The organism is Ancylomarina subtilis (assembly GCF_004217115.1).
GTDB lineage: Bacteria > Bacteroidota > Bacteroidia > Bacteroidales > Marinifilaceae > Ancylomarina > Ancylomarina subtilis.
Window position 1 is genome coordinate 115343 of sequence record NZ_SHKN01000002.1, and the last position, 57671, is coordinate 173013.

A 57671-nucleotide genomic window follows, 5' to 3' on the forward strand; every position below is an offset into this window, starting at 1 on the left:
ACAAGTTTAATCTTGAATTGCTTTAACTTTTCAAGTTTCCCATTGGAAGGATTTCTTCTTATGGGAAGAAATTTGACTTGTAAGTATTTTTGTTTTCGAATTCCGGCTTCATTTAATTGAAAATCAAAATCTGATTTTATTAGAGTCGGATTAATAAGTCTGATTTCGTCTTGAGTTAAATCTTCATAAATGGTTTCTTCAAGTACTACTGAATAATTCGTTTGATGCTGATCGACTTTGAAGTTCTCAGAGAAAAAAGGAAGAAAGTTGGCGCTTGGCTCTGTAATTGCATTGTCGAAACTGAGTGTTTGGATGGATTCCCCCTCTGAGGTGAATATCTCTGATATCGACCAATGTAGCTCATTTGTTTTTGTATTCTGAGAGAAACAATAAGTTGATGTAAATAATAGTATAAAAATAAGAAGCTTCCGCATTTTTGAATTTCAGATTGGATTTTGAATAAATATGGCATTAAATAGACAGTAAATATATTTATAATTTAGATGAAGAAATAATAATGACATTTTTGAAACGGAATATCTCTTCAAAGCTTGAGTGAGATGTTTTGAATTGAGATAATTATAGATCATAAATTGGTATAAGTATTTAGGTAAAATGGGAGCTGATGGAGAAAATATCTAAAAAAGTAAAAATTGATACAATAAGTTCTATTTACTTTTAGTTATATTTGTTGGGTGAAGAGTGCCTTTTTTTTGATTAAACTATGGTTTTCTTTAACGATTGATAAAATTGAGCCTGTTTTAAACTTTCGTTTTTACAATTGTTATTGATTTAAAAAATCGGTAAATTGGAACCACGCACGGATACATTGTTCAATAGGTCTGTGTGTTGCAAACATTAATTTCATCAGATGAATAAGGTTTAGATGTCATGTTCAGATCACTTTGCATTATTCAAATTGTTTGATGGTAGATATTTTAATTTAGAGTTGATCTTATAAATATCCAAGATTGTACTTAATCCCGTGATTATTAGGGAAGTTTATAAGTAAATAGAAAATTTAATCATATGAAATCGAATTTATTACTTTCTGCGTTTGCAATTACTTTATTGCTGTTTTCATCTTGTTCTAAGGTGAAAAGTATTATAGGTAAGGAAGAGCGTTCGTCTGCTACTGGTTGGGCTTATAATGATCCTGAGAATGGTGGGTTTGAATACAAAAAAGGTTATCTTCAGAAAACGGGGCCTGGTTTGATATTTATCGAAGGAGGAACTTTTGTAATGGGACGCACTGAGGATGATGTGATGTACGAATGGAATAATATGCCACGTCGTGTCACAATACCGTCTTTCTATATCGATAAAACTGAAGTTAGAAATGTTGATTATAGAGAATATTTACATTGGACAAAACGTGTGTTTGTTGATTATCCTGAAGTTTATAAAAAGGCTTTGCCAGATACATTGGTATGGAGATCCGAGTTAGCTTACAACGAACCTTATGTGAATAATTATTTACGTCATAAAGCATATTCTGAATATCCGGTTGTAGGTGTTTCATGGGAACAGGCTTCTGATTTTTGTGAATGGCGTACCGATCGTGTAAACGAACGAATTCTAATTGAGAAGGGAATCCTAAAAGAAAACCCAGATCAACGAAACGAGAATAACTTTAATACCCAAGCTTATTTGATGGGACAATACGAAGGTGTTGTTGGAACGAATCTAAAGGATTTAAATCCTGATAATGAAGAACGCCGCGTACGTTGGTCAGATGGGATTCTTTTACCAAAGTATCGTTTACCATCCGAAGCAGAATGGGAATATGCTGCTTTAGCAACGATTGGAAACTCTACCGATGAGCGTATTGGAGATAAGAGAATGTATCCATGGGACGGACATTGGGTCAGAAATGCGGATAAAAAGCATCGAGGTGAGATGATGGCCAATTTCTCAAGAGGAAGAGGTGATTATATGGGATCTGCTGGTGCGCTTAATGACGCTGGTGATGTAACGGTTCCTGTGGATTCATATTGGCCAAATGATTTTGGCTTGTATTGTATGGCTGGTAATGTGAATGAGTGGGTTGCGGATGTTTATCGTCCACTTTCGTCTTATGATGTTGCTGAGTTCAACCCATATAGAGGAAATGTTTTCAAAACGCCTCTATTGGATGAAGAAGGTAATGTGGCTGAAAAAGATAGTTTAGGACGTATTCGTTATCGCAAGCAAAAAGATGAGGAGCTGGTAAATCGTGTAAACTATAGAACAGCTGATAATAGAAATCATAGAGATGGTGATTTAGCATCCAGTGTTGTTCCGGAAACGGAATGGACTAATGGTGAGCTGAGTAAAAAAGGTTCATCTTTAATGTATGTGAATGCACAGGGCGCTAATAAAAATACTTATAATACATTAATCAACGATGAATCTCGCGTATACAAGGGCGGTTCATGGAAAGATAGAGTGTATTGGTTGTCTCCTGGAGCACGTCGTTTCCTTGATCAGAAGAGTTCAAGAGACGATATTGGTTTCCGTTGTGCAATGACGCATGTGGGATCTCCTGTTGAAGGGAAATAGATCATTTGATGTTATGATATAAGATTTGCCCCATCGTGATTTACGATGGGGTTTTTTCTTGTATTTTTTTTAATTTCGCTAATTCAATTTCAAGCTCATTATATGAATATTTCAGAGATCTATACCCTATTCAAAAAGTTTCCACATGTTGTTACTGATAGTCGAAATGTTGTTGCTGATTCCTTGTTTTTTGCTTTAAAGGGCGAGAGTTTTAATGGGAATAAGTTTGCCTTGGATACACTTGAAAAAGGCTGTCGTTATGCAATAGTTGATGAGAAATCATATGCGATCGATGATCGATTTATTTTGGTTGATGATGTTTTGACTTGTTTGCAAGACCTGGCCAGAGAGCACCGTAGAACTCTAGGGATTCCAATTTTAGCGATTACAGGAACCAATGGGAAAACAACAACCAAAGAATTGCTGAATGAGGTCTTAAAACAAAAATTTAAAACTTCAGCGACACAAGGTAATTTCAATAATCATATTGGCGTGCCCTTGACCTTGTTAGCGATGAATGCCGAAACTGAATTTGGAATTGTAGAGATGGGCGCTAATCATCCCGGAGAAATAAAGATGCTGTGCGAAATTGCTGAGCCTAATTATGGTTTGATTACGAATGTGGGCAAGGCTCATCTCGAGGGATTCGGTTCTTTTGAGGGGGTAAAGAAGACCAAAAAGGAACTGTACGATTATCTGGCACAAAATGGGGGTGAGGTATTTATTAATTGCGAAAATGAACACCTGATGGGCATGCTTAATCAGCAAAAGACAATTTTGTATGGCAATTCCGAGGAGGCGTTCTCTAAGGCCCGTTTTCTCCAGGCCGAACCAAAACTCATTATTGAACTTCGATCACCAATAGGGAAATTGTACATTAAAACTCAGTTGATTGGCGCTTATAATTTCGAAAATGTTCTTGCTGCTGTTACGCTGGGGAGATATTTCAAAATTGATGAGATTGATATTAAAGAAGCATTAGAATCTTATACCCCGAGTAATAATCGTTCGCAGTTACTGAAAACGGATGATAATGTTTTGTTTCTGGATGCTTATAATGCCAACCCAACGAGTATGCGTGCTGCTATCGACAATTTTGCAGCGATGAAAATGAAGAATAAGGTGCTCATTTTGGGGGATATGTTGGAGCTAGGGGAAGAGTCTGAAAAAGAGCATCTTCATGTTTTGGACTTGCTGAAAGAAAAAGAATTATCGAATACGATATTGGTGGGAAATATTTTTTCAAGTCTGGCTTCGGATTATAAATACGATGCTTTTAAAAGTGTTGAAGATTTGTTGGTGTATTTGGAAAAATCGGTTCTAAAGAATAAGTATATTTTAATAAAAGGCTCAAGAGGAATTAAACTTGAGAAAACGATAGAGAAATTGTAGGGTATGAATTTAGCTTGGGTTTATTTGTTGATTGCCGGACTTTTTGAAGCAGCTTGGGCCATTGGATTAAAATATACACAAGGATTTACGCGTTTGTGGCCTAGTGTATTTACAGTTATTGCAATGGGAATCAGCCTTTATTTCTTGGGCATGGCACTTAAGAATTTACCTGTGGGGACTGCTTATGCTGTTTGGACAGGCATCGGAGCTTTTACCACTGCAATACTGGGTATTTTATTGTTTGGTGAGAGTGTACACTTTGCTCGAATATTTTTTTTATTCCTGTTACTGGTTGCAATAATTGGTTTGAAATTTACAGCTAAATAATCAATTCACCTGTTAGAATCTTAAATCTGAAAATTTCTTTTTATTCTGAATAAAATAGTCAGCAATAATACTACCCGTATAGATTTCTTTGTGAAATTCTGTTGTAACCAGAGGGTTTAATATGCGCCTTTTTTCACGCATCTTACTTAGATTTCCATAAAAGGAGTAGTGGGCTTTTAATAAAGCCATTAAATTGTCGAATTCAAGGCTAAGCAAAAATTTAACACCAGCTACACCATCTAAAATCATTCTTAGCAAGAGTGTTGTAATGAGTTTCTCAGAAGGCAAATTCTTATAAAGCATAAACAGGTTGTTTCTGAAATTTAGATGTAATTTGCGGGAACTGTGATTGGGAAGAGTTGCTCCACCAACATGATAAACTACACTTTCAGGATGACAGACAATGCGGAACCCTCGGTTCTTAATTCTCCAGCAAAGGTCAATTTCTTCCATATGTGCAAAGAAATCAGCATCGAGTCCTCCCAGTTTCTTATATACTTCAGAACGGATGAAAAGTGCGGCGCCGCTTGCCCACATCACATCGGTGAGCTGATCGTATTGTCCTGAGTCCGTTTCAATGGTATCCAATACACGTCCTCTGCAAAAAGGATAACCTAAATGATCGATATAACCTCCTGAAGCACCAGCATATTCAAAGTCCGTCTTTTTATTGAAGGCTTTAATTTTGGGTTGGGCTGCTACGATCTCAGTTTCTTTTTCGAATAAATTATAAATCGGATCAAGCCAGTTTTCACTCACCTCAACATCAGAGTTTAGAAGAACAAAATAGTCATGATCAAGTTGATCTAAACCTTTATTGTAGCCATCGGCAAATCCATAGTTTTTATCCAGAACGATGGTTTTAAGGTCTGGATATTCACTTTTAATAAAGTCAATTGAGTCGTCAGTGGAATCATTGTCAATAACGACTACTTCGGCCCATTCCCGATTTGAAAATTTGGTAACAGAAGGCAGAAATTGTTCCAATAATTTCTTTCCGTTCCAGTTTAGGATAACCACTGCAATTTTATTCATGACTTTGTTTTGGGCTTGATGTGAATAGTGTGCTAAAAATAAGTAAAAATTAGGACTGAACTTCTCTTTTGTGTTTCCAACGCTTATGTGACCACAACCAGTAGGATGGATTTTCTTTAATAATATCTTCGAGCAAACGCGTATGTGATTCTGTAATTTCGTTTTCTGCGGTTTCCTTTGGTTTGTCAGTAATTGGAATAAATTCGTATTCGTAGAAACCACGCTTAATTTTAGTCATTTTGACGTAAACAACAGCCTGATCCAGTTTTTTTGCAATACGTTCTGTTCCTTGTAAAATGGGCGTGTCCTGATTCAGGAAGTTAGTCCAATAATGCAGGTTTCTTCTGTTTGGGGTTTGATCGCCAATGAATGCTGTAATGGTAAAATGCCCCTGGTTTTTGTGCTTAATCATTGTGCGTAGCGTGTCATTTTTCGCCAGGGTTTGAGCTCCAAAACGTTCCCTGATGTTGATGAACATTTTATTAAACACTTTGTTGTGCAGGGGTTTGTAAATGGTTAGAAAATCTCCGGTATCGTATACCGCAAATGAAGTTAACCATTCCCAGTTGCCATAATGTCCCAAAACGGCAACCACACTTTGACCTTGTTCTTTGTATGGATTGAAAAAGTTGGGTTGTTTGCAAACGCAACGTTTTAACATCTCGTCCTGACTGATATTCCAAAGTTTAATCGTTTCAACAAAGGAGTCACAAAAATGGTGGTAGAATTCTTTTCTGATTTTTCGGATTTCCTCAGGCGTTTTCTCAGGGAAAGAATTTTTAAGGTTCTGATTGACTACTTTTTTTCGATAAGCTATGACTCTGTAGGTAATGAAAAAAATAAAATCGGAGAGAACATATAATACCCGTAATGGGAGAAAACTCAAGAAACGACAAAAGGCGTAAGCCAAATATGAAAAAAACAGAGTCATAGATAAATATTGAATTTAAAGCCTTATTTAAGCATGAATTTCTGAACACAATTTTTGAATTCGAGAAAGTTATGTGGATTCGTTGCAATTATTTCCTGTCCAAAGATATAATTGTTTTTGCCTTTGAAATCGCAAACTTTACCACCAGCCTGTTGAACTAAAAAGGCGCCAGCTGCCACATCCCAAGCTTGCAGACCATATTCATAAAATGCATCGAAACGGCCACAGGCGACATAGGCAAGATCTGTTGCTGCCGAACCAGGACGACGAATGCCTTGAGAGTTTATGCATAGAAATTTGAGTAAATCCATATACGTGTCCAGTTGCTCGAAATCCCGGTATGGAAAGCCGGTTCCCACAAGGCTTGATTCTATTGAAGTTGCTTTTGAAACTTGGATGATTTCCCCATTGAGATAGGCCGGAGCCCCTTCCCAGGAATAGAAACATTCGTTTAGACTGATTTCGTAGACGACGCCTAGAACGATCATATCGTCTTTTTTTAGGGCAATACTAATTGCAAAGGGTGAAAATCCATGTATGTAATTTGTGGTGCCGTCCAATGGATCAATTATCCAGTTGTATTGCTCTCCGGTTAGCGTTTTAGTGCCTTCTTCAGCAATAAAGCCTGCTTCAGGAATCAAAGGTTTTAATGCTTCAATAATTCTGGTTTCAGAGCTTTTGTCAACAAAAGTAACGAAATCATGCGTGCCTTTATTTTCGATGTCAGCAGTGTTAATTTTTGACTGTTGTTCTTTTATAAAAGCACCAACTTCAATGGCAATTTCCTGAGTTCGTTTGCAAACTGATTCGAGATTTATCATTTGATATAGGACTATGTGTTACGATTTAAGCAAGTTTAAATTTATAACTTTTTTCATCGATAAGTTTAACTTTTACATTGCCATTATCATTTATTTCTAATAAACGGACTTCAGCAATCTTGTTACTCAGATTTGGGTTGTATTCAATTTCAACTTTAATATAATTTTCGGTGAAACCAAACATCATTCCATTGCTGTTATGATCCTCGAATAGAACTTTCGCATTAGTACCTAAAAAACTTTGATAGAAAGCTCTTAATTTTTTTTCAGATAAGATCTGAAGCATTTTAGCTCTTTTCTTTTTGTCTTCAGGACTAACGACTTCTATAATCTCCAGAGCTTTTGTGCCTTGTCGTTCTGAATATGGGAAAACGTGTAACTGAGAAATAGGGAGCTCATTGATGAAGTTGTAAGCATCAACAAAATCGATTTCTCTTTCGCCTCGGCTACCCGCAATAACATCAACCCCAATAAAAGCATCAGGTGTCAATTCCTTTATTTTAGTGATGCGTTGAGCAAAAAGTTCACGATTGTAGCGGCGTTTCATTAGTTTCAGTACATGGTTAGAACCTGCCTGTAAGGGAATATGGAAATGGTTGACAAATTTTTCCGATTGAGCTACAAATTCAATGATTTCATTACTGAGCAGGTTAGGCTCAATTGATGAAATACGATAGCGTTCGATGCCTTTTACTTTTTCAAGAGCCTGGATTAAATCGAAAAAAGTCTCATTCGTGCTTTGTCCAAAATCCCCAATATTCACACCCGTAAGAATGATTTCTTTAGCCCCCTGTGCGGCAACTTTTTCAGCTTCAATTACTGTGTCTGCAATGCTCATATTACGGCTTCCACCACGTGCAAATGGAATGGTACAGTATGTGCAGAAGTAATTGCATCCATCCTGAATTTTTAAGAAACAACGCGTTCGGTCTCCCATAGAGTAGGATGCCTGAAAATCTTTAACCGATTCAACTTCGCAAGGGTGCATTTCACCTGTCCCTTTTTTTTCAAGATGGTCGATGTATTTGTGGATGTTAAATTTTTCGTTCGTCCCTAAAACCAAGTCAACTCCGGGAATTTGTGAAATTTCCTGAGGTTTAAGCTGAGCATAACAGCCAATCACAACAACAAAAGCATTGGGATTTGTCTTGATGATTTTTTTTATGGCTTGTCGACATTTTTTGTCAGCCTGATCGGTAACAGAACAGGTATTGATGACATAAATATCAGCTTTCTCAGTTGTCTTAACAGTTTCGAAACCCATTTCTTTGAATGAGCGACCGATGGTTGAAGTTTCTGAAAAATTTAATTTGCAACCTAATGTGTAAAAAGCGACTTTCTTCCCTTGCAACATGTTTTCTTCTCCTTTGCTGATAAAATTAGATGTGAGTTTTAAAGTGCGAAGTCCAATAAATGAGAATTGGAATTGCATTTTTTGACTCGGATGATTGTCTCAATCCCAGTCGAATCATATTGATAGTCAGGAGATGAGAAGCGATTTTATAAATAAAATGAACTACCTCAAAATATGAAATAGTTCATTGTTTATGAATCGGTTGCAAAATTAGAAAAAAGAATCTACTATGCCATAACTTTTGGACTAGAGTACTCTTGGTAAAGTTGATGTATAATGCCATCGGAAACTCCAATTTTTGGAATTTGGATCACATTTGAGTTGGCCCATTCCATAATACTAAGGAAAATGGTTGCGGCAGGAATAATAACATCGGCCCGATCGGGATTCATATCGTAATTAATCATCAGATCGTCGTAAGACATGCTGCTGAATAAGGAGTGAATTTCCTGCAGCTCATGATAGCTAAGCACACGTTCCTTTCTGGGGCTGGCATATTTGAATATTTTATTGATGTTACCGCCGGAACCAATCAGTTCGATATTATCTTTTGCTGAACAAATATCAAGTAAACATTCTTTTATGCGAATGAATTCGTTAAGAGGAACACAGTTTTTTAGAATTTTAATGGTCCCAACATCAAAAGAACATGAGAAATGAGCAATTCCACCTGAAAAAAGGGTAATTTCAGTACTACCACCCCCCACATCAACATAAAGGTAATTTTTTGCGGGATCGATAATTGAAGAGAGATTGTTGGAAAAAATGATACTGGCTTCTTCTTTTCCGGATATTAAATCAATATCAATATCGGCTTCTTTTTTTATTTTTTGAATGAGTTGCATGCCGTTGTTGGCTTCTCTCATTGCTGAGGTGGCACAGGCACGATAGGCAACGACTTCATGAACATTCATTAGTTTACGGAATGCAATCATGGCTTCAACCATTTTTTTTTCTTTCTCAGGAGAAATGTTTTTGTGCATAAACGTATCGGCACCTAAACGAATAGGCACCCTAATGAGTGAAGATTTTTTCATGTATGACTCACCATTCTTCTCAATAACATTCGTGAATAACAAACGGATGGCATTGGAACCAATATCTATGGCGGCAAATTTTAAAATCTTCATAAGGCTAAAGCTTAAGAAACAGTTTAAAACCATAGTTTTAAACTGTTTCGGTTTGCCTAATCAAATTAAAGTTTTTTTTTAAATTATCCAATATTAATTTGTTAGAGTAATTTACTCGCCAATTCAGCCAGATAACTGCGTTCTCCTTTTATCAGATTGATGTGTGCAAAAATCTCCTGATCTTTCATCTTGTCTGAAAGATAAGCGAGGCCATTTGATTTTTTATCCAGATAAGGGGAATCAATTTGTTCAATATCACCCGTGAATATCATTTTAGTTCCTTCACCAGCACGTGTTATAATTGTTTTAATTTCATGGGGGGTTAAATTCTGAGCTTCATCAACAATGAAGAATGCATTCGATAGGCTTCGACCTCTGATGTAAGCCAGGGGTGTGATTTGCAGTTTTTCCTCTTTCAGTAATTCGTCTATATAGAGGTATTGTTTGCTATGCGCATTAAACTTTTTCTTAATCACAGCTAAATTGTCGAAAAGAGGCTGCATGTATGGGCTGATTTTTTCTTTTGCATCGCCAGGGAGATAACCCAGGTCTTTGTTGGCAAGTGCCACAATCGGTCGTGCTAAATAAATCTGATCAAATTGTTCTGATTGTTGGAGGGCAGATGCTAAAGCCAATAAGGTTTTTCCTGTCCCTGCTGTTCCTGTTAAAGCGACTAAGTTAATGCTAGGATCAAGCAGTGCATCAAATGAAAATGTTTGTTCAGCATTACGAGGATAAATGCCATAAGCACTCGGTTTTTCAACTCGGGTAATTTTTTTATCAACCGGATTGAAATGTGCTAAAGCGCTTGTGCTATTATTTTTTAAAATAAAGTAACGATGCCCTGTAAGTTCAAAATCTAAATTTAAATCCGATTCTGTAAGTCCATCCTCGCCTTGATAGAGTTCCGCAATTTTCTCGGAAGAAAAATCATCCAGGGTTTGTATACCCAAACTCATCATATTGTCGATATCTTTAACCTGATCATTTTTAAAATCTTCGGACATTATGCCTAAAGATTTAGCTTTCATTCTCAGATTGATATCCTTGGAAACAAGTATGGTTATTCGATCCGGATTTTCATTTTTAACGAATTCTGCAATAGCTAATATTCTGTGATCCGGGATGTTTTCGTGGAAAGAAACCTTCATTTTAGCGGAGAATTCTTTACCCGTTTCAATAAATAATCTGCCTCGTCCATTTCCCAGGGCTACACCATCACTAAAAAGAAGATCGCCAGAGAGCTTATCGAGTTCGCGGGTAAACTCGCGAGCATGGAAATTGATTAAATCGTTTCCTCTTTTAAATTTATCCAGTTCTTCGAGAACTGTAATGGGAATCAGAACATCGTGTTCGTCAAATTTAAATATTGAATTAAAATCGTGAAGAATAACATTGGTGTCTAATACAAAAATCTTTTTTTCGGTGGTCATAAGCGCGGGTATTAGAGGGTTAGTATATCGATCAATCGTTTCATATAAAAAGAAGCTTTTCTGAAACAATTACATCGTTTAGCATACTGATATTTCTAGAAAATATCCTGTTAAGTATTACTAATGAAATTAACAAAAAAGGGAGGAAAATCAAGCTGAGATCCTATTTTTTAGTAATTTTTTTTTTGCTTTGCAAAGCGAAAAAATGGTGAATTATGAACTATCAGGAAACTATCAGCTACTTATTCAATCAGTTACCTATGTTTCAACGAACAGGGAAGGCTGCTTATAAGGCAAATTTAGATACAACTTTAGCTTTGGATGCGTATTTTGAACACCCGCATCAGCAATTTAAATGCATTCATGTAGCAGGGACAAATGGGAAAGGGTCTGTATCTCATACTTTAGCTTCTGTTTTGCAATCTGCGGGTTATAAAGTTGGTTTGTACACTTCACCTCATTTGCGTGATTTTCGTGAGCGGGTGAAAATCAATGGCGAGATGATTTCCGAAGAAGCGGTTGTCGATTTTGTGGCTTCACACAAAAAAAAGTTTGAAGAACTGTCACCTTCATTTTTTGAAATGACGGTTGCTTTGGCCTTCGATTATTTTGCCAAAGAGAAAGTTGATATCGCCGTTGTGGAAGTTGGTTTGGGTGGTCGTTTGGATTCGACTAATATTATTGATCCCTTGTTGAGTGTCATTACCAATATCAGCTTTGATCATACCAGTTTATTGGGAAATACGATTCCAGTTATTGCCGGAGAGAAAGCGGGGATTATTAAAACGAATACCCCGGTTATTATTGGTGAGAAACACAATCAGTCTCAACCAGTTTTTATTGAAACGGCTAAACAGCAATCAGCTCCAATTCTATTTGCCGAAGATGAATTTGAATTGCTGAATACCGAATTACAAGAGAATTATCGTCATTTAAAGTTTAAAGACTTAATGTCTGGAGAATTGATTTCGTTGGAGTCGGATTTGTTGGGAATTTATCAGGTTAAGAATATCAGAACTGCTCTTGTTGCTCTTAAGATGATGAATGAGATAGGTTTTAACCTATCAGATCAAATTATTAAAGACGGAATTTCTAAGATCGTTGCGCAGACCTCGCTTATGGGGCGTTGGCAACGTTTGGGATATAATCCTGGAATTATTTGCGACACTGGGCATAATGTTGCAGGAATTTCTGAGATATTGAAGCAGCTTAACTCTCTAAGATTTGAAAAGTTGCATATGGTAATTGGCATGGTAGACGATAAGGATATCAATGAAGTCTTGAATTTATTGCCCAAAAAAGCGACTTATTATTTTACAAAGGCCTCTATACCCAGAGCTTTGAATGAGGAAATATTAAAAGAGAAAGCAGATAAATTTCAATTAATAGGCAAGACTTATACGAATGTCTCAGATGCACTTAATGCAGCCAAGCTTGTGGCTAAAAGTGATGACTTGATCTTTGTTGGGGGGAGTACATTTGTTGTTGCTGAGGTTGTTTAGCTTTGGTCTTGTAGTTCCCTGTTATTGTAAATGGGGTATAAGTTATTGGAAATGAATATAAATAGTGAGCTCTGCGTTTTTTGTATGGGCTGCATTTTTATATGGAATAGATATGTAATAGTCTAGATATCTGATAATTTCACTGTGTTTGAAGTGTTGTTTTTTCGTGTTGAGTGTTAAAATTTAATTTGTACTGAGACTAAATTAATGTAGATTTTTTTCTTTAATAAAAAAACACTTATTTTTGCTTAGTGAGGTAGTTTTAGAAATAGCACATCTTACTCTCATACAATTAGTATTTTTCTACTTTAATACGACCCGTTTTTGTTAACGGATGATTCGTGTTAAATTTTTGCAGATTGTTCGTAATCTGTTGAATGTTATCTCTAACCTAAGATGTATTAAAGAAATAGCTATGGTTCATAATTCTAAAAAAGTAATTTCTGCAGTTCCTGAGCCTTCTTTACGAAGAATGCCTGCCTATTTATCCTTTTCAGAAGGTTTGTTGAAAAAAGGTCAAGAGTTCGTTTCTTCGACTCAGATTGCCAATTATATGAATATTGATCCAACTCAGGTAACCAAAGACCTGTCTTATACTTCGATTGTAGGTAAAACCCGGGTGGGGTATGAAGTCAAAGCGATGGTTGAGATTTTATCTAACTTTTTGGGCTTTACAGTTCTTGATCAGGCATTTCTTGTTGGGGCTGGTTCTTTAGGTTCAGCTCTTTTGCTTGACGATGGATTGGAAAATTTTGGATTGGATATTGTTGCGGCATTTGATATTAATCCTGCTATTATTGGGAAAAAATTTAATGATATTGAAGTCTTCCATATCGATCAGTTTCGCGATTTAGCCCAGGAGATGAAAGCAATTATTGGAATTATTACTGTACCTGCAGAGTTTGCTCAATCTGTTGCTGATTTGATGGCAGCATGGGGGGTGAAGGCCATTTGGAATTTTACACCTGCCAGAATTAAAGTACCGGACGATATTGTTGTGCAGAATACATCGCTTTACGCCAATTTGGCAATCATTTTCAATAAAATTCATCACGACAGAGAAAAAGAAATCTAATAAATAGATATTAAACATATTTAAGAGGCAATTCGCATGTAGCGTCTTGCCTCTTTTGTATTAATTTTGTTTATAAGTTTAGTGTGATATCAAATGTTAATAGAATGACAGATCGATTTATAGAAAGTCAGGTTTTTGAGAAGGAAGATTTTAGTAAAAAAGGATTGGAGGAAGGCGAGTACGACGATTGTCATTTTAAATCTTGCGTTTTTTCAGGTGTTGAATTATCAAACCTTTGTTTTGTTGATTGCCATTTTGAGGACTGTGACTTTAGTCTGGCTAAAATTAACGAAACAGCATTTAAAGATGTTAAGTTTTCTAATTGTAAGTTGTTGGGATTGAATTTTAACGATTGCAATCCGTTTTTACTGTCTCTCAATTTTGAATCTTGTATGCTGAATTTAGCCTCATTTTATAAATTGAAATTAAAGGCCATACAATTTAGAAATTGCAGTATGCACGAAGTTGATTTTGTAGAATCGAATTTGATGAGTGCTGTCTTCTATAATTGTGATTTGAATGGTGCTATGTTTGAAAATACGAATCTTGAAAAGGCAGATCTTAGAACGGCTCGTGCTTATTCAATCGATCCGGAGATCAATCAAATTAAGAAAGCGAAATTCTCCATGCCTGATGTGATTGGTTTGCTAGGCAAGTATGATATAAAGATAACTTAAAGAGTTGCCCCGATTCAATACGAATCGGGGCATTTTCTTTATTTTGAGTCGATATTGATTTCGTACCAATTAATGTTGCGCGTAAAATACATGGTAGCTGCAAGGATTAAGGTAAGGCCAATACTTCCCATCAAGAGGGCATAATCGGCCAACTGCAGTGTTACAAATAGGAACCCATAGATACTTGTTAATGTAGCCAGAAGAAATAGACTCAATTTTTTTGATTTAAGGATAGAGAGTGCGTATAGACTAATCATTCCAATAATTGATATACTTGAAATAATATAGGCCGTATTGAAATTTGAATGCTCCGAAATTGAGATTAATAAAATATAGAAGATACATAAAGCGAAACCAACCAGAATATATTGGAAAGGGTGAATTTTACGCTTGTTTATGATTTCTACTAAGAAAAAGATGAGGAATGTGAGAGCAATACACATGACTGCATATTTGGATGATCTGACTGATTTTTTGTAGTCATCAAGAGGAAGAATTAGATTAACACCAAAATTTGATTGTCCGATTTTTTCAGCATGTTTATTTCCTATCCAGGATTGCGGAAAATTTCGGTTGAGTTGTAAAACCTTCCAGTCAGCTTCAAATCCGGTTTCAGTAACGTTTCGATGATCAGGTAGGAAATTACCATTGAAACTAGGGTATGGCCAGTTTGAGTTAATTCTTACATTCGTAGTGCTTCCCAGTGGAATGAAATCCAGATTCTGGCTTCCCTGTAGATTTAATGAAAAAGAAAAATTAATGCTTTTGTTGATATTTGTTTCAATATTGGGCAGCTTGACTGTTATTCCGGAATAAATAAGTTCGGAAATTCTGGACCCCGGTTCAACGTTTAAATTTTTATTATCCCAGTTTAAAATAACTTGGTCCTCTATACCTCTCAAGTCTGAAATTCCTATGGTTAGAAAAGCTTGATCGTATTTGATTTCCTTTAGATTATTCTGATCGATCTCCTTATTCAAAAGAAATTTACCGCTCAAAGCAAGTTTGGATTTGTATACGACGACTTCGTAAATTCCTCGTTTAAGTTTTTCAGGTGAGATATTGCCATCAATATTAAGTTCTTCGGGTAAAATGTGAATGTATTTGGTTGTTTCGTAGGTTTTATCTTCGTCTTTATATTCATAGATTAAGGGGATACTGACTATGGGGCCATTGATTTGTTGACTGCCGGCCCACTTGTTGCTGACTTCAATAATAGCCTGGTTGCTTAGTGATTCTCTTTCGTGTATTACTGATTTGATCATTGAAGCAGGGATCAGTAATAGTAACATGAGAATTGTAATGACAAAAAGCTTGAGACTAATGGAATTTTTTAGCCAGGAGTTAATTCTGTCAATGGGAGATGTTTCTTTATTCATTTCGAGTGGTTTTAAAAGTACTTTGAATTACAAAGTAAATAGTTAAAAAAAATATTAATGAAGCAATTGTTCGATTGCCTTTATGTGTTTTGAGAAAGCAATTTTGCCCTCTTCACATACTGAATATTTGGTGTTGGGTTTGCGCCCTATAAATTCTTTACTAAACTTAATGTAACCACTTTTCTCAAGAGATTTTAAATGACTGGCAAGATTCCCATCAGTAACATCTAAAAGACTTTTAAGTGTATTAAAATCCAGGTAATCATTCACTATAAGAGCTGACATGATTCCCAAGCGAATTTTGTTCTCAAAGGCTTTATTTAAGTTTTTTAGTATGTCTTTCACGATCCGTATTTAAGATGCATAATAATACCGTAGACAATGTGTACGATTCCAAAACCAATTGTCCAAATAATTAGGCCATAACCAATAAAGTAGATGCCCAATAATCCCAATACAATTTCAACTATACCTAGACTCCTGACTTCGTCGAGCGTGTATTTACTTGCATTAACTAAAGCTAAGCCATAAAAAATAAGTGTTAGTGGGGCAATAATTCCGATAAACCCTTTAAATAATAGAATGAGACATAGAATACCTCCGGTAACCAATGGAATAAATAGATTGATGAGAAGGGATTTGGTTTGTAGATCCCAAAGTTTTTGATTGTTTTTTCTGGCCTTTCGAGTTGTGAAGAAGATCCCCGAAGCTATAGACAATAGAAGTGTGGTTGAGGCAATAATCAAAAGAGTCGATAGATTTCCAGAGCTAAGAATTGCTTGTCTGTACTCCAAATAATTCTGATTAGCATAAATCGTTTGATAGGCTAAGTAAGCACCAAGAATTGCTAAAATACCTGCACTTATACCTGATAGTCCACTTAAAGATATAAACCGTGATGAACGATTCATCATCTGTTTGATATCCCTTAAATCTTCAATATATTTTTGCTTGTCCATAAAAGTACTTTGAATTACAAAGTAAAACTAATAAGAAAATGTTTAAAATCCTAACTCGGGCTGAAAAAATGATGAAATGGTATAGATGTGTTTTAATTTTTGTATTTACTATTGAGAAATTTACCAATAATAAATGCCATGATGATGGCTACATAAAACTGTCCAGTAATTGCAGAAAAAATACTGATGGATTTGGCAAATTGGCTTTGTGGGATGATGTCTCCAAAACCGATTGTGGTCATACAGACAAATGAATAATAAACGATATCACCGATATTGTTAAGGACAGTTCCATTGGCATTTGCGATTGCTTGATGATTGTGCCATAGTATGGTTGAATTGATGAAACTAATTATAACACCAATAAGTAGGTAACCATTAATCGTTTCAATAATAAGGTTAATATCAATATCTGTCTTTCTGATTATTTTGCCAATCATGGTGATGACAGCTGTTGAAAAGATTAAGATGGAGAATGAAAATGCAAAATACCTAATCGATGGTTCATCAATAAAATACATCAGCCATATGGAGATAACTGCAAAAAGTATTGCGAGTTGGGCCCACCTTTTCTTTTCACCTATGATTGAAGATATAGAGAGAAGAATTAAGGAGTAAAAACCGGCATAAATCAGTTCTTTATATGCGCCCGCAACGATCACAGGTAGTACAAAAATATAGAGGAATATACTTATTAATAAGTATATTCCTTTGGGGATTTTGCTTAATATTTTCTTCATGCCGTGTTCTTATAGATAACTATGAAATGCATAGATAAATTAAATGTTTCTCAACTGATTAGTGCTGTTTTTTTCTACTATAAACTGAATACCTCAAATAGCTGATGTTAAATATACAATTCTATATTCTGAACCAACTAGGATAGAATCGAAAAGACGTGAATTTTATAAATCTATTTTCGATTGGTTGGGTCTGTAATTGGCTTTAAAACCTCTGGTGAATATTCGATTATAAACAAAAACTCCTCACCATTTATTGGTGAGGAGCAGGAATATTTTTGAAAAAAAATAGGGTGCTTTGAATTTTAGCATTCTCCAAGTATTCGGTATGCGCAATCTAAAATTGTTGTGTCGTCTAATTCAACAACGCCTCCATTAGGACCTTGCTCAACATGAACGCCAATACTTTTACCTTCTCTGTAATTTGTCCCTCCAAAATAATTTCGGACAGTTTCTACATTAAGATTTAATTCTTCCGAGATTTTTCTCATGCTGCCTTCCGGCAAACGATCCTTGATTTTTCTAAGGTCATTAAAAGTGATTGTCTTAGTCATATGCATAAAGTTTTATTTAATTAAGGATTAAAATTCTCTTAGCTCTTTAAATTTAGCGAAAGTATTTTTTAATTGAAAGTTATCAAGGCATAATTCTAGCTACCAATTGCTTCCATATGTTTGGCTTTTAACATAGCATTTTTAGCCTTGCTTTTATTTTTGGAGGGTTTCGGCTTATAAGCCAGAGTTAAATTAATATTAAAAAAAAAAGTGATTAAGTCAGATCATGTATTTAAACTGAAGCTAGATTACTTTTTTTAATTCAGAACTGTTAATTTTCTGTAAAGCTGTTTGTATCTTAGTTGCGTTATGCCTTAATCTACTACCTGTTTTTGGTGTTGAAAATTATTGTTTAAGGCTTTATATTAAGGACTAATTTTATAGATAGCCTAGTTATTGTGAAGAAAAAATCTTTGTTAGCCCGTTTCCTTATTTGGCGATTGAAGCATGTGAGCGATCGTCAGTTTATATCTTTTCTTGGTGTACTTATTGGGTTCACCTCAGGATTAGCAGCTGTAGTTATTAAAAATTCGGTTCATTTTATTAGTTCCCTCTTGCATGGAACGTCTAAATTGGAATATGCGAATGTTCTCTATATGGTTTATCCTACTATAGGTATCAGTATCGCTGTTCTTTTTATAAAGTTCGTCATTAAACGACCGGTTAGGCATGGAATCCCCAATGTGCTTTATAGTATATCAAAAACCAACGGACAGATTAATCGGCACAATATGTTTTCATCAGTTGTTGCATCGGCTTTTACTGTAGGTTTTGGAGGTTCCGTCGGATTGGAGGGGCCAACGGTTGCAACAGGAGCAGCCTTGGGATCCAATATAGGGAGATTGTTTCATCTGAATTATAAACAAACCACCCTTTTGCTGGCTTGTGCCTGTACAGGTGCTTTGGCTGCTATTTTTAAGGCACCTATTGCGGCTATTGTATTTGCTATGGAAGTTATCATGTTGGATCTAACCATGTGGTCAATTGTTCCACTCTTACTTGCATCTTCAACTGCGGTTATCACGTCATACTTTTTTTTGGGAATGCATGTTCTTTATCCATTTGAGGTGAAAATCGGCTTTGAGATGAAGGATCTGCCTTATTACATTGTATTGGGAATTTTCACTGGTTTGGTTGCAACCTATTTTACTAAGATGTACATGTACATAAATGGGCTGTTTGATAAGATTGAAAAAACATATCTAAAACTTCTCATTGGAGGACTTTCTTTGGGGATCATCATCTTCTTTTTTCCGTCCCTTTTTGGAGAAGGGTATCTTGGTATCAATGCGAGTCTTTCGGGTGATTACTCTTATCTTTTTAATAATTCTCTGTTTTATACATTAAATGATAGTTTTGGAGCACTATTAATTTTGTTGGCTTTGGTAACTTTTTTTAAGGTTATAGCCACTTCAATCACATTTGGTTCAGGTGGGGTTGGGGGGATATTTGCTCCAACCCTATTTATGGGTGCAAATGCTGGAGTTTTATTTGCGAAAGTGGTTCATTACTTCGGCTTTAGGAATATCGAAGTAAATAACTTTGCTCTGATTGGTATGGCAGGAATGATTGCGGGTGTCCTTCATGCACCTCTTACCGGACTTTTCCTTATTGCGGATATATCCGGAGGATACCAGTTGTTTGTTCCATTGATGATTACTGCAACAATATCTTATGCAACAGTAAAGAGTTTTGAATCACATTCTGTTTATACCGTTCAGTTGGCAAGGAGGAAAGAGCTTATGACGCATGATAAGGATAAAAATGTTTTATCACTAATGCGTGTAACACGTTTGATTGAAAAGAATTTTAGTACGATCAATTCTGATGCTAACTTGGGTGATTTGGTTAAAGTGATAGCTAAATCGCAACGCAATTTATTTATAGTTGTAGATAAAGATAATAACTTTGAAGGGATTGTGAAGCTCGACGACATCCGTGAAATCATGTTTCAACCTGAAAAATATGATATCATGTTTGTCAGGGATTTGATGATCATGCCTAGTGTTGTGATTCAGCACGACGAATCAATGGCTGATGTTGCTCGTAAGTATCAATATTCGGATAAATTCAATTTGGTTGTTTTACAAGATGGTAAATATTTGGGGTGTGTCTCAAGAGCACAAATTTTTTCGACTTATCGTCGTATGCTCAAACATTTTTCTGAGGATTAATAAGAGAGAAATGCTTGAATTTAACCTAAAAAATAATTTCTGGGGTAAATAACTTTTTGTAGAAATTTGATTTCGAAAATATTTTTGAAAAAAAAACATTTTTAGGATACCCTCTCAATATTATTCCACTACATTTGCACTCGATTTTGTAAAAATAATTATAGGAATCTTTAGTTAATTATAAAGATTTTCAGTGCAATACATTGTCAAGTTAAGGCTGCTAAGTCTTTTTTATGTATTGAATGGATTAAGGTTAGCCTGACTCATGAAGCCATCCGACCAAGAAAGAGATTAATAAAGTTTTCAGAATATTAAAAAGGTTTAATTTACCTTTGGAAAATAATAGTTAGAGTCATGAAGAACAAGAGTTTGTTGTCCCGATTTTTAATTTGGAGAATGAAGAATATTAAAGAAAGGCAATTTGTTCTAATTCTTAGTTTTATTGTTGGTATTATAAGTGGGTTAGCAGCTTTGTTACTAAAAACAACCATTCATCAGACTCATCATTTTCTGACACACAACCTACATGTCGATTCTGTTAATCTTCTGTATTTAGCCTACCCAACAATTGGTATCCTATTAACCGTATTGTTTGTGAAATTCTTTGTGAAAGATAATATTGGGCATGGTGTTACCCGAATCCTTTATGCAATTTCTCAAAAAAATAGTCAGATTAAGTCACACAACAACTATTCTTCGATTATTGCGAGTACGCTGACCATTGGTTTTGGTGGATCTGTAGGGGCAGAGGCGCCGATTGTTCTGACAGGTGCGTCTATTGGTTCAAACCTGGGGCGGATGTTTCATCTTAATTATAAAACCATCACTCTGATGGTGGGTTGTGGCGTTGCCGGAGCTATTGGTGGGATTTTTAAAGCGCCTATGGCTGGTATGGTTTTTACCCTGGAGGTACTGATGCTTGATCTGACAATGGCATCCTTAATACCTTTATTGATTTCATCCATCACAGGAGCTAGTATCGCTTACTTTTTTATGGGAAAAGGGGTTTTACTTTCTTATCCATTAAACGAATCATTCGTTCTCTCTACCTTCCCTTATTATATTTTATTAGGAGTGTTTACGGGAATGGTCTCATTGTATTTTACACGAGTGGGAATGTATTTGGAATCTCAGCTTGAACGCATAAAAAACCGTTATCAGAAATTGGTTTTGGGTGGTTTAGCTTTAGGTATAATGATTTTTCTTTTTCCTCCTCTTTATGGTGAAGGTTACACTACAATTCAGGCTTTGATTAATGGGAATGTCGATGGTTTGGTAAACAACTCTATTTTCTATTTTTTGAGGGATCATTATTGGTTGCTTTTGGGTTATGTTGTTCTGATCTTAGCTTTTAAAGTAATTGCATCTACTGTAACCACAGGTAGTGGTGGTGTTGGTGGTATTTTTGCACCGTCCCTATTCTTAGGTGGTGTTTCGGGCTTTTTTGTAGCTCGATTTTTAAATGGTTTCAATTTTGTGAAGCTATCCGAAACTAACTTTACCCTAATTGGTATGGCTGGTGTGATGGCTGGGGTTATGCATGCGCCTTTGACTGCAATTTTCCTTATCGTTGAGATTACAGGCGGATATAGTTTATTCGTTCCTATTATGGTGACTGCCACTATAGCTTATTTGACAATCATGTATTTTGAGCCCCATTCAATTTATACAAAACGATTAGCCAAACGCGGCGAGCTGATTACTCACAATAAGGATAAAGCCGTTTTAACTCTAATGAAATTGGGGAAGGTGATTGAAACCGATCTTCAAAAAATTGATCCTGATGCGAGTCTTGGCGAATTGGTGAAATTGATTTCACATTCACACCGTAATATTTTCCCAGTTGTTGATGAGGAGGAAAAACTTTTGGGTATTGTATTGCTTGATGATATTCGTCACATCATGTTCAATCCTGATATGTATGATGAAACTTTTGTACGTAATTTGATGACCATGCCACCGGCAGTTCTTGAGGCTGATGCACCCATGGATAAAGTGATGAGACGTTTCGAAGAAACCGGAGCCTGGAATTTACCAGTAATAATGGATGGTAAATACTTAGGTTTTGTATCCAAATCGAAGATTTTCAATGTTTACAGACGCGTTTTAGTTCATTTCTCAGATGAATAAATAGCATTCGTAGATTGCTGTTCATTTTTTGCTTGGAATCAGATGTTTTAAGTTGATAATTTGTACCATTGTGAAGGAAAAACAAGTTCCTATCAAGAACTTGTTTGGTATAGATTTTACAAGACAATATTTAATATCATCAGTATGAATCCCAATCAGTATAAGAGTATTTCAAGGGAATTTTGGAAGGGGAGAATTGATCATCTCGAAGATTACGATGCTTTTCGTTGGCATCAGATCATAACACCGATTAATTTGTTAGAGGAATTTGAAGTCGAAGCAAATGGTTTTGGTTTATTAGGTTTCTGCTGCGATAAGGGGGTTGAACAAAATTTGGGACGTATTGGAACCTCAAAGGGACCTCGAAGTATACGGAAAGAACTTGCGAATCTGCCTTGCAGTTTTCCATCCACAACTAAGATTTACGATTGTGGAAATATTGTTCGTACCGATCAAAAACTGGAAGAATTACAGGAGACCTTAGCTGAAGCTGTTTATTTGATCCTAAAGAAAGGCTTATTTCCTATTGTCTTAGGTGGTGGACACGAGATTGCCTATGGCCATTACAAGGGAATCGAACGATTTCTGGATGAGACGAATCAGCAAAGTTTAGGGATTTTTAATTTGGATGCGCATTTCGATATGCGTCCTTATGAAAATGGTAGCAGTTCGGGAACGATGTTTGCCCAAATTGCAGATGATTGCAAGCGTAAGAGTAAAGCTTTTAATTATATGGTTGCGGGAATTCAGCAATATGGCAATACGGTCAGCTTGTTTAAAAAAGCGGATTCTTTAAATGTTAAGTACATTATGGCCAAAAATATTACGTCAGCCAACATGTTTAATATTGGTCAGGATTTAATGCGTTATGCCAAAAAGCAAGAGAATATCTACTTTACGCTTTGTTCCGACGTGATTTCATCAGCTTATGCACCCGGAGTGAGTGCTCCTCAGCCTTTTGGTTTACATCCCGAAAAAATTTTAACTTTGATAAAGATGATGATTCGTTCAGGGAAGGTGATTAGTTTTGATATAGCTGAAATTGCCCCTCGTTTTGATGAAGATAACCGGAGTTCAAAATTAGCCGCAATCATCATATTTGCTGTTATAAATTCTATAATTGAGGAAAAGGAGTTAAATTAAGAGTTTTAGATTATCTTTTTGTTTTTGAATTGATGTTATTCAAAACCTCAATCTATTTATTGAAACTATCTGAATTATTTTATCTTTGTGATATTGCAAATTACAATTTGTAATTGTAATTTCTTTATTTAAAAATTAATATGACTATTAATTTTCTTTTATATTCACTCTGTTGATCTTCTTATTTCTAAATTAGAATGGGGTTTAATTCAAGACTCTTTAGTAGAATCTAACGGAAAATAGTTTAAAAATCAATGTCTATGGCAAACCGACCCGTAACCATTAAAGATATTGCTGAGAAACTCAGCATATCTGTTTCTACTGTCTCAAGAGCTTTAAAGAACAATCCGGAAATTAGCTTACAAACACGTGAAGCGGTACAGAAGCTTGCTAAAGAATTGAACTATAGACCCAATCCGTTGGCTGTTGCTCTCAAAACTCAAAAGTCGAATACAATTGGTGTTGTTGTTCCTCAGATTGTGAGTTCGTTTTATGCTTCTGTAGTTAAAGGAATCGAACAAGTTGCTGATGAACATGGTTATCAGGTTTTTGTAAGTTCATCAAACGAGAAGCTTGAGAAAGAAAAGAAAAATGTTGATGGATTTTTGAATATGAGGATGGATGGAATTATTCTGTCCTTATCACGTGCGACCAATACCTACGATCATATTCATAAAATTAAGGATATGGGGGTGCCTATTGTGCTTTTTGACCGAACTTCAAAAGAGTTAGATGTGTCGAAAGTTGTGGCTGATGATGCGGCTGCTGCTCATGCAGCTGTGACTCACTTGTTGGAAGGTGGAGCTAAGCGCGTTGCTTTTCTGACTGGCCCAGAGTACATGTTGTTTGGTCGTAATAGAATGAGAGGATATAAGCTTGCACTTTCTGATAAAAATATTGATTTGGACGAGACTTTGATTTCACGTTGTGATTTTACTGTTGATTCGGCCAAACAAGCAACAATGGATTTACTTTCAAGAAGTAATCGTCCTGATGCTTTCTTTGCAATAAATGATGAGCTGGCTATTGGAGCAATAATGGCTGCTAAGGAGCTTGGCTTTAAGATTCCTGAAGAGGTTGCTGTTGTTGGTTTTTCAAATAGTCGTCGTTCCCGTTACATGGAACCTTCAATCTCAACTATGGACCAGAATCCGAAAGAAGTTGGGCGAGAAGCGGCTAACCTTCTTTTCGAACAAATGGAAGATAAGCCTGATAGTGATAAGGTGAAAGAAGCCGTTGTACATGCTGACTTAATTGTGAGAGCATCATCTGAAAAGTAAAAGCTCAAAATATAGTATAAAAAAAATCCTGCTGTTATAGCAGGATTTTTTTGTTTGATATTTTGCGATCGTTTAGAAATCTTTATTCTGTTGTTTAACCAATTCCTTAGTTGATAAGAGGCCGCAGGCAGCAAAGATATCCAGCCCTCTTGAACGACGGATGGTTGTGGTGATACCTTTCTTATTAAGCAAGTCTTTGAATTCTTCAACTGTTGATTCATCAGAGCCAAGAAGTGGAGAATTTGGAATTGGATGGAATCGAATGAGGTTTATTCGACATTTAATTCCATCGAGAATTTTACACAATTCTTTTACATGAGCAGGAGTGTCATTAATTCCCTTAAACATGATATACTCAAAAGAAACTCTTCGTTGACGGCCGAAATCAAACTCACGAATCATCTTTAAAACATCCTTTACCGGGTATACATTTTGAACGGGCATTAGTTTTTTTCTCTCATCGTCGAAAGGCGTATGCAGACTGACAGCCAAATGGCATTCACTTTCGTTCAAAAAGGTTTTCATCCCAGGAATAATACCAATGGTTGAAACGGTAATTCGACGTGGACTCATAGCCATACCATAGTCCGCAGTAAGAATTTCGAGTGATTTCATAACCTCGGGTACATTGTCCAGAGGTTCGCCCATTCCCATATAAACAATATTAGTCAGCTGATGTCTTTCGGGTAAACTACGAACCTGATTGATGATATCACCCGCTTTGAGTTGTCCCTGAAAGCCTTGTTTGCCTGTCATGCAGAATAGACAACCCATTTTACATCCTACTTGTGATGAGACACAAAGTGTGGCTCTGTCATCGTCAGGAATATAAGCTGTTTCGATAAACTGACCTTCGTGATTGGTAGGGTAGAGGTATTTTTTAGTCCCATCCACCGAACATTGTTCTTTGATAGTGGCTGTTAAACCGATATCGAAATTTTCTTTTAGGAGTGTTCTGGCTTTCAGTGATAAGTTCAGCATTTCGTCAATGCTTGTAATATCCTTTTTATAAAGCCAATCGGCAATTTGTTTTGCTGTAAACTTTGGAAGTTTTAAATCTAAAACAACTTGAGTGAGTTCTTCCAATGTTTTTCCCAATAGTATTTCTTTAGCCATCTGCTTATAATGATTTTTTGTTGATTTCTGATAGACATCAACGCATGTGTTCTGTTTTTGGATAATTAAAACCGGGGCTAAAAATATATTTCAGCAACAATTTTATTATAAGCGACTCCTTTGTCGATAAGTAAATCTCTTACTTCAACAACCATTTCAGGACTACCGCATAAAAAATACCTGCAATCCTCAGGAAAAGTCTCTATATCCTGCAAATATCGGGTTAATCTTCCATTATACAAACCCTCAGCACTTTCTTGAGAGCAACAACGAATATAGTTGCCTTTCAGAACCGGGCGGAATTCTTTCTCAAAAAAGAATGAATGGGTAAAACGGCCTCCATGAATTAATGTTTTATTGGTTTTTAGTCCCGAACGAAACATAGATGCAAATGGGGCGATTCCAGTACCCGATGCAATCCACCATGCAGGGCTTTCATCATCAATAAAATCACCTTCAGGTTTTGTCATATAGATAGTTGAACCAAATTTATGTTCGCTGAGTCTAGGCGTTAGCCATCCATCGTCTTTTACATTGTATAGGATTTGTATAACGTCGTCCTTCGTACTACTGGCGATGGTATAGAGTCGAGGAGCAACATTCTTGTCGGTGGTGATACCAATATATTGTCCTGATTTAAAATTAATATTTCGTTTGATCTTAAGCACAAAAACTCCAGGTGCAATCTCGGTATTTGAAACGACCGAACTTTCCGTTAAACTTTGTGTTGATTTAATATCAGTTTGCATTTGTTTATTTGATTTCAGAATTGGAAATGTCTTATTTATTTCTGACAAAGATAATACAATTTAGAAAATGTCTAAATAACTTTTGCGATTTATTCAAGAATAGGCTGGCTATGAGACATTAGATGAAAGGAGAAGCGCTTTTAATAAATTTAATTGGATAGGCCTGTAACTATATGTTTAGTATTCGCGTCATATATAGGTGATAGGTATTTTTTAATACTTCATTGAATTATCCAGTCTAATATTAATTTAAAATAGGAGTTATGCAGATTAGAAAATTGAATTTTAAATACATCATTGTTCTTGCAGGGCTTTTTGTTCTGCCATTTTGTAGTGTTGCTCAAACAATATATGCTAAAGCTGATGCTAAATATGATGGGATTAAACGAATTGAAATTGAAGGCCGTTTTACTGATGTTAATATCATTGGTGGCGATAGAGATGATGTTCAGTTTAAAGGTTTAATTCAAGGTAAGATATGGGGAAGTAAGGATTTTGAAATTAAGCATCGGCAGGATGGTTCAACCTTAAAAGTTTGGGTTGAGATGCCTCGATCAATTAGCGGTCGTTTCGAAGCCTACCTGAATTTTAAGGTACCTTATTCAATGGATATAGAGATTATTAATTCTTCGGGGGATATGTATATTGAAGATATTATATCGGATAATATGAAACTAAAGGCGAGCTCGGGAGATATCGAACTTAAAAACATTGAAACCAATCTGACGACAACGACAAGTTCCGGTGATTTGAAAATTGAATACTTAAAGGGGAGTATCTCTGCTGTATCAACTTCCGGAGATCAGAGTTTTTCTCATATTCAGGCTGATATTTCTACTCGTGCCACATCAGGCGATATGTTTTTTATCGATGTAAAAGGAAATTTAATTACCAAAACGACTTCAGGGGATTTGAAGTTTGAGGACATTAATGGGGCTTTAAGTAATGTTTCAAGTTCGGGGAATTTGACTATTCGAAATGCAAAGACAGTACTTGATTTAATGGCAACTTCCGGTGATATAAGAGGTGAGGGGATAGAATTACTTGGAGACTCGAAGTTTACTTCTACCTCGGGTAATGTCACAATGGACTTTGAAAACGACATGGATGCTCTAAGTTTTGATTTAAGAGCTTCTTCCGGAGACTTACATGCAGGACAACGATCAGCCGAAAGAAAACTCTATGCAAAACATGGTGAAATTTGGGTATATGGTCATTCGACATCAGGCGATCAGAGCTACCATTAAATCTTTATTTGTGTTCGATTATGAACAGCTTTGTGACGTAGTCGAACACTTTCAGCTATCTGGGCTTAAAGTAAGTTTTCGCTTATGTGTTGTAATTAAGTGTTTTGTGTGTTTTGGTCTGGTTGTTGGTTGAAAAAAGCAAAACCATAGCTCATAAAGAGACTGATTTCTCTGTGACTTTGGGAGTGGTGTCCCAAATGATGGTTTTAATAGTATAATTAATTGGTTTTCTTTGAAAGTGGCTGTCAGCATTAGTTTGATAGCCACTTCTATTTATCAGCTTTTAAATATTAGTGTTTTTTGACTTCAACCTGGCTGTTTGAGGCGTTAGACCCGTGTAGTTTTTAAATTGTTTGTTAAAATATGAGGGGCTATTAAACCCACATTCGTAAGCAATTTGAGCTATTGTTAATTTTCCTTCTACCAACAGTTTTTTTGCATAATTGATTCTCATTTCATTTAAAAATTCAGAGAAGGTTTTGTTCGTTTTAGTCTTAATAAAGCGGCAAAAGGCCGTTTTACTTAGATTTGCAACCTTTGCTGCAGATTCCAAATCGATCGTTTCCTGAAAATGTTTGCTTACATACTCATAAACATTGTAGAGTTTCTGATTGGATGAATGTTTGAAACTTTCAACAAACGCCTCACTTGCTAAATAAATTTCTTCTTCATTCTCAGCAAGAAGATTTAATATTTGTAATAAGAGTATAATTCTATAGGCTCCTTTAGATTCGTGTAGATTATTCAGAATTGAAACTATTTGGGTTTTGGTAGTCCCCTGAATGCGAAAGCCTCTGGAACTCTTCTTAAGGAAGAGATTGATTTTATCCAATTCAGGCAGGCTCAGTAAGCTATTCCCGAATATTTCTTTTTTAAAGTGAATGACTCTGGCTTTAGCTTTGAGATTGGGATCTTTTTGGTAATATGATTCTTCATTCTTCATAACGTGAGGCACATTAGGCCCCAAAAAGATCATATCTCCATCGGTGAATTTATCAATGCAATCGCCTACTATTAGAGTGCCTTTACTCTTTTCAATATAGATGAGTTCAAATTCAGGATGGTAATGCCATGGCACAACAATATGAGGTAAAATATCAATCTTACTTCGGAATGAATAGGTTGTTTTTAAAGGAATTTCTTCTAAAAATAGCGCCATGATATAAAATTGAATTTTAATAACAGATAATTATTGCTTTGTGTCAGTAATAATTGTTAGAATGCAAATATAGTGTTATTTAATGGTAAAATAGTACCATACTTCTAGTTGTAAATATTGAAGCTTTGTTGCAAGTAAAATCTAAAACGAGACAGTATGGTATCTATAAGTGCAGCGATCAAAGGATCGGGAAGCGAAAGGGGTGAAAAGACAATGAATATGAGGGGTGCATTGGCTTTGTTGACGAGCCTGTTTTTTATGTGGGGATTTTTAACCTGTATGAATGACATCTTAATTCCACATCTGAAGGGCTTGTTCGATTTGAATTTTACTCAGGCCATGTTGGTTCAATTCACTTTTTTTGGGGCTTATTTTTTAATGTCATTACCGGCTGGTCGAATTATTGGTAAAATCGGTTACAAGTACGGAATCGTTTTAGGGCTTTCTGTTGCGGCTTTGGGAGCTGTGTTATTTTATCCTGCTGCCTCATTCTTATCTTATGGCTTTTTTCTGTTTGCTTTTTTTGTTTTGGCTTCCGGAATTGTGATTCTGCAAGTGGCAGCTAATCCTTTCGTTGCTGAACTGGGCAGCCCGGAAACTGCATCAAGTCGCCTGAATTTGACTCAGGGTTTTAATAGTTTGGGAACAACTGTTGCTCCTATGTTTGGAGCTTATTTGATATTAAATAATAATAGTGATGATTTGGTCAACCGTGCTTCTGCTGTTCAAATGCCCTATATAGGTTTGGCTGTGGCATTGGGACTGATTGCATTGGTTTTTGCTTTTGTGAAATTGCCAAAAATTATTGCTGCTGAAGAGCAGAGAGCAGAAGGATCTGCTTGGAGTCATAAGCATTTGGTTTTAGGAGCACTGGCCATATTTATGTATGTGGGAGCTGAGGTTTCTATTGGAAGTGCTTTGGTGAGCTATTTGGGGCATGATGCTTTAAATTTGTTTGGTGAAGCTCAAGCTGCGAGTTATGTCTCCATTTTTTGGGGTGGCGCTATGATCGGACGGTTTATTGGATCCGCTATTATGCATAAAATATCATCCAACAGGTTATTGGCTTTTAATGCAATTGTGGTCGTTTGCTTAGTCGTTATCAGTATGCTAACAAAAGGTCAAGTTGCTTTATGGAGTATTGTTTTAGTTGGATTGTTTAATTCTATCATGTTTCCTACTATCTTTACGCTTGCAATTGATGGATTGGGGCAGCATACAAGTCAGGGGTCCGGAATTCTTTGTTTAGCCATTGTTGGTGGTGCTATTGTCCCATTGTTAATGGGTGTTTTGGCTGATAACATTGGCCTGCAAAATTCATTTATTATTACAGTTCTTTGTTACGCATATATCTTCTATTATGCTGTAAAGGGATTTAAACATGATTAAGAATATTCGAATGAAAGAAGTCGCATTAGGAATTGATATCGGAGGGACCAATACGGTTTTTGGTTTTATTGACAAGGAAGGAATTTGTATTGCTGAAGGTACACTTCCTACACAAAAACATGCCGATGTAAATGATTATATAGATGAATTATTCGGTTTGATTCATTCAGTGAAGCATGATTTGCCTTATGAAATTGAGATAAAAGGAATCGGAATAGGAGCGCCAAATGCGAGTTATTATACCGGAACAATTGAAGATGCTGCCAATTTACGTTGGAAAGGGAGTATTCCATTAGTTGATCTTATAAAACAACGTTTGGATGTTCCAGTTTATATTACCAATGATGCCAATGCTGCCGCAATGGGTGAAAAAGTATTTGGTTCTGCTCGGGATATGAATCATTTTATGGTGATTACCTTAGGAACCGGATTGGGGAGTGGAATTTTCGCTAATGGGGATGTCCTTCATGGTCATGATGGTTTTGCAGGTGAAGTTGGACACATGATTGTGCGTAAAAGTGGTCGAGAGTGTGGCTGCGGTAGAAAAGGTTGTCTAGAGACTTACGTTTCAGCCACCGGGGTGAAAAGATCAGTTTATAAACTGTTGGCTAGACATAATGGTGACAGTGAGTTGAGGGATGTTCCTTTCAACCAGCTTACAGCGAAAATGGTGGCAGAAGCAGCAAATAGAGGCGATTCTGTAGCGAAGGAAACGTTCACTTATACAGCGACTATTTTGGGTGAGGTATTGGCAAATGTGGTTGCCGTTACGAGCCCGGAAGCTATTTTTCTATTTGGTGGATTGACAAAAGCAGGTGATATTCTATTTGAACCCGTTCGAGAAACTTTAGAGAAAAATTTGTTGTCAATTTATAAAAATAAGATACGAGTTCTTCCTTCCGGATTGAGTGATAATGCAGCTGTTTTAGGCTGTGCGGCTTTGGTTTGGAATAAGATGTAGAGTGAGTATCAGCAAAGTTGATATTATTTTTACCTGATATATGAAATGCTTCAAGTTAATGGTTTCAAAAGGACCAATTAGTTTGGAGCATTTCCATTTAAAAATTTTTCTTAATCCACTTAGGTAACAAGTACATACCAATAAACAGATAGGGGTAATAGGATATCAATCGCCAGATTAAAGCTAGAGTAATGGTCAGGCCTGCTTCAGGAATAAAATCGCCTAAATATTGAGTAAATACCCATTCTGAAAAGCCACTGCCACCAGGGGTTGGGCTGATTAACATCATAATCCACATTAAAAGCTGACGGGCAAAGATCATGAGGTGATCAAGCGTACTGTAATCGCAGCACCAAAAGGCAAGCAATATCGAATTCACCACCCAATACCGGGCAGTCCACGAACAAAAGGTTGCAAAAAATGCCTTAAGCCAGAAGATGTAATTTTTGTTTTTTAGATCTTTTGAACTTTCAATAATATCGGTTCCTGCCTGATTGGCTCCCTGTTTCCATTTTCTGAGGATGGGTAATTTAAATATCCAAAGCAATAACCATTTTAAGCCTCTTGGATTTTTGAACAGGCCATAACTTAACACAACTAAATAGGCAAGTTTTAAAAGGTAAGCTCCTAAAATTAAAAGTAAAAGAGATGAAGCTAAAGGTGATGTATCTGTTATATCAAGCAGGAAGAGTTGTTGCCAATCGAGCATGAGCAGTATCAAAGGCAGCATGATAATGAAATAAAGTTCGTCCAGAAAGGATGTGGCCATTACGACCGCAGAACTTTTACCTAAGTTTAAGCCTTCTTTATTTAAATATAAAATAGCAAATGAAGTGCCTCCAATTGCTGATGGTGTTAGTGCTGACGTAAATTCCCAAAGCATAATAATTCGGAAGGTTTTTAGCCATGAAAATTCATTTTCAGTCAATATTCTTAATCTGGCCATATAGCCAAAATCCCGAAGGGCCATCATCAAAAAAGCAATGAATAAACCGAGAAGGGTAAGCCATGAAAATTCAACCAAATCAAACGTTCCTGGTTTGAAATCCTTTGCAAGCAAATAAATGATTACAGCAAAACCTATCAGAATAGGCCAAATCACACGTTGTGGGCGTATGGCTTTGAGAAGTTTCGTTGGATTTGTCGAATTATTTTGCTCCATTAGACTCGTTCATTCAGCAATTGAAAAATTAGATATTCAAACTTAATCAATATAAATAAAATGTCTAAGTGACTTTGCCTTAAATATTATGTTTTTGTGATGAAAAGATTCCGGATGACAGAATCAGTCATTATTAAATTGTTATAAAAAAAATCCTCTACAACTTCAATTCAAAGTTGTAGAGGACTTACTATAATTTGAGACAAAATTTAATTCGTGATTCTAATCAGAAATCAATCGAATAAACAAGTCTTATTTTCTTTCGATTGTTTGTGAACGGTTAGGTCCAACAGAAACAACTGTGATAGGTACACCGGTTGCTTTTTCAATAAAATCGACGTAGGCTTTAAAGCTTTCAGGAAATTCACTTTCGCTTGACATAGATGTCATATCGGTTTTCCAACCTTTAAATTCTGTGTAAACAGGCTCAATTGCGTCAGTCATTTCATAGGGTACATAGTCGATTTCTTTTCCATCAAGTTTGTAACCAGTACAAATTTTAATCGTATCAAAACCATCCAGTACATCAGATTTCATCATGGTTAATTGCGTCACGCCATTAATCATGATCGAATAATTAAGCGAAACAAGATCCAACCATCCACAGCGTCTTTCGCGACCTGTAGTAGAACCGAATTCATTTCCCTTGTCTCTCAATTCTGATCCGTCAGCATCGAAAAGCTCTGTTGGGAAAGGTCCCATACCAACACGGGTACAGTAAGCTTTAAAGATTCCGATAACTTCACCAATTCTGTTTGGAGCAATACCTAAACCTGTACAAGCACCCGCACAAACAGTATTGGATGAGGTAACAAATGGGTATGATCCAAAATCAATATCAAGAAGAGTTCCCTGAGCACCTTCTGCTAGAATCGATTTGCCATTTTTAAGGCTATCGTTTAAGAATTGTTCGCTATCGATTAGTTGGAATTCCTGAAGGAGTTTGATACCTTCAAACCATTCTGCTTCGTATTCTGACAAATCGTATTCAAAAGAGTAGAATTTGTCTAACATGTCGCCATGCTTTTGAACCAAAGCCTTATATTTTTCGTCGAAATTTGAAAGAATATCACCTACTCTTAAACCATTACGACCTGTTTTATCCATATAAGTTGGACCAATCCCTTTTAAGGTCGATCCAATTTTTGATTTTCCTTTTGCAGCTTCCGATGCAGCATCCAAAATACGATGTGAAGGTAAAATTAAGTGAGCCTTTTTCGAGATGAAAAGGTTTTTACTTAAATCAATTCCAATGGCTTTAATACCTTCAATTTCTTTTTTGAAAATAACAGGATCAATTACAACACCATTACCAATCACATTTAGTTTATCGTCACGGAAAATTCCAGATGGAATCGTATGTAAAACGTGTTTGATTTGATTAAACTCAAGAGTGTGACCAGCGTTGGGTCCTCCTTGGAATCGAGTTATAATATCGTACTTTGGAGTCAGTACATCTACAATTTTTCCTTTTCCTTCATCTCCCCATTGGAGGCCTAAAAGTACGTCAACTTTCATAGGGTAATAATTTGATCTGATTTGTTGGATGGAACTCAAAAATTAGACTTTTAAAGTCATAATTCATATCATTCATCGACAAATAGTTTGAATAAAACGGTTGATTACAACCCAGCTGATACATGCCGATTTTTGGAAAGTATTAGCTGAGAATTTTTGTTTGATGCTAACAGCTAATTGTTAACGGTCAAAGGTAATAAATATTTTAGATTAGACCGTGTGTTGTTGAAAAATCACCTTGGAGAATAAAAAAAGCCCTTATAAATAAGGGCTTTAAAATATATCGTTTGTTGATATCTTATTTGTCTTTCTTTCTACAATCCTGACATGTGCCATATATGTAAAGCGAATGATGGGAAACTAAAAAGTCCATATCATCTGAAACATTGTTTCTGACATCTTCCAGTCGGGTGTCACAAAACTCCAGTACTTTACCACATTTTGTACAGATCAAATGATCGTGCTTGTTGCTATCGTAAGCTTTCTCGAATTGAGCAATGTTTTTTCCAAACTGATGCTTAATTACAAGCTTACAATCTAAAAGAAGATCGATAGTATTATAAAGAGTAGCTCTACTTACACGATAATTTTTATTCTTCATAAAAATATAAAGCGACTCAATATCAAAGTGACCTTCACGGGAATATATTTCGTCAAGTATGGCATATCTTTCAGGTGTTTTTCTGTGGCCCTTCTTTTGAAGGTAATCAGTAAACATCTTTTTTACAATTTCTTTTGTGTCTTCGCTAATCATACTTTTAAAGCTATATTACTATCTAATCTAATTTTAAATAACGGGACTAAAATAGTGTTTTTTTTTGATTACTTGCAAAACTAGAAGCAAAAAAAATGGATTAACTGTATTCTTCTATATTTTCAATTCGTCTTACGTTATCGAGACCTTTAATTTTGATTAGTTTTTTCATTAGGTTGTTTAAGTCCTCTGTATTATGCACATAGAGGTGTATTAAGCCTTCAAAAACGCCATCGTGGCTTTCGAAATGTATCGATCGCATGTTGACATGATGATCTTTTGAAATAATAGACGTGATATCGTTAACGATTCCGATCTTATCGATACCATTGAGTTCTATAATGGCAAGAAAAGACATCAAACGGTGACTGGTCCAGTTTGCTTCAAGAATTCGATCCCCTTGACTTGACATGAGTTTTAGTGCATTGGGACATTTTCTTTTGTGAATGGTAACATTGTTAGCCATATCCACATAGCCCACGACGTCATCACCCGGAATCGGTTTACAACATGTTGCAATTTTGTATTTTTCTTCAGACATGGTTTCTTCAAGAAGAAAAGGTTTCTTCTTATCAATCTCGGGTTTGCTTTCAGTTACCTGAGAATCGATCTTTTTGTCATCACTACCAAAGAGCTGAAGTTTCCAGTATTTAATAAATTTGTTTCTTGATTTCTTTTTGACAATCCGTTCTATTTCATCGAGCTTCAGTTGTGAAGAGCCGATATTTAAGAAAAGCGTATCTTTATTTGTAAACTGATAGTGTTCCATCAGTTTTTTAGTGGCTTTTGAATTTAAAACGAGTCCAATGCTTTGGAGATATTCTTCAAGTTTCTTATTCCCTGCTCGAATTAGACGTTTTCTATTATCCTTAAATTCGGCTTTAATTTTTGATTTAGCTTTAGCCGTCACAACATATTCCAACCATTCTTCTTTCGGTTTTTGTTTTTCAGATGTTAAAATCTCGACCTGATCGCCGCTATGTAGAATGTAGTTAAGAGGAACCAATTTGTGATTAACTTTTGCTCCAATGCATTGGTTTCCAATGTCGGTGTGGATTTCGTAAGCAAAATCTAAGGCACTGGCATGTTTGGGTAAGGTTTTAATTAAACCTTTGGGTGTAAAGACTTGAATTTCCTGAGAAAATAAATTCAAACGAAATTCATCGAGAAAAGCTAAAGCGTCTGATTCAGGATTTTCTAAAATTTCACGGACATCTTTAAGCCACTTATCTAGTTCTGATTCACTGTCTGTGTTATATCTTGAATGCGCAATAAAACCGCGCTCAGCGATTTCGTTCATTCTATTTGAGCAAATTTGAATTTCTACCCATTTCCCCAATGGACCCATGGCGGTCATGTGAAGCGCTTCATAACCATTGGCTTTCGGCGTGCTCATCCAATCACGAATACGTTCAGGTTTTGGTTTGTAAATATCTGTAATTAAAGAATAAATATTCCAACATTGATTTTTTTCGGGTACACCTTCCTGAGGTTTAAATATGACCCTGATAGCTGGAAGATCATAAATGTCTTGTAGTTTAATTTTATGGTTTTCAATCTTATTCCAGATTGAGAATATTGAACGGGGCCTATTAATAATAGTACAGACGATATTATTGTCGGTTAGTCGTTCTTTTATAGGCTGAATAATTTGTTCCAGAACCAGTTCTTGTTCAGCCTCTTTATTTTTAATTTTCTCGGCGATATTCTTATAATCTTCCGGATGCTCGTACATCAAACTTAAATCTTCAAGCTCTGATTTAATCTTGTATAGTCCCAGTCGGTGGGCCAGAGGAGCAAAAAGGAATAGGGTTTCTCCTGCGATCTTCATTTGCTTACGCAGAGGCATGGAGCTTAGTGTACGCATGTTGTGCAAACGGTCCGCAATTTTGAGAATAATAACACGAATATCATCAGAAAGGGTCAATAGCATCTTTCTGAAATTCTCAGCTTGCATTGAGGTTTGTTGATTGAAAGCGCCGGATATTTTTGTGAGACCATCGACAATGGCAGCGACTTTGTCTCCAAAATGATGTGCAATATCTTCAACGGTGTAATCGGTATCCTCTACAACATCGTGTAATAGGGCAGATACGATAGATTTTGTTCCCAGCCCGATTTCTTTAGCTGCTATCTCGGCAACTTCGATAGGGTGTATAATATAGGGTTCTCCTGATTTTCGACGCACGCCTCTATGGGCATCCCAGGCAAAATGGAATGCCTTGTCTATCATTGCTTTTGTTTCGGGCGTATTGCTTCTTTTACAACTTGCCAAAAGCTTTTGATAGCTTGCCAGGATTAATTCTTTATCTTGTTGGGTTTCAACAGTCATATGGTGCTAATTTATATTATATCGTAATACAAACCGGAAAAATATATAAATACAATTTAAGATAGAAATTGACCTCTGAAAAGAATTTATTTTCGATTTGTTGTTGTAAGTGACTTATAAAATTAATTAAAACTCCCGATTTTCCTGCCTGTTTAGCCAATTTATTTAGACCAGATTTTATTAGTTCGGGTAAAAGGGATTGGATTAACGTTTCTAAAATGAGAGTTTTGGATTTGCTGGAAATAGAAAAGAGCAATTAGTTTGTACTAATTGCTCTTAATTATATTTCTTGTGAATCAGGCTTTGTTTTCGCCAACTACGATCTCGTAAAGATCTTCTTTTTTGAAATAAGTATTGGCTAGTTCCCTTAGTTTTTGCGATGTTGTCGCTTTTATTTCTTGAAGGAATTTTTCGTAATACGAGTTGTCGAATCCGAAAAGAAGGTTGCTTCTTAGGCTTTCTGATAATGCGAACGGGCTATCAAAGCTGCGAAGCATTTCTCCTGCAAAAAAGTTTTTCACCAAATTTAGTTCATCTTCAGGAACGATCTCTTCTCTCAGTCTATCAATTTCTTTGTAAATCTCAGAGATAGCGGCTTCGCACACATCCGTCCCTACTTCGGTTATAATTGCAAAATGCCCCGATTCCAGATGTGAAAGGAGTACCGAATTAATCCCATATGTGTAGCCTTTTTCTTCTCGGATATTTTGCATCAAACGAGAACCAAAATAGCCACCAAGAACCAGATTGAGTAGCATAATACCTGCAAAATCAGGATGCGTTTTATTAAAGAGAGGACGTCCAATTCGAATGGATGATTGTACTGCATCTTTTTTAAGAACAAAGGTTTTCTTTTCTTCTGAACTGATAAGTTTGTGTTCAGGTTTAATGTTCGTAGCCTTTGTATCCCAGGCAGAGGCCCCAAATCGGCTTTCGATTTTGGCTAATACCGTCTCATTCATTTTCCCGGAAACGATAATACGGCAATTGTCTGATGTATAAAAGTTTTTGTAATAAGCCTTGATATCATCCAATTCGACTTCATCAAAAACCTTTGCCTCAAATACATTAGCATAAGGGTGCTTTTCCCCATAGATGAGCGCATTGAATTTTTCCTTAGCCAGAGCGTTTGTTTTTTCTCTGTTAACTAAAAAGTTTTGCTTTTTGTTGCTGAGAATGGTTTTGAATTCTTTCTCAGGAAAAGTAGGGAATTTTATAATCTGCTCAAGTAATTCCAGAGTTTCATCCAGATATTTGTTTAAGGTGTATAAACAAACACTGGCATCGTGCTGGCTGTTGTTATAAGCGATATACGCCCCATAAAAATCAAACTTTTCAGCAAGCTCACCTGCTGAATATTTTTCAGTCCCTTCATTGAGCATCGAATTACAGGTGCCGGAAATGAGGGGTGATTTCTGATACCAAAGCCCGGCATTAAAGATCATCTCAATTTTCAAAACATCTTGACTTCCTCCAGCAATAATATGGACAGGAATCTGGTTACTCAAAATCTCTTGTTTCGATTTAGGAATATCTACATGCTCAATTGTTTTAAAAAGAGGAGGTAGTATGCGATTCAATTTCTCCATTATTGTTTTTTTGCGTGGTAATAAAGTGTGGAACAATTTTCTTTAATCAGAATCTTTTGAGCCATTTCCTGTAAATCAGAAGTGCTGACTTTATTGTACTTTTCAACTTCAAGATTGATATCCTCAGCTTGTCCTGTGATTTCGTGCTGAGCAATATTCATGGCTTTATTCAGGAAACTGATCTCAGAGAATACCAGGGAAGATTCAATCTTATTTTTCACTTTTTGAAGTTCATATTCATTCGCTTTGGTAGCTGAAACTTCATTGAGTACGTCCCATATTGCATTTTCGGCATCTTGCATATTAACCCCTTCGGTAAGTTTTCCGCTGATAACGAATAAGCCGGGTTCAAAATCACCAGTTAAATAAGCATCTATGCTTGAGAAAAGGTTCTTTTCTTTTATAAGGGTTTGAAATATTCGTGATGATTGACCATTGGACAAAATATCGGAAAGCAGATCCACTTTATAAAAATCCTCATGATTTCGACTACACATATGAAAAGCCATATAGATGGCATCATAAGGCACTTCTCTTTCAAGATGAAGGGAACGGAATTCGGTTTGTTTGGGTTCTACCGGTAAATTTCGGGGCGTAAGTTCTCTCCGTTCAATAGGACCAAACCATTTTTCAGCAAGTCGTTTTACCTCTTCGGTTTCAACATGGCCTGAAACAACCAATACGGCATTGTTGGGTGCATAATGATGAAAGAAAAAGTCCTTCACATCTTGTAATTTTGCATCAGCGATATGCTCGATACACTTCCCAATTGTTGACCACTGGTAGGGGTGCTTTTTATAGGCCAAAGGGCGAAGATGCAACCAAATATCCCCATAGGGTTGATTGAAATAATGCTGTTTAAACTCTTCAATGACAACGGCTTTCTGAACATCTAAACTCTTTTCAGTAAAGGCTAAACTCAACATTCTGTCAGATTCTAACCAAAAACCGGTTTCCAGATTTTCTTTAGGGACAGTTAGATAATAGTTTGTAACATCATTACTTGTCCATGCATTATTATCCCCCCCAACCTGCTGAAGCGGTTCATCATAATTGGGAATATTTAGTGAACCTCCAAACATGAGGTGCTCAAACAGATGAGCAAAACCCGTCTGGTCAGGATTTTCATCCTTAGCCCCAATATTATATAGAATATTAATAGCAGCTAAAGGTGTCGAAGTATCGCGATGTACGATTACTTTAAGTCCATTATCGAGTGTAAACTTATCGAATTCAATCATTTTTTTATTTTAATTCGGAAGCTTCGTTTTGTTTTCGTGATGAAAACATCTGCAATAGCCAGCCTTTTTTGTTCTTTTAGAATTGGTATTTTGATTGTACTGATTGAAGAATTGCAAGTTCTTGTTTGTATTCGGTCATCATTTCTTCCATGATTTGTGCAACCGGCTGAATTGATTTTACCATTGCACCAACTTGACCTATTTCCAGTTCACCCTCTTCAAGATCACCTTCGAATATTCCTTTTTTTGAACGCCCTTTACCCAGTAATTCTTTCATTTCTTCAGGTGATGCACCTCGACATTCAGCCTCGTTAACCTGATCGAAAAACTTATTTTTAATCAATCGGGTAGGGGCTAGTTTTTTTAGTGCAAGTTTGGTTCCGCCTTCGTCTAATTTTACAATAGCTTCTTTAAAATTGATGTGTGATGACGATTCTGTTGATGCTGCAAAACGAGTTCCAATCTGAACACCATCAGCGCCCAAACTAAGAGCGGCTAAAATGCTCTTCCCACAGCCAATACCACCTGCTGCAATTAAAGGCAAGCTCGTTACTTTTCTAACATTTGGAATTAAGGCTAGTGTTGTCGTTTCTTCACGACCATTATGACCGCCAGCTTCAAAACCTTCGGCAACAATGGCGTCAACACCGGCATCTTCGCATTTTTTTGCAAAAAAAGCACTTGAAACCACATGCACAACGGTAATGCCATGCTTCTTTAAAAATGGTGTCCATTTTTTTGGGCTACCAGCTGAAGTAAACACGATTTTGATTCCTTCTTTTACGATAATATCCATAATCTTATCCATCTCAGGATAAAGTAAAGGCACATTAACTCCAAAGGGTTTTTTACATGCTGCTTTTGCTTTTTGAATATGTTCCTGAAAAGTATCCGGGTGCATCGAGCCAGCACCGATTAGTCCCAAGCCTCCTGCGTTACTAACTGCAGTTGCAAGTTTCCATCCTGAACACCATACCATTCCACCTTGAATGATCGGTTTTTCGATGCCAAAAAGTTGAGTGATTCTATTTATCATGATTATTTGTTACTGAGTGTGTGCAAAAAAAAGACACTAAGAAAAACAAACTTCTTGTGTCTTATTGTATGTCGGCAAAATTAGGAAAAATCTTGGGATATGACTGATATTAAGGATTAAGATTAGAACTTAGCATCTCCGGACTGATTTTTTGTTTTGATGTAAAATCGATAGAATAGAGGATTTTAATCTCATCAGCGGTAGAAATTGCTCCGAAAAAAGCCGTGGGTGGTTTAATTTTAAAATCAGACATTTTTAGATCGATATGACCTGTGATATTCATCTTTCTACTTCCCAATATTTTCCCATTTATAGGAAGTTTAACATCTTTTGATTGCCCTGAGATAATGAGTGTCCCAAAAGCGACAGCATTAAAACTGGCTGGTTTATTATTTCTAATTGTAATTTTTTTCAATAAAAAAGTGATGTATGGGAAGTGCGATAAATCCATAGCCTTATGGGCTTTTTTCTCCATGGCACTTTCCTTACTTTTAAACTGGTTCCCTTCAATTTTAAACTCAATATTCTTCAGTTTTTTTAGTGAGTTGTTGGGTATTTCATAGTCTAATGTTTCGGTTTGGAATTCGACATACATTTCCCAATCATGAACATTCGAGGTTCCCAATACACGAATGGAACTGGTTTCAGGAATAAGGTGAATACTGTTTTGAGCAATAGCCGTGTTGTTGAAAACGAAAAGCAATAGGCTAAATATGTGTATCAACCTGAAGGGCATATAATGAGGAATTTGTGAATATTAATGAAGGAGGGATCAATTTAAGCAATATTTCTCATTTGAGTCTGTTTTTAATATAGAATAACAAAGACTCTGCTCTCTGATTTTAAAATTGAATAGAGGAGGTCTGAACAGAAGGTTGTTTTATTTTTTCTTGAATTCGATCATTCGCCTTACACTCAGGCCTTTGTTTTTTCCAATAACTTTTATGAAATCTAATATTTCTCGATTGAAACGGAAAGCTAAATGTCTTAATTTAAATGGCATCTGACTATCATCGTGTTTTGTGAAAAGGAAATAATTGGGTTTGTATTCAATCTGTTTGATTTCATCCCAAAATATGATTTGTTCTTTATTGAATACACTTCTTTTTACACTGATTCGTTCCTCATCAATTAAAATAAATGCCTTTCCAAAAATCTTAGCAAAAGGAATTCCTCTACCTTCTAAAATGAACAAGGATCCTAACAAAAACAGACCAATGAGATAAAATAGGTCAAAATCATTGAAGCCCTCTTCGATATAGAATTTAGACCCAATCCATAAAATAATAAGGACAAAATGTAAGATGCCAATAATTGTTTTAGTTGTCGATTTTTGAACGAGTAAGTCTTTTTCGAATTTCATATATTATTATTTTATAGCTGAAGATAATAATTATTGTTTATTTGTAGAGTTTTGACTGATAAGTTTTTGTTTGAAGATGGAAATAAGTTCATCTGATTTCGATTTACGAATTGATGTTTTAGTCATCCTCTAGAATTCTCCACAAATCAAGATAAATAGGGAGATGATCGCTGAATCCTCCATGATATTTGTATCCAATATAAGTTCTAAAAGGTCGTATTCCTTTATATGATTTATCAGTTTCCAGTAAGAATGATGGAGCAAAAAGATGCATGTCTTTAGGTTGTGCATTTAAAATCCCCAATCCATTCATCAATGCTCCTGAGACGATGAATTGATCGAGCATACCCCAAGTTCCCTGATATTTGTGTGAAGCGATCGTGTTTTTACTACTCAGATATGAAGCTAGATTATACAATTCATCATTTTTAAATTCAAGATTGGGTTTATTAGCTTTTAAGGTTTTAGTAATCGATTTATTGTTGGGGTAGTCATTGAAATCTCCCATAATAATGATTTTAGCTTTTGAGTTCTCTACGAAAATCGAATCCATTTTATCTCGCAGAAGCCGAGCGGCGGCTATTCTTTTATGTTCCGATTCCAGTTGTCCTCCCCATCGGGATGGCCAATGATTAACAAATAAATGTAAGGTGTCGTCGGTATGTGTAGTGCCTTTTACGTATAAAATTTCTCGTGTTGTAGAATGAGTGGCACCTTTATAAATTAGTCTTAAAAATGCGGTGTCGATAGGGAAGAAGCTTTCGGGTTGGAATAAAAGGGCCACATCAATCCCTCGATGATCCGGAGATTCTTTGTGAATGATTTGATATTTGGACTTTTTTAATGGTGTTGAATAGATAATTCCATTTAAGACCTTTTTATTCTCAATTTCACATAGTCCTACGATGTCAGGAAGTTGCCAACCACCAGCAGCTATAATGACCTTCGCTATTTTTGAGCATTTGTCCTGGTATTTTTTCCATGTCCAATATTTTTTCCCTTGAGGTAAAAATTCAGCATCGTTTTTTAAACTGTCATCTTTTGTGTCGAAGAGATTCTCAACATTGTAAAATAAAATCCGATAGTCAGAACGTAAGTCATTAATCTCTTCTCTAAAGGGCGATTGAGAAAAGGAACTCTGATGGAAAAATAAGACCAGTATTAAAAAGGTAATATTCTTCATGCTTACTCCTATGAGATAATATTAATCTGTTGTTTCTATATATTCAAAAGTTCCAATATCCGGATCTGTGTCAGAGGTTCGCGAATTACCATTAAAATCTAAGGGGTAAATGTTGGCAATATCGAGTTTAGCCTTGTCGATAAGAACAGACTCTGCATTTAGGTTGTAATTGTGATTATTCTTGTCGACAAATTGAGGATCAGTGTTGAAAATACAGTTTTCAAATTGATTTGAAAATGTATTTTGCATCTCGGAACTGAGCTTAACAAGAGAATTTTCAATTTGAAATGTGTTTGTTTGGCCGATTTCAAATTCATTAGTCTTACTTCCCCAGATAATACTATTGTAAATTTTTAATGCGTTATTGCTCTCTTCGTTTGCTAAAAAGCTTAGGCATGGAGTCGTTCTTTGTGAAATGAACCAATTATTAATGAGGTTACAGTGGATGAATTCAAAATTACCATCTCCTTCAAGAAGGACGGCCTGTTCCCCGCAATTTGATACGATTACATCGTGCATTTTCAAATTGAAGTTGTTCGTTTCAATGCCTGTGGTAGAGAAATTGAGAAATTGTGAGTATTCAATTTCAAGATTATTGTTGTTTGTCTCTGATTGAGCACTGATTCCGTTTATGGCATTTTCTAATTGTAGATGTGAGATGACATTGTTTTTGCTTTCCGTATAAAAGAAAAGGCCTTTCCACTGTCCGGGAACATTTTTATACAATTCTTCGCGGCGGTGAGACCCAAAAAACACCGGGGTTTCAAAACTCCCGTCAATATTTAGTGTCCCATGAATATGTATGCCTGCTCCTTTTTGAAAATAGACTTTTGTGCCTGCTTGTATTGTCAGGGTTTGGTCTTGCTTTAAGTATAAGTCATTATCGATAAAGTAGGGCCTTTTTTGAGTCCATTCCTGAGTTTGTAGTTCATTATTCTTAAAACGAATAACATCCTGTACCCAACTTTTAAGCAGGAATTTTTGAACTTTCGAGTTGTAAGTTAGTAGGATATAGTCTTCTATTAAGCGTGGAGCATCCTGGTTATCATCCTGTACGTTTAATTCAATAAAAATGTACAGACTATCTTTGGCTGGAATATAAACTTGCCTTGCCGTATTGCCCTCTGCACCATTGATATTTAGCGTATAACCTTCTGTGTTGTTTTCAAGAGCAATTTTATCAAGATAGATGGCTTTTGAAGAGGGATTGTATATTTTTAATTGTTTGGTAGTTGATGGCAGACCTGAAAAAATTGTGTCAAACGTTATGCTGTCATTTGAGAAATTTAATAGAAAATTAGGGTCGTGGTTAAACTCTTCCTGATTGTCACAAGTAGCAAAAAGGAAAATAAATGAAAAAAAGATTAATGAGGATAAAAGTCGTCTCATTTTGTCGAAATTTAAACGAATAAATGACTTTCGTTAGAAGAACATAAAATTATTGGTTTTCTTTTGTCTGATTTTCCGACGTGTTTTAGCCGCTTCATTTCTGTTACGTCTCATTATATCACGAATCATTGTTTTGGGCACGTCCAAATTAATTCCAAAAGTAATTTCATGGGTTCCATTACTGTTTTGAGCAAGTAGATTATTAGAATAATAGTCATATGAATAGCCCAAATAATATTTAGCAAAATTGACCCCCAACATCCCAACAAATTGCTCATTGCTTCTATATGATAAAGCCAACCAAAAGCTTCGTACATATAATTTTGCCGTCAGGTCAATATAATTTTCTGAGTCAATTGTTCTACGCACAATAGCAGAGGGTTCCAGTGCAACCTGATTGTTAATATTGAAGGTATAACCTGCAGTAAAATAATAATGTCGTAACATGATATCGTTCTTGAAACCAGCATCTCCCATTTTAACTGATGATTCAAACAAATGAGCAATTGACGTTCCTATAAAATATTTGTCGTTGTACAAATAAATACCAAAGTTGGCATCGGGTATATAGGAAACAAGATCGGCACCTGTATTTAATGGATCTCCGGGTGGATAATAATTGTGATCAAATTTGTACTGATAAAAAACACCACCTAAACCAAATGATAAGCGAGTTCCTCTTTTCCCATAATACTGTCTGTTAAGCTCCAAATGATAAGCATATGAGAGTTGAATCCCAGTTCGGGAAAAAGCGGCATTTTTATCATTAAAGATATAAGCTCCCATACCTACGCCCTTTTGATTAGTTCTTCTTGCTAAAGGATTACCTACAGCATCACAAGTTGAACACCTGTCACCAAAATTTCGGTGGATACTCAAAGCTTGCGTTTCGGGAGCACCATCAATTCCTGCCCATTGTTGACGTATGGTCAGTCGTACAGGTGTATAAATACGTGATCCAGCCATGGCTGGATTTAATAAAAATCCATTCTCGACATATTGGCTATACAAAGGGAGTTGTTGTGCCTTTGCTGAAATATGTAGTGTAAATATGAATATTAGACTTATAAAAATGTTTCTCATTATAATATGTAAGAGGCTTAAGGGTCGATTAATTGTTTTTAACGAATAATGGTTACTGTACCTATTAGTGGTTTGGAATCATCAGCTTCAATGGCATAATAATACGAACCAATTGGTAGGTGCGAATTTTTATTTGTTCCCGTCCACGGATTGCCTTTATATTCATTTCCTGTGCCAGAGAATACATAAACTGTTGTTCCCAAACGGTCATATATGACAATTTTAAGACGTTGGATATATTCAATTCTTAAAATATCCCAATAATCATTATATCCATCTTGGTTGGGAGTAAACGATTTTGGTATTTCTATGATTCTGTCATACAAATACTCTAAGTTAATGATTGTGTCTATCGAACACGAATTTTGATCAGAGAGAGTTAATTTATATTTTCCCCGGTCTAAATTGTCAATTTTCAGATCAGTTTCTGATAACATAGACCACATGTCTGCACCTTTTTCTATCTCCCAAGTCGTGGTATAGTTAGGTATTCCACCAAAAACTTTTGAGAAGATTGCGCCATCATTAGCACCTTCAACTGTTGGTCGGTTTGCCTCAGCCCTTAATAATAATTCTTCAGGTTCCTGAATTAAGACACTTGCAGTATCCTGACAATTATTTTTATCTGTAACGATTAGTTCATACTTTTTAGGACGTAAATTACTGATGACTTGTGTTGTTTCGCCATTTGACCAGTTAAAATTATAAGGAATAGATCCTCCACTTACAGTTGCTGTAGCTTCTCCATTATTTAGGCCGTAACATCTCACATCATTAAAGGTGTTTATTTCTGCAATAAGTGAGTCGGGTTGAGTTAATTCAACAGTACCGTCGAATATGCAGTTTTCGTTGTCGACTACAGTATAAGAATAAGTTCCTATCCTTAAATTGTAGATGTTCTTCGTTATAGCTCCTGTGTTCCAGTTTATCGTATATGGAATGGCTCCGGAAGTAATATCCAGTTCAACTTCACCATTTTTATCGCCGTAACATAGAGGTTCTACTATGCTGGAAACACCTAAAAATTCTTCAGGACTTTCGATCTCAAAAGTATATACGTCAGATGAGCAGTTTTGAGAATCGCTTATTTTTACAGTATATGAACCTGTACTTAAATCAGCTTGGTCTTCCAAATTAATTCTGCCTGGATCAACACCAGTCCACTCGTATGTATAATTTGGGGTACCACCCTTAGGATAAATATTGATAGAGCCATCTGTCCTCCCAAAGCAGGAGATGTTATCAACCCCATACTCAATTTCAACAAGATCTGGTTCTGAAACTTCTTGTTCAAAGATGATGACTTCATTTGTTACATTATCAGTAACGGCTAGTGTGTAGTAGCCTGCTTTTAGATTCTCAATTTTAGATGTATTGGAAGCTGTTAAATTAATTGTATTCTTATAATGATTATCTGCTTCCCATGATAAAGTGTAATCGCCACTACCATCTTCAATAATAACCTCTATTGAACCTTTGTCACCACCATGACAGATAGGTGTTGTTTTAGAAACTAAAGAAACAACCATTTTTTCAGGTTCATAGATTCGGGTTTCGGTAATATCCCGACATTCATTGGCATCAAGAACTTCAATGATATAAACTCCTTGTTCTAGAAAGTCAATGGTATAAATACCTGCCTGATTATTAATTGATTTTTTAGAATATTCATGGGGACCAGATATAAAGATAGTATAAGGTGGTGTACCACCTGTCGCAGTCGCAGTAATAGTTCCATCTCGTAAACCGACCTCAGTAATATCAGTATGTTCTTGCTCAATAGAGACTGCATCAGGTTGGTTGATAGTTACTGTATTTGAAAGGATACAACCTCTAGCATCAGTTATAGTATAATCGTAATCGCCTTTCGCCAAATCGTAAATTTTATCTGAATGAGAAAATAAACCTCTGTCACCTGTCCAGAATATAGAATAAGGTTTAGTTCCACCAGAGATATCCAGTTCAATGCTTCCATTGGGTTCATTGAAACAAGCTACATCATTAGGATTTGAAGTTGCTGTTAAAGGTACAGGTTCTAAAATTATTGTTTGATCTGTTGCACTCTGTCCAGCAGATTGAACGGTTAAGGTATAGGTCCCCGGAACAAGTGCAGAAACTGATTTTGTGTTTGCTGTAAAACCTGATGGACCTGACCATGTGTATGTATAGTTCCCGTCACCACCGATCGCAGTAGCATTCAGAGCACCATCATTATAGCCTGTACAGGAAACATCCTCCTGATCGATAATTTGAGCAATTAAAAGATTGCCTTCGGGTAGCATTATGTCTTTGGTGATGCTACCACAAGAGCTTTCATCGGTTATCGTTACTGTGTAAAGTCCACCTTCAAGGTTTTCAAAAAGTGCCTTGTCTTCATCGAAGAAACTTGGGCTGAACTGGGAAAATCCATTGGGGCCTGTTACTGTGTAAGTATATGGAATCGTACCACCTAAAATTTCTAATCTGAAGCTACCGTCATTGGCTCCAAGGGCTGTGACTTCTTCTTCAATAACCAGCCCCAGCTGTAGAGGAGGGTTTTTTATAAGGCTAACAGTTTCCTCTAGGGTACATTCTTTTTTGTCTTTAAGTAGAAGTACATAGTCTCCAAAATCAAGGCCAGTATTGTTTTTAGTATAGGATCTAAAATCGTTTGGCCCGGACCAAGAAAAGGTGTAATCGTAGTTCCCTCCGTAAGGAACAATATTTATAATTCCATCTTTCAAGTCATTACACGTTGGTGATATATTATCCGAAACAACAAATCCCATCTCGATAGGTTCTTTAATTGTAATGTCTTGTAATTTGACACAAGAATTATCGTCTGTCACTTTTAGCGAGTATGTATTGGCTGCTAAATCGTTGAATTGTCCGGTTGAATTTGTCGTGGCGTCTAAAGTGTATGTGTAGGGAGCAGTTCCTTTATCGGCTTCAACAAATATCTCACCTGAAGACTCTCCAAAGCAATTGGCATCTTTGACGTTAATATCGCTTAAAACAATTTCTTCGGGTTCAATTAATTCGAAAGGACTCGTGTAAACACAGTTATTGGCATCTGTCACTTCGATTGTATAGGTTGCTCCTTCTAAATCGGAAATGGTAGTGCTAGTTGAACTATAACCATTGCTACCTGTCCAGTTGATATTGTATGGGGCAACACCACCCTTGATCTGTGGATCAATAGTCCCATTTTTATCACCAGCACATAATAATCCGGATGAGGCAAAATCGAATGTAATTTCTTCAGGAGAAAGAATTTCAACGCTTTCTTCTGTCGACTTACAATTATTACCATCTTGTACGTGAACGAGATATTCATCGGCGGATAAACCTGTATTGTTGGCTGATGCCAGATTGTCATCTAAATAATAGCTTAATGTTCCGGTTCCGCCCGTAGCATCAATATTAATCTCACCATCTGAAACATTAAAGCATTTTAAATCTTTTTTAGTGATGTTATTAATAAACATCTCATAGGCATTAAAGATGTCAACAGAGCTTGTCTGGTCACAACCTTTTTCATCTTTTACCTGAACAAAATATTTACCAGGAGCTAATTTTGATGCTAAACTTTCATTTGTTCCTATCGGTGATGAAGCATCTACAGTGTTTCCCGTTTCATCTTTCCAAAAGAATGTATAAGGAGCATTACCATTTTGTGCAACAGCCTTAATAAATCCATCTGAATTACCATAACACTGTACGTTAGTTGTGGTGAATTCGATGACAATGTTTGAAGTTGTGTTCATAACCACTTCGATGGTAGAGTAAAGTAAACACGGATCTCCATTGGGGTTGTTATAATTGATTTCGACTCGATAGAACCCACTTTCATTTACAACAATTGTGGCTGAAGTTTCCCCATCTAAATTATTGAAATCTGGATCAGCTGGACCTTTAAATGCCCACTTGAATGTTGTTCTATCGTTAATTGGGAAGTAGGTGACGTGATCGAGACTTGCCGAGCTGCTACACCATTCCTCACGAACAGGTAGTGTTTCTTTAAATTTATCTTGTTCATCGTCATCATCCGCAGGAGTATCTAGCCATCCTTGCGTACTGTTATCTACATTAATGAATTTTCCGATAACTCTATGAGGGACATTCGCATCAGTCATTTTAATATCCTCTAATGAAGCATGATAAATGAATTGTTGTTTGGTTGAATTAATGAATGCGAGCTGTCCGTCTACACTAGATTTTAAGTAGATTAATGAACAGTTAACACCTTCCATTATTAAATCATTGGTTAGGTTGATTGTTCTGCCAGCCTGAATTGTGTTTTCGCCATAGCCTAAGGTAAACTCCAGATTGTAAATTGTATGATCTCCAAAGATTTGCCCCTGTTCACCGAATATAACCGTTTTAAATTCACCTTTACCTGTTTCAAAACCATTTCCATTAATGTCAATTTCGCCATAACCATCGAATATGGCATCACCGAATTTGACATCGTTTGAGCTCTCGCAGTAGATTCCTCCTTTTTTTGGAAAGTATAATTCTGAGTTTACTGCAGTGAATTCTAAAGGTGAGCCGATAAAAATCATACTCCATGATTTAAATTTTTCTGCATTCACTGTCACAATTGATCCTGAAATATCTAATTTTCTACTGGCAAGAGGAGAAGGGTTTATTGAAGAAAAACTGTTGATTGAAAGATTGTAAGATCTCATCTCGCTTGGATTCTTATCATTACAGCATAAAGATCCATTGTCAAGAAATAAATCGCCTGTAGTTGATAAGTCGTTTTGAAGAATCCAAGACTGATCTTGTCCATCAAAGTAGATATCACCATCCAGCGTTTTTCCCGCAAAATCAATTGGTTTATCAGCTGTTAGACCATCTCCCTTAAATTTTAAATCGCCAGACATCTCAAGCGTCATATTTTGACTAAAATCGAGGAATCCGTGAACATCCAATTGACTTTGAACTTTAAAAATTGAAGAGGGATCGACAGCATCAGTCCAGGTTATATTGTGACATCGGGCATCGGAGTTGATGAGAACGGTCTTACTACCTAAAAATGATTTGTCATCGAAAAAAACATTGTCAAGTTCAGTAGGGACACAACCCTCAGATACTCCACCAGAGGTTTTACTCCAGTTTAGATGGTTAGACCATTCATCATTTAAACCATTACCCACCCAGTATAAATCAATTGCTGTAACAGGGTTTACAGTCCAGTTGGTAACGTTGGTGTTTTCGAGTGAATTATTTGCAATATAGGCCACACTTGAACCGACACCATTAATATCTGTGAGTTCAGTAAAGTTGACATTAACACTGGTTTTTACTTCAAGATTTGCTTGTTTGCCACTCTTACTTCCTCGAATATTGATAGGAAAATTACATGATCCCAAAGCTGTAAATTCTTCAATAGGAAATGTGACATTAGATTCAAATTCAAACGTGTTGGGTTTTGTTCCTTTGTTAAGGGTTAGTTTCCCAATGTCTAAAGTCCCATTTAATTCACCTCCTTGTTCGTAGGTTAAATCATTGATTCGGGTTAAGAGAAGTTGAGAGCTGAAACTACCTTCATTATTGAAACGAATTTTATTAAAAGTGGCATTACTAGTCATTTGCCCTCCTATAACAAAAGCCTTTTCACTCTCAATAATGATTTCACTTTCGTCTGATAAGAGTGTTAGTGTTTGTGGATTGAAAAGACCTGCCACATCTATATTTACTGAGAAGCTATTCTCATACCCAAGAACGGTAAATTGTGAGTTTCGAATATCCAGTGTTCTTATTTTACCAGCAGAAGTCAAGTCAGATGACTCGAAATAATTACATGAAACATTAAAACCAGCAGTTATAAAACCCCCATTGTCCAGAATTAAATTTCCATCGACTTCCAAATTATTAGCTAATGTCCATTCTCCATTTATACCATCGAATGTAACATCTTTAGGAAAAATAAAATCGTGAAGAATGAGTGTATTCCCTTTTTCAGTAGATCGAAAGTAGAAATCAACATCAGGTAAATCAACTGTAAGGTTTTCGTTGAGGATAAATGAGCCATATACATACACACTTGAGATATCTATAGCTCCCATCTGGAAGATAGGTGACGTGCTTTCTGATCCTCTCCAATCCATTGTTCGACATCGGATATCACCACTACCAGTGGAAACGACCTGATTTTTGCCAGAGAAAGAATTGATGTCAAAATAAACATTATCAAGAGCGGTAGGGACACAAGCCCCTGGTGAACCTCCAGATGTTTCTGACCAATGATTAGGATCATCCCAGGTACCCGAACCTCCAACCCAGTATAAGTTTCTTGTTGCAGGTGCTGTTGCAAATGTCCAACCCTCATTATGGCCTAGGTCTATTGAATTATTAGCCGTAAATGTCGCTGCCGGTGTTGCAAATACATCAATTAAATTGACTTGAGTTACACTAATTGGATTCCCATTTTTACTGTTGAAAGTTGTTTCTGATCCTGCTGATAAACTCGAAATGTCAATGGTTCCTTCACAGGCACCAATGGCAGCTAAATCGCCAATATTATAGATTTCCCCCTCTGTAAACTTATAGGTTTTACCTTGATTTAAGATTAGGCTTTCAACATCGAAGCCTCTATACAGAAAGTTGGCATTTGATTTTAAATCAATTTGATTGAAGGATACGGCCTCGTCACGTATTGAGAAAAGAGCAGTCCCGGTTTCTTGATCAAAAGTAATGTTATTAAACGCTACCACTTCTGTTCCATTTGTAACTTCTACTTTTCCATTTTCACCAACAATAATTTCTGAAGTTCCGGCATCAAAGTTTAGATCTCCAGGACTTAGAAAGATCCCTTTCAGATTAAGTGTTGATGCGTCAAGTTGTAATGTTCTAACATCACTGAAATTTGAATAAAGTTCATCACAGGTAATGCTATAACTATTTGAAATAAGTTTGCCTCGTTCCAATTTAATATCTCCTGACGTTTTAAAATCACTGGCAATGGTCCAGGAGCCTGCAGACCAGGTATTGTCTTCCTGTATCGTTCCTTCAAAAACAACATCGTTTGATAAGATAACCTGGTCAAGGTTAATGGTGACGTCGTTTTCAGATTTAAAGTAAATGATACCATTATAAGTGAATGATGCTGATGGCAGGCTTGAGAAATCGAGGTTCCCGTAAATATGAAAATCACTACTACCGTCAAATTTTAGTGTAGCGGCATTGGTCCATATTACGTTATTACATTCAGGCACACGGATTCCGTTTAAAGTAATTGTAGTGCTTCCACCAGGAGTAATATCACTTGCATTAAAGAAAACGTTATCCAGACGCGTTGGGACACATTCCGGATTCCAGTTTTTGGGATTAAACCAGTCAGAGTCTTCGGTACCTTTCCAGGTGAAGTCTTCACTTGATCCTTTGGGGATAATATTCCAACCCGAGTAGTTCGAAATACCAAAAGAGCTGTAAGCATTCAAACCACCCGAAAGGGTTACTCCTCCTGTGACTTCTAGGTCGGTAATCTGAACATTGCTGATTCGATCAGAATTGACATCTGATATAATGGTCGAGACACCGCCATTACCTGTTAGATAAATAAATTCGGAGCAGGACCCTTCCGCAATAAAGTCATCTTTATTTAAAATCTTTTGTTTGCTACCTGCTTCAAAAAGATAGGTTTTTCCAGCGGATAAAATGAATGAGTCATAATTATGGTCTCCAGAAATATTTGCTCCTGCAAAAAAATGCAATTCTTTAAAATTAACCGGTGCACTACTTGCATTGCTTAGGTTGGCCTTCTCTCTTGGATCGATAAAATAAACCTTATTATAGCTTATTGTTGAAATGTGATTGTTATAAAATCCGGCGGTTTGCTGAATGAGTTCAATTAAATAATCACTGTTGGGAATGGAAAAGTGACTCCCTTCAATATCCCATGTTTTATAAAAAATTCCGTTTAATCTTACAGTTGAGGTTCCTAAATCCAAACTGCGATTTGAATCGCCTATTGATATGAATTGATTTAGTTCGAGATTATTGTTGTTAGAAGTGATTGTACCTGATTCTAAATATAAAGCATGATCAGGAATCTTAAGTTCGGTTAAAAGTTGCCAGTTTCCGTTTCCTGAAAAGTAAACATCGCCTTTAAAGTTATTGAGTATCGAAATGGTGTGATTGGCATCTCCCTCAAAGCGGCAGTTTCCAAGTAGATTCCATACAGCACTACCAGCATCCAGCGAACCAAATATATTAAGTGTTGCCGATCCCGATAGGTTGACATCATTTGAAAGACTTAAGTCGTTGCATTCAGCTTCGGCATCAATTTCAACATTAAAACTACCATTAATAGTAGCATTGTCAATTCGAGAGGGAACACAATTTCCATCCCAGTTGGCGGCTGTATTCCATTTATTATCTGTTCCTCCTATCCAACTATAGTTTTGGGGAAGAGGAGAGGTAATATTCCACCCCGTGTTTCCCCCCAGATTGAATGAGCTTGGGGCGTTGAAAGGAGCGGCTGTTCCTGAGGCAATAATATTTTTAATCTTCAGGAAATCAAACGAAGTCGTATTTGCAATAAGAGTTCCACTTCCATCCACACCGGAAATGCTGATATGTTGGCTACAGCTTCCTTCTGCCGTAAATAAATTTTGAATGGTTTGATCTCCGCCACTATAAATCTGGTAACTATTTCCTTTAGTGAAGATTAGGTTCTGAAATTGATTTGATCCTTTTAAGCTTCCTCCTGCCAGAAATTCAACTTGGTTAAAATTGACTTTTAAAGCTTCGTTGTATACCCCGGCTCCGTTCTTTTGAAATTCAACATCGTATAAGTTGATTGTTGAACTGCCTGAGATATCTATGCTTGCACCTGTTCCTGTTGCCGTAATTTTTGAATTTCCCGGATTAAGATTTAGGTTGTCGGTATTGATTTTAAGAATTGAAGCTCCTGATTCAGTTAGTATGATATTGGAGTTGTTAAAGTTCCATGTTTTAGATATGGGCTTATCTGCAATGATTTGAGCACAGGTGATATCCGCTTCAAAACTTAAATTTCCTTGTTCAAAATAGATAATATGGTTTTGTACAAAAAGTGGTGTTTTGATGATCCATCCTCCATTCTTAGTGAAGTAAATATCCTCGTTATAAGTATGTCCTGCAAAGTCGATTTCGTTATTAGGTGTGGACGCACTAAAATATAAGGGCTTTAATAAATCCAAAAGCATATTGGTGCCAAGCTTTAGTCCTCCATATATCGTTAAGAAATGAGCGGGATCATTATCGGCTTTAAGGGTTGGTAAATTTGTCACTTTTGACCAATCCATATTCGCACACTTGGCCACATCATTGATGATTACTTCAGCACCCGGAACCGGGAACGAGTTTTCATCAAAGAAAACATTATCGCTGAAATTTGGGACAGCTGCGTCCGGATTGATTTGACCACCAGGTTGATCACTCCAGTGTTGAATTTCATTCCAGTTTCCGGAACCTCCAATCCAATAAAAATCTTTTGCGTTAACAACATTCGAAAAGGACAGTAGGACAATAATATAAATTAAGCTGATTGCTTTTGTGTTCATGGTGAAAATCAAAAAAGTTGCATATTATTTAATCATATAAAATCAAGAGTTGATTCCTGTTCTTAAATAATAAAAAGAGGAATAGCTGTATGTGATGTAAAAATAAGCTAATTAATTGTAAAAAGCATCAAAATCATGACTAATGGAATGTTTTGACATGTAAAAATATTTTGAGGGATTAACATATAGGTTGATTTTTTGGTTCGTGGATGAAAAAATGAGAATTCAGGTTTAAAATACTAAAAGCTGTCTAATATTTCGGCTTAATCAGGATCTTAAAATTATTATGTGTTCATTTTGTGTGGATTATGATGCGTATATCGTTCTTTAAAACAAGAAAACCACACAAAAGTTGAATGAATTCAAGCTTTGTGTGGTCGTTTGTTCGTGTCTTTTAATGAGACTTGTCTTCTATTCTGTGAAGACAATTTTTTCAAGCTCATCCCATTTTATTATATGGTATGAATCTGAGGATGTAAAAATAATAATGCCCGCGTTTTTATTGGATACATCAGCTTGATCGCCCAAAAATAATTTTTCTCCACTTTTGAGTTCAATGGAAGAATAGTCTTCAGCCATTGGTTTGATACTCTCAATATTTCTGAATGGTATAGAGAATTTAATATCATCATTATAACCATTTAATAATTCTGAGTCCATGGCTTCGTCTAAATCATAAACAATAACGCCTTCAAATTCGTTTCCGGATTTTGTGTAAACCTTACCATAAAGTCTTTCGCTGTCAGGGAATAATGTGTCACATAAGTTTTCTGTTGCAACCCCGTTCATAATTTCAAACGAAATAAAATGCTTCCAGTGAAAATCAGCCCTTCCAATATTGGGTAGGCTCATGATAATTCCCTTGTTACTGTTATTGACATCATTACTGCCATATAGTTTTATTTCTCTTCCCGAGTTGAGTTTTACCAGACAGGCGTTTTCTTGTTTTGTAATGCATTTTATTTTTCGGAAAGGTATCTTAAGATTGCCATCAGAGGAGTTGCCATCCAATTTATCATCCAATAATCGTTCATCGTGATCCCACTGAACAAATCCTGTAAATTCCCCTTGAGTGGTTGTGAGCTTGCCATAAATGCCTTGTCCAAAAGAGTCGTTTGGTTTTTGAGTAGGGCGGAAAAACTTGATGATATCGATTTTATTCCAATTTACGTTGAGTAGTCCCAATTCGATATCTAGAATTGATACTCGTGTGTTTACATCATTGGAGCCGCCGTTTAGGTTAATGAATTTTTCTGATTTAAGTTCTAAATTAACGCTTTCTCTTCCTGTTACCGTAATGGATTTTATATCACCAAACCGGCATTGAAATTGTCTGGAAAATGAACCTGTGTTTTGTCTGTTTGTGTGAATCGATATGTTGACCCAATTGTCTGAATGTGATGAAGACTTGTAGCTAGTCTTGAAATTTGACTTGTTCAGGTATTTTATATAGGGGTTTGAAGTCTTTTCAGAATTGAAGATATCAGACAAGAAGACTTCCTCGTCACCCCATCGAATTGGACCTTCGTAAGTTTTTCCCTCAACAGTAGTAATACTTCCGTATAGCATGCACTTGCTTTGTGCAAATAATGGATTGGATTCGATTATGAGTCCGGTAAGCAGAGTAAATAAAGTCACTAGCTTCAACCAGGCTTGAGTGTGTTGAGATGTTTTCATTGTAAGTAAGCATTAAAAAATTCAAGTTGCTTATTAAACGAACAGGCGTCTCAAAAGTTACAGCTGATCTAAAAAATAAAATATTGTTCTCTTTTTAATAATATTCTGCACTTTCTGTAAGGGGACGATTTGGTGCAAATGTTTGAAACGAATCGTTTTTTTTTTATTGTTTTTTTCTAAACAGAATTTGAATGATTTTGGCTGCTTCGATAGGGGGATAAATTTGCATTAATTCCCAGGTTTTATCGTAGTCAGCAATTGTTTTTTTTAACTGATAGATCTTTAATAAATCTTCTGTAATACCATCTTTAATGTCATGCTCACCAACTTCCCATGGAAATGATTCTAAGCGGTATAGGCATTTAAGATTTTTCGACTCAATCTTAACCTCAACTTCGGTTAATTCTGCTCCTACATTGATAGGTAGCGGGATGCATAATTCTCTCATCGTGTTGCTTTATATGATGTTTATTAGATAACTATTCGTATTTAATTACCATAATCGGATCTGATTTTGCGGCATTGAACGATTGCCATGACACAGTAAAAAGACCGATGATGAGTGTGATAACCAGGGTTGCTATGAATACCCATGCGTGTATAATGGTTCTGT

44 protein-coding genes (2 of these 44 running past the window's edge) are annotated in these 57671 nt (G+C 36.1%); 13 read left to right on the forward strand and 31 right to left on the reverse strand.

Annotated features, from left to right (window positions below; genetic code table 11):
* On the reverse strand, positions 1-434 hold the 5' end (the start) of the coding sequence (gene porU / locus EV201_RS11440; protein ID WP_130307788.1) for a type IX secretion system sortase PorU. Its footprint begins 3355 nt before the window's first position; the window shows 434 of its 3789 coding nt (coding positions 1-434); it begins with the start codon at positions 432-434; the stop codon falls past the left edge of the window.
* Between the two features lie 595 nt (positions 435-1029).
* Here porU and gldJ point away from each other — a divergent pair.
* From gldJ to sugE, 3 genes are all read left to right on the forward strand, one after another.
* On the forward strand, positions 1030-2541 hold the full coding sequence (gene gldJ, locus EV201_RS11445) for a gliding motility lipoprotein GldJ (protein ID WP_130307789.1): 1512 nt from the start codon (positions 1030-1032) through the stop codon (positions 2539-2541).
* Positions 2542-2643: 102 nt separating this feature from the next.
* On the forward strand, positions 2644-3933 hold the full coding sequence (locus EV201_RS11450) for a UDP-N-acetylmuramoyl-tripeptide--D-alanyl-D-alanine ligase (RefSeq protein ID WP_130307790.1): 1290 nt from the start codon (positions 2644-2646) through the stop codon (positions 3931-3933).
* Positions 3934-3936: 3 nt separating this feature from the next.
* Positions 3937-4260 carry a quaternary ammonium compound efflux SMR transporter SugE gene (sugE, locus tag EV201_RS11455; RefSeq protein ID WP_130307791.1) on the forward strand — a complete coding sequence of 108 codons (324 nt, stop codon included), beginning with the start codon at positions 3937-3939 and terminating at the stop codon, positions 4258-4260.
* 12 nt (positions 4261-4272) lie between these two features.
* Here the strand turns inward: sugE and EV201_RS11460 are convergent, their stop codons facing one another.
* The 6 genes from EV201_RS11460 to EV201_RS11485 all read right to left on the reverse strand — a co-directional run bounded on the left by EV201_RS11460 (position 4273) and on the right by EV201_RS11485 (position 10964).
* Positions 4273-5295, reverse strand: coding sequence for a glycosyltransferase family 2 protein (locus EV201_RS11460; protein WP_130307792.1), 1023 nt, complete (start codon positions 5293-5295; stop codon positions 4273-4275).
* Between the two features lie 49 nt (positions 5296-5344).
* On the reverse strand, positions 5345-6226 hold the full coding sequence (locus EV201_RS11465; protein WP_130307793.1) for a lysophospholipid acyltransferase family protein: 882 nt from the start codon (positions 6224-6226) through the stop codon (positions 5345-5347).
* 23 nt (positions 6227-6249) lie between these two features.
* On the reverse strand, positions 6250-7047 hold the full coding sequence (locus tag EV201_RS11470) for an inositol monophosphatase family protein (protein WP_130307794.1): 798 nt from the start codon (positions 7045-7047) through the stop codon (positions 6250-6252).
* 25 nt (positions 7048-7072) lie between these two features.
* On the reverse strand, positions 7073-8479 hold the full coding sequence (gene mtaB / locus EV201_RS11475; RefSeq protein WP_242610484.1) for a tRNA (N(6)-L-threonylcarbamoyladenosine(37)-C(2))-methylthiotransferase MtaB: 1407 nt from the start codon (positions 8477-8479) through the stop codon (positions 7073-7075).
* 149 nt (positions 8480-8628) lie between these two features.
* The gene (locus tag EV201_RS11480) at positions 8629-9531 is read right to left on the reverse strand and encodes a Ppx/GppA phosphatase family protein (RefSeq protein WP_207224473.1); all 903 of its coding nucleotides are present in this window, start codon (positions 9529-9531) and stop codon (positions 8629-8631) included.
* A gap of 101 nt (positions 9532-9632) precedes the next feature.
* Positions 9633-10964, reverse strand: coding sequence for a PhoH family protein (locus EV201_RS11485; RefSeq protein ID WP_130307796.1), 1332 nt, complete (start codon positions 10962-10964; stop codon positions 9633-9635).
* 215 nt (positions 10965-11179) lie between these two features.
* On the opposite strand from EV201_RS11485, the gene EV201_RS11490 reads away from it, so the two are divergent.
* From EV201_RS11490 to EV201_RS11500, 3 genes are all read left to right on the forward strand, one after another.
* The gene (locus tag EV201_RS11490) at positions 11180-12466 is read left to right on the forward strand and encodes a bifunctional folylpolyglutamate synthase/dihydrofolate synthase (RefSeq protein ID WP_130307797.1); all 1287 of its coding nucleotides are present in this window, start codon (positions 11180-11182) and stop codon (positions 12464-12466) included.
* Between the two features lie 415 nt (positions 12467-12881).
* The gene (locus EV201_RS11495) at positions 12882-13541 is read left to right on the forward strand and encodes a redox-sensing transcriptional repressor Rex (protein ID WP_130307798.1); all 660 of its coding nucleotides are present in this window, start codon (positions 12882-12884) and stop codon (positions 13539-13541) included.
* 104 nt (positions 13542-13645) lie between these two features.
* Positions 13646-14218, forward strand: a complete 573-nt coding sequence (locus tag EV201_RS11500) for a pentapeptide repeat-containing protein (RefSeq protein WP_130307799.1) — start codon at positions 13646-13648, stop codon at positions 14216-14218.
* 38 nt (positions 14219-14256) lie between these two features.
* Here the strand turns inward: EV201_RS11500 and creD are convergent, their stop codons facing one another.
* From creD to EV201_RS11525, 5 genes are all read right to left on the reverse strand, one after another.
* Entirely contained in the window at positions 14257-15597 is a 1341-nt protein-coding gene (gene creD, locus EV201_RS11505) for a cell envelope integrity protein CreD (RefSeq protein ID WP_130307800.1), read from the reverse strand.
* Between the two features lie 54 nt (positions 15598-15651).
* Entirely contained in the window at positions 15652-15942 is a 291-nt protein-coding gene (locus tag EV201_RS11510; RefSeq protein ID WP_130307801.1) for a winged helix-turn-helix domain-containing protein, read from the reverse strand.
* Positions 15939-16556 (reverse strand): hypothetical protein, encoded by a 618-nt coding sequence (locus tag EV201_RS11515; protein WP_130307802.1) that lies wholly within the window; start codon positions 16554-16556, stop codon positions 15939-15941. Before EV201_RS11515 ends, EV201_RS11510 begins: the two co-directional genes overlap by 4 nt.
* 92 nt (positions 16557-16648) lie before the next feature.
* Positions 16649-17296, reverse strand: a complete 648-nt coding sequence (locus EV201_RS11520; RefSeq protein WP_130307803.1) for a potassium channel family protein — start codon at positions 17294-17296, stop codon at positions 16649-16651.
* Between the two features lie 305 nt (positions 17297-17601).
* On the reverse strand, positions 17602-17850 hold the full coding sequence (locus tag EV201_RS11525) for a DNA-binding protein (RefSeq protein WP_130307804.1): 249 nt from the start codon (positions 17848-17850) through the stop codon (positions 17602-17604).
* 398 nt (positions 17851-18248) lie between these two features.
* Between EV201_RS11525 and EV201_RS11530 the strand changes: the two genes are divergently transcribed.
* The 4 genes from EV201_RS11530 to EV201_RS11545 all read left to right on the forward strand — a co-directional run bounded on the left by EV201_RS11530 (position 18249) and on the right by EV201_RS11545 (position 24577).
* Positions 18249-20024 carry a chloride channel protein gene (locus EV201_RS11530; protein WP_242610485.1) on the forward strand — a complete coding sequence of 592 codons (1776 nt, stop codon included), beginning with the start codon at positions 18249-18251 and terminating at the stop codon, positions 20022-20024.
* A gap of 396 nt (positions 20025-20420) precedes the next feature.
* Complete coding sequence (locus EV201_RS11535; RefSeq protein WP_242610486.1) at positions 20421-22154, forward strand: chloride channel protein; 1734 nt, start codon at positions 20421-20423, stop codon at positions 22152-22154.
* Positions 22155-22298: 144 nt separating this feature from the next.
* A complete protein-coding gene (gene hutG / locus EV201_RS11540) occupies positions 22299-23297 on the forward strand; it encodes a formimidoylglutamase (RefSeq protein ID WP_130307807.1) in 999 nt (332 codons plus the stop codon).
* 260 nt (positions 23298-23557) lie between these two features.
* A complete protein-coding gene (locus tag EV201_RS11545; protein ID WP_130307808.1) occupies positions 23558-24577 on the forward strand; it encodes a LacI family DNA-binding transcriptional regulator in 1020 nt (339 codons plus the stop codon).
* Between the two features lie 72 nt (positions 24578-24649).
* On the opposite strand, the gene rlmN is transcribed toward EV201_RS11545, so the two are convergent.
* On the reverse strand, positions 24650-25693 hold the full coding sequence (rlmN, locus tag EV201_RS11550) for a dual-specificity RNA methyltransferase RlmN (RefSeq protein WP_130307809.1): 1044 nt from the start codon (positions 25691-25693) through the stop codon (positions 24650-24652).
* Positions 25694-25770: 77 nt separating this feature from the next.
* Complete coding sequence (locus EV201_RS11555) at positions 25771-26442, reverse strand: ferredoxin--NADP reductase (protein ID WP_130307810.1); 672 nt, start codon at positions 26440-26442, stop codon at positions 25771-25773.
* Between the two features lie 263 nt (positions 26443-26705).
* On the opposite strand from EV201_RS11555, the gene EV201_RS11560 reads away from it, so the two are divergent.
* On the forward strand, positions 26706-27689 hold the full coding sequence (locus tag EV201_RS11560) for a DUF4097 family beta strand repeat-containing protein (RefSeq protein ID WP_130307811.1): 984 nt from the start codon (positions 26706-26708) through the stop codon (positions 27687-27689).
* 283 nt (positions 27690-27972) lie between these two features.
* Here the strand turns inward: EV201_RS11560 and EV201_RS11565 are convergent, their stop codons facing one another.
* Positions 27973-28848, reverse strand: coding sequence for an AraC family transcriptional regulator (locus EV201_RS11565; protein ID WP_130307812.1), 876 nt, complete (start codon positions 28846-28848; stop codon positions 27973-27975).
* A gap of 156 nt (positions 28849-29004) precedes the next feature.
* On the opposite strand from EV201_RS11565, the gene EV201_RS11570 reads away from it, so the two are divergent.
* Together EV201_RS11570 and EV201_RS11575 are read left to right on the forward strand one after the other, a co-directional pair.
* Positions 29005-30237 (forward strand): sugar MFS transporter, encoded by a 1233-nt coding sequence (locus EV201_RS11570; RefSeq protein WP_130307813.1) that lies wholly within the window; start codon positions 29005-29007, stop codon positions 30235-30237.
* Positions 30230-31198 carry an ROK family protein gene (locus tag EV201_RS11575; RefSeq protein WP_242610487.1) on the forward strand — a complete coding sequence of 323 codons (969 nt, stop codon included), beginning with the start codon at positions 30230-30232 and terminating at the stop codon, positions 31196-31198. Before EV201_RS11570 ends, EV201_RS11575 begins: the two co-directional genes overlap by 8 nt.
* Before the next feature lie 97 nt (positions 31199-31295).
* On the opposite strand, the gene EV201_RS11580 is transcribed toward EV201_RS11575, so the two are convergent.
* From EV201_RS11580 to EV201_RS11655, 16 genes are all read right to left on the reverse strand, one after another.
* Entirely contained in the window at positions 31296-32360 is a 1065-nt protein-coding gene (locus tag EV201_RS11580; RefSeq protein ID WP_130307814.1) for a lysylphosphatidylglycerol synthase transmembrane domain-containing protein, read from the reverse strand.
* Between the two features lie 252 nt (positions 32361-32612).
* Positions 32613-33878 (reverse strand): adenylosuccinate synthase, encoded by a 1266-nt coding sequence (locus EV201_RS11585; protein WP_130307815.1) that lies wholly within the window; start codon positions 33876-33878, stop codon positions 32613-32615.
* Positions 33879-34176: 298 nt separating this feature from the next.
* Positions 34177-34632, reverse strand: coding sequence for a Fur family transcriptional regulator (locus EV201_RS11590; RefSeq protein WP_130307816.1), 456 nt, complete (start codon positions 34630-34632; stop codon positions 34177-34179).
* Between the two features lie 100 nt (positions 34633-34732).
* On the reverse strand, positions 34733-36964 hold the full coding sequence (locus EV201_RS11595; protein WP_130307817.1) for a RelA/SpoT family protein: 2232 nt from the start codon (positions 36962-36964) through the stop codon (positions 34733-34735).
* Between the two features lie 296 nt (positions 36965-37260).
* Positions 37261-38553: a M16 family metallopeptidase gene (locus EV201_RS11600; protein ID WP_130307818.1), complete on the reverse strand. Its 1293-nt coding sequence runs from the start codon at positions 38551-38553 to the stop codon at positions 37261-37263.
* Complete coding sequence (locus tag EV201_RS11605; RefSeq protein WP_130307819.1) at positions 38553-39794, reverse strand: M16 family metallopeptidase; 1242 nt, start codon at positions 39792-39794, stop codon at positions 38553-38555. The genes EV201_RS11600 and EV201_RS11605 overlap by 1 nt, the downstream gene beginning before the upstream one ends.
* Positions 39795-39870: 76 nt before the next feature.
* Positions 39871-40830 carry an NAD(P)H-dependent flavin oxidoreductase gene (locus EV201_RS11610; protein ID WP_207224474.1) on the reverse strand — a complete coding sequence of 320 codons (960 nt, stop codon included), beginning with the start codon at positions 40828-40830 and terminating at the stop codon, positions 39871-39873.
* Between the two features lie 109 nt (positions 40831-40939).
* Positions 40940-41554 (reverse strand): YceI family protein, encoded by a 615-nt coding sequence (locus EV201_RS11615; RefSeq protein WP_165389642.1) that lies wholly within the window; start codon positions 41552-41554, stop codon positions 40940-40942.
* A 156-nt stretch (positions 41555-41710) separates the two neighbouring features.
* Positions 41711-42193: a hypothetical protein gene (locus EV201_RS11620; protein WP_130307821.1), complete on the reverse strand. Its 483-nt coding sequence runs from the start codon at positions 42191-42193 to the stop codon at positions 41711-41713.
* Positions 42194-42311: 118 nt separating this feature from the next.
* Positions 42312-43376, reverse strand: a complete 1065-nt coding sequence (locus EV201_RS11625) for an endonuclease/exonuclease/phosphatase family protein (RefSeq protein WP_130307822.1) — start codon at positions 43374-43376, stop codon at positions 42312-42314.
* Between the two features lie 21 nt (positions 43377-43397).
* On the reverse strand, positions 43398-44765 hold the full coding sequence (locus tag EV201_RS11630; RefSeq protein ID WP_130307823.1) for a hypothetical protein: 1368 nt from the start codon (positions 44763-44765) through the stop codon (positions 43398-43400).
* Positions 44766-44798: 33 nt separating this feature from the next.
* Entirely contained in the window at positions 44799-45848 is a 1050-nt protein-coding gene (locus EV201_RS11635; protein WP_130307824.1) for a PorP/SprF family type IX secretion system membrane protein, read from the reverse strand.
* Between the two features lie 38 nt (positions 45849-45886).
* Positions 45887-55381: a T9SS type B sorting domain-containing protein gene (locus EV201_RS11640; RefSeq protein ID WP_130307825.1), complete on the reverse strand. Its 9495-nt coding sequence runs from the start codon at positions 55379-55381 to the stop codon at positions 45887-45889.
* Between the two features lie 411 nt (positions 55382-55792).
* On the reverse strand, positions 55793-57058 hold the full coding sequence (locus EV201_RS11645; protein WP_130307826.1) for a hypothetical protein: 1266 nt from the start codon (positions 57056-57058) through the stop codon (positions 55793-55795).
* 163 nt (positions 57059-57221) lie between these two features.
* Entirely contained in the window at positions 57222-57506 is a 285-nt protein-coding gene (locus EV201_RS11650) for a hypothetical protein (RefSeq protein ID WP_130307827.1), read from the reverse strand.
* A gap of 31 nt (positions 57507-57537) precedes the next feature.
* A protein-coding gene (locus tag EV201_RS11655) for an ABC transporter permease (protein ID WP_130307828.1) crosses the window boundary here: on the reverse strand, positions 57538-57671 show its 3' portion. 2296 nt of this gene lie beyond the right edge of the window; only the last 134 of its 2430 coding nucleotides appear in the window; its start codon lies off the right edge, out of view; the stop codon is at positions 57538-57540.

Excerpts from the sequence above, each read along its gene's own strand:
- gldJ (WP_130307789.1), top strand. The coding sequence starts at position 1,030 with ATGAAATCGAATTTATTACTTTCTGCGTTTGCAATTACTTTATTGCTG.
- EV201_RS11450 (WP_130307790.1), top strand. The coding sequence starts at position 2,644 with ATGAATATTTCAGAGATCTATACCCTATTCAAAAAGTTTCCACATGTT.
- sugE (WP_130307791.1), top strand. The coding sequence starts at position 3,937 with ATGAATTTAGCTTGGGTTTATTTGTTGATTGCCGGACTTTTTGAAGCA.
- EV201_RS11460 (WP_130307792.1), bottom strand. The coding sequence starts at position 5,295 with ATGAATAAAATTGCAGTGGTTATCCTAAACTGGAACGGAAAGAAATTA.
- EV201_RS11465 (WP_130307793.1), bottom strand. The coding sequence starts at position 6,226 with ATGACTCTGTTTTTTTCATATTTGGCTTACGCCTTTTGTCGTTTCTTG.
- EV201_RS11470 (WP_130307794.1), bottom strand. The coding sequence starts at position 7,047 with ATGATAAATCTCGAATCAGTTTGCAAACGAACTCAGGAAATTGCCATT.
- mtaB (WP_242610484.1), bottom strand. The coding sequence starts at position 8,479 with ATGCAATTCCAATTCTCATTTATTGGACTTCGCACTTTAAAACTCACA.
- EV201_RS11480 (WP_207224473.1), bottom strand. The coding sequence starts at position 9,531 with ATGAAGATTTTAAAATTTGCCGCCATAGATATTGGTTCCAATGCCATC.
- EV201_RS11485 (WP_130307796.1), bottom strand. The coding sequence starts at position 10,964 with ATGACCACCGAAAAAAAGATTTTTGTATTAGACACCAATGTTATTCTT.
- EV201_RS11490 (WP_130307797.1), top strand. The coding sequence starts at position 11,180 with ATGAACTATCAGGAAACTATCAGCTACTTATTCAATCAGTTACCTATG.
- EV201_RS11495 (WP_130307798.1), top strand. The coding sequence starts at position 12,882 with ATGGTTCATAATTCTAAAAAAGTAATTTCTGCAGTTCCTGAGCCTTCT.
- EV201_RS11500 (WP_130307799.1), top strand. The coding sequence starts at position 13,646 with ATGACAGATCGATTTATAGAAAGTCAGGTTTTTGAGAAGGAAGATTTT.
- creD (WP_130307800.1), bottom strand. The coding sequence starts at position 15,597 with ATGAATAAAGAAACATCTCCCATTGACAGAATTAACTCCTGGCTAAAA.
- EV201_RS11515 (WP_130307802.1), bottom strand. The coding sequence starts at position 16,556 with ATGGACAAGCAAAAATATATTGAAGATTTAAGGGATATCAAACAGATG.
- EV201_RS11520 (WP_130307803.1), bottom strand. The coding sequence starts at position 17,296 with ATGAAGAAAATATTAAGCAAAATCCCCAAAGGAATATACTTATTAATA.
- EV201_RS11525 (WP_130307804.1), bottom strand. The coding sequence starts at position 17,850 with ATGACTAAGACAATCACTTTTAATGACCTTAGAAAAATCAAGGATCGT.
- EV201_RS11535 (WP_242610486.1), top strand. The coding sequence starts at position 20,421 with ATGAAGAATATTAAAGAAAGGCAATTTGTTCTAATTCTTAGTTTTATT.
- hutG (WP_130307807.1), top strand. The coding sequence starts at position 22,299 with ATGAATCCCAATCAGTATAAGAGTATTTCAAGGGAATTTTGGAAGGGG.
- EV201_RS11545 (WP_130307808.1), top strand. The coding sequence starts at position 23,558 with ATGGCAAACCGACCCGTAACCATTAAAGATATTGCTGAGAAACTCAGC.
- rlmN (WP_130307809.1), bottom strand. The coding sequence starts at position 25,693 with ATGGCTAAAGAAATACTATTGGGAAAAACATTGGAAGAACTCACTCAA.
- EV201_RS11555 (WP_130307810.1), bottom strand. The coding sequence starts at position 26,442 with ATGCAAACTGATATTAAATCAACACAAAGTTTAACGGAAAGTTCGGTC.
- EV201_RS11560 (WP_130307811.1), top strand. The coding sequence starts at position 26,706 with ATGCAGATTAGAAAATTGAATTTTAAATACATCATTGTTCTTGCAGGG.
- EV201_RS11565 (WP_130307812.1), bottom strand. The coding sequence starts at position 28,848 with ATGGCGCTATTTTTAGAAGAAATTCCTTTAAAAACAACCTATTCATTC.
- EV201_RS11570 (WP_130307813.1), top strand. The coding sequence starts at position 29,005 with ATGGTATCTATAAGTGCAGCGATCAAAGGATCGGGAAGCGAAAGGGGT.
- EV201_RS11575 (WP_242610487.1), top strand. The coding sequence starts at position 30,230 with ATGATTAAGAATATTCGAATGAAAGAAGTCGCATTAGGAATTGATATC.
- EV201_RS11580 (WP_130307814.1), bottom strand. The coding sequence starts at position 32,360 with ATGGAGCAAAATAATTCGACAAATCCAACGAAACTTCTCAAAGCCATA.
- EV201_RS11585 (WP_130307815.1), bottom strand. The coding sequence starts at position 33,878 with ATGAAAGTTGACGTACTTTTAGGCCTCCAATGGGGAGATGAAGGAAAA.
- EV201_RS11590 (WP_130307816.1), bottom strand. The coding sequence starts at position 34,632 with ATGATTAGCGAAGACACAAAAGAAATTGTAAAAAAGATGTTTACTGAT.
- EV201_RS11595 (WP_130307817.1), bottom strand. The coding sequence starts at position 36,964 with ATGACTGTTGAAACCCAACAAGATAAAGAATTAATCCTGGCAAGCTAT.
- EV201_RS11600 (WP_130307818.1), bottom strand. The coding sequence starts at position 38,553 with ATGGAGAAATTGAATCGCATACTACCTCCTCTTTTTAAAACAATTGAG.
- EV201_RS11605 (WP_130307819.1), bottom strand. The coding sequence starts at position 39,794 with ATGATTGAATTCGATAAGTTTACACTCGATAATGGACTTAAAGTAATC.
- EV201_RS11610 (WP_207224474.1), bottom strand. The coding sequence starts at position 40,830 with ATGATAAATAGAATCACTCAACTTTTTGGCATCGAAAAACCGATCATT.
- EV201_RS11620 (WP_130307821.1), bottom strand. The coding sequence starts at position 42,193 with ATGAAATTCGAAAAAGACTTACTCGTTCAAAAATCGACAACTAAAACA.
- EV201_RS11625 (WP_130307822.1), bottom strand. The coding sequence starts at position 43,376 with ATGAAGAATATTACCTTTTTAATACTGGTCTTATTTTTCCATCAGAGT.
- EV201_RS11630 (WP_130307823.1), bottom strand. The coding sequence starts at position 44,765 with ATGAGACGACTTTTATCCTCATTAATCTTTTTTTCATTTATTTTCCTT.
- EV201_RS11635 (WP_130307824.1), bottom strand. The coding sequence starts at position 45,848 with ATGAGAAACATTTTTATAAGTCTAATATTCATATTTACACTACATATT.
- EV201_RS11640 (WP_130307825.1), bottom strand. The coding sequence starts at position 55,381 with ATGAACACAAAAGCAATCAGCTTAATTTATATTATTGTCCTACTGTCC.
- EV201_RS11645 (WP_130307826.1), bottom strand. The coding sequence starts at position 57,058 with ATGAAAACATCTCAACACACTCAAGCCTGGTTGAAGCTAGTGACTTTA.
- EV201_RS11650 (WP_130307827.1), bottom strand. The coding sequence starts at position 57,506 with ATGAGAGAATTATGCATCCCGCTACCTATCAATGTAGGAGCAGAATTA.